Genomic DNA, 57671 nt, shown 5'->3' with positions numbered 1-57671 from the left:
TGCTCCTGCACAAAGTGCATGAGGTTACCCTTCATGCCCAGAACGTGCGGAACCTCGCGGGTGGCCATGGCAACGATCTTCTCGATCACGCCGTTGTAGGTCAGCGAGTCCTCGGACTCATCCGCTTCCTCGTCGTCCTCATCCGTATCGGACTCGGCCTCGACGAGAGCCTCATCCTCGAGCGTCACATCCTCAGCTTCGGCGACGACCGCCTCGTTCTCCTCGAGCTCGGTATCGGCTACATCGACCTTCGTATTAAAAGCCATGGTTCCTCCTTATGCCTGCCGCGGATGCGACAGTCGAATACATATTAGCGGCCGCTAAACAGACGGCCGAAGAAGTTGACGATCCCGTTCTCGCCGTCGCGAATTTGGCCGATCACAGCGCCGATCAGCACGAAGAATGCAATGACGAGCGTGTCCCACAGGCCCAACGTGAGCACCAACACGGCGAGGATAAAGCCGGCGACGGCGCCGAGCGTGGTGTTGGGATGACGCACAGCATAGCTCCAGACGGCAGCGCCCGTACCCTTGATGAGACCCATAGCCTCGTCAAAATCCGCGGCTGCCGCGTCTTGTAACTCGGTTGCCTCTGCTTTGGAATCAACAGGTTCGCTCGCCGACGTGGCGCTCTGGTCAATCGTCAGGCGCGGCGTACGAGCGGTCTTATCTTGATTGGTATCACTCACCGGAAACCTCCACGGTCTGGACGGTAGTCTTGGACGGCAAAAAACGGACGCGCGCGGTCGTACCCGGCGCGCCGAGCATGGTATCGCAGGCTTCTTCGATGCGCTTCTGCATCGCGGTAGCCAGAGATGCCACGTCCTTATCGTCAAGCGCGATAGCCTCGACCTTAAAACGGACGTGCGAATCGTCGGGGCCTTGGACGCGAGCCTCGACATGCTCGACCATCACGCGGTCGTCGCGCCCGGCAGCAACCCTGGCGCACGAAGAAAGCGCCGCAAGGGTAACCTCGATATTGCGCTCCCCCGCCGGATGCACGCAGGACGGCTCGCGACGGGCGAACATCAGGCGGAAAAAGCTCAGCAGTACGCCGATCGCCACGACGCCGGCGCACGCCGTCACGACGATGCGCGGCATGGGGTCGCGCATCAGCAGCATAAAGCGATACGTATACGGCCCCCAAAACTGGCAGACAAGCGTACCCAGCGCCACGATGGTGGCGGCAAGATACACGATCGCTAGGGCTCGTTTGAGTACGCGCACGCGGCGCTCCCTTCAAATCTCGGCTCTCGAAATGCAAAACGGTTCGCATCATTATAAAAGAGCTGGGTCCGGTGCTCTACGCACGCGGATCCGGCTCATCTATTCCACGAGTCTTGCATGCTCGCTTCATTATGCCCAGATATGCACGGCTCAATCCGTGCTGGCGCTACTCCTCCTCGAGGGCAGCGATGACCTCGTCGGTCATGTCCATGGTGCTGTAGACGTCCTGGACGTCGTCGAGCTCCTCAAGACGGTCGATGAGGCGCTGGACCTTCTTGGCGTCGGCGCCGGAAACCTCGGTCGGGGTGGTCGGGACCATGGTGGTCTCGGAGCCCTTGACCTGGACACCCTGCTCCTCGAGCGCCTTGGAGACAGCCATGACCTCGTTGGCAGCAGTCCAGACGATCCACTCCTCGCCGGCATCCTCGTAGTCCTCGCCACCGGCCTCGGCGATAGCCATCATGAACTCATCCTCGTCACCGGCAGCACCGTTGGCGATCATGGTCTCCTTCTTGGCGTTCTCATCCAGGATCTCCTTGGCGACGACGATCTGGCCCTTGCGCTCAAACTGAAAGGCGACGGAGCCGGAGGTGCCCAGGTTGCCACCAGCGTGGGAGAAGGCGGAACGGACATCAGCGGCGGTACGGTTGCGGTTGTCGGTCAGGCAGTCGACGTAGACGGCGACACCGGCGGGACCGTAGCCCTCGTACACGATGTTCTCGTAGACGGCGGCGTCAGCACCCGAACCAAAAGCCTTGTCGATAGCGGACTTGATCTTGTCCTTAGGCATGGACTGAGCCTTGGCCTTGGCAACGGCAGCGGCGAGGCTGGCGTTGTTCTCGGGCAGCGGGTCACCGCCGAGACGGGCAGCAACAGTGATGTTGCGGCTGAGCTTGGAGAAGAGGGCGGAACGCTTGGCGTCCTGCGCGCCCTTACGATGCTTGGTTGTGGCCCACTTAGAGTGTCCGGACATACGTGTCTCCTATCGGTTTCGACCTAAAGCCCAGCGCAGATGCTCGGGCAATATAAACAAACGCTATAAATGATATACCTACTGGCCTGTGAGATAAACAAAAAAATGAAGGCGTCGTGATGATGCCACCCTTTGGTGCAAAGTAACCTGACCCCAATGCACCAAGTTAGGACCAGAGGAAGTCGCTGCGGGTAACGGTGGCGCCGATGGCGAAGGGCATGCAGGCAATGACCGGGTACAGGTAGCGCATGTAGGTCGATCCGTTGCACGGGCCAATCAGGCACACAGCGAGCACGCCCAACAGCGGCACCCAGATTGTCAGCGCACGCCATGAATGACGACGCAGCAGGTAGACCACCACGGCGATCATGATCCACACATAGGTGGCCGAGCTCATGGTGAGCGAGATAAACGGGATGCGTTGTACTGCCACGCGATACAGGTTGATCAGGTGGTCGCACCAGCGCACAACCTTGCTATCGACCGGATGGAAGTCGAAGTACTTGAGATTATCGGGGCGCGCCATAATCTCGGCACTGCGCGCCGTGCTGTAGACCCAGGCATCGCGCGCGCTCGGATAAAAATAACCATAGTAGTTATTGATAAGCGCCGAAATATAGCACTCGGGATCCTTCTTAAACATCTGAGCCCATACCTCAAAATAGGCATCGATGTCCTCCTGCGAGGCGTATTCGTTAAAGCAATTTTTGACGGCATCCGACTTGTCGGGGTTGTAGCGGCGGCCCAGATTCTCGTACTTGAGCACACGGTCGATCACGGCACGCTCTTCGTCGGTCACCAAGCCGTCGCAAGGAGCCTCCACGATGGTGCCGTCCTCCTTAACCGTGGGGTTGACGCCCGAGTTGAGGCCGTCGTGCTTTTGGACGAAACGAGCGGTCTGCTGAAACGGAATCGAGAGGATTTCGCGCTTGGAGCCGGGCGTAATGTCGTGCGCCGGCATAAACACCTTGGTGAAGTACATATTAGAGGCAAGACAGAGTGCAAGCACCGCAAGAACTCCCACCCAGCGGAAACGCGAGATGGCGCCCGAAGGCGCAGCGCCAGCCTGCTTGGCTGCACGACGAGCCACATGCACGTCCCATACGCAAAACGCCGCCGCGATTACGCATGCCGCCAGGGGAAACACCAGGCCGCCGTTGCGCAGGAACGTGGAACCCATGGCGCCCAGAGCGAGCAGCAGCCAGTCGTGGCGCGCAAAGAGCACGGGGGCTTTCTCGCCCGCTCGCTCGACATTGGCATCACGACGGGGCAAGCCACATGCCACGAGCTTGACGGTCTGTACCAGCAGCACCAAGAACGCGTCGGCAAAGAGCACGTCTTTGGTGAGCAGGGCCGCGTAGTTGGAGAACATGGGCATAAACGCAAAGAACAGCAAGATCGCACCGCGGACCGGCAGGCTCACGCCCAGTTTGCGCAGCGACGAAATGGAATAGGCCATGCAGGCAGCCGTGATGACAAATTGAGCGCAGGTATAGATGATGAGGCCCGCGTTAGCGCTGTTGAACAGCGAAAGCCCCAGCTGAACGCACGAGCCGATAATGGCCGTGTGCACCACGGGGTGATGTCCGTTGAGCAGCACGTTGGGGTTGAGTAGGCGCAGGTAATCGCTCGTGCCGTTGGGATAGTTGAACCACTGGCGAATCTGCGCGCCGGTGTCCCCCATAAAAAGGCCGGGCAGCGAAGCGATGAGCGTGGGCGCCCAGGCGACCATAAGCACCAGGAAGGGCCCGGCAAAGGGATGGACCGAGAGCACGGCGTGAGCCACACGCCATACGCGGCCAAAGTGCGCCTCCGAAAACGGAATGCGCCGAGAGCTCAGCCAATCTAGACACTCAAAGGCAAGGTAGAAGGCAACGATCGCCAGGAGCATCCAGCCCGCGCCGCCAATCCAGGCGCAGATGATGCGAGCTTTGTCGCCAAGGACAATCTCGGCCGAGTCGGTGAGATCGTAGCTGCGACCGAACACCATGCAGATGGCGAAGAACAGCGACGGCAGAATGATCGATGGACGCCAGGTGTCGCCACGGCCAAAGAACACGTAGCGAAACGGCAAGGTGAGCAGGCAGGCAAGCGCAAGCAGCATGACCGCGTCGGTATGGCCGGCAAACGAGAGGAGTACCTCGTAGCACACGTACAGCATGCCCGAGGCTTTGGGGTCAATCGCCAAGACTGCGCTGCTCGACACCGGGGCGGGATCGATGGAAAACGCCGTGGTCGCCAACAGCGCGAGCAAAAATGCGATGAGCGTCTGCTTGGCGGGGTAGCGCTTAAACCAGACGATGCGGGCGGCGTCGCGCGCAGCCGTTGTGGAGAGGTCGGAATCCTTCACAGTCCAAAAAGCCTTTCTAGAAACCTGCCAAAAAGGGACAGGTTTATTTTGGCAGGTTTTATCTGGGGAAACGTTACGGTTCTGTCATCGTTGCCCAGCGAACCACCACAAAGGTGCCTGTCCCCTTTGTGGTGGTTAGGCGTCCAGGTAGACGCGCTGGGGCTGGTTGCGGCGACGAGCAAAGATGATGAGCGCCAGGCCCGCGATTACGAGCGGCAGGCTCAGCAGCTGACCCATGGTGATGACGCCACCAAGCAGATAACCCAGCTGGGCATCGGGCACGCGCACGAACTCGACGAGGAAGCGGACGATGCCGTAACCCATCACAAACACGCCCATAAACGTGCCCTGGGGCAGCAGCGGCTTTTTGCGGCTGAGCACCTGCAGGATGCAGAAGAGCACAATGCCCTCAAGAAATGCCTCGTAGAGTTGGGAGGGGTGACGCGGCATATCGCCCGCAGTCCCGCCAAAGACCACACCCCAGGGCAGATCGGTCGGCTTGCCCCACAGCTCACCGTTGACAAAGTTGGCACAACGGCCCAGACACAAGGCCAGCGGCGCGCCGATCACGGCAAGGTCGGCGATGGTCCAGGCGTCAAGCTTATACATGCGGCACACGATGATACCGCCCAAGATGCCGCCCACCAGGCCGCCGTGGAAGCTCATGCCGCCCTCGTTGGTGGCAAAGATCTCGAGCGGGTGGGTCCAATAGTAGCCATCGCCGTAAAAGACGACGTAAAACAGGCGCGCGCCGATGATGAGGCCAAAGACCGCGCCGACCACGACGCTCGTCAGGTCATCGATCGTAATGCTAAAGCCCCAACGACGCTGCGTGCGGTACATAACGACCGCCGTGAGCAGGGCGCCGACCACGTAGGCCAGGCCGTACCAGTAGATAGTGATGGGGCCCGCCGAGATCGCGACGGGATCAAGCATATGGTAGAGGTCGTTGAGCATATCGATCCCCTGCTCCCTACATACAAATGCGGCCGCGGGCCTTACGCTCGCAGCCGCACATTTGGACGTAACGTCTATGCGGAGCGTACCGTCCGCAGCTTTCGCGTCTTAGAACGGCGCGTACTCGTCGTACAGGTCCTCGGCCTCGCCGGAAGCATTGACCTGCTCAACGCGGGTAACGCCGGGCACATGCTCCTTCAGGATGCGCTCGATACCCATGGAAAGGGTTAGCGAGCTCATGGGGCAGCCGGCGCAGGCGCCCTGCAGCTCCAGCTTGACAACACCCTCGTCGTCGACGCCCACATACTCCATATCGCCGCCATCGGCCTGCAGGTTGGGGCGAATCTCTTCAAGAACCTTCTTAAGCAGCTCTTCGTTAACAGCCACAGGGGCTCCTTTCTCACAATAACGCGGGCACGCCCGCGGACAGGGGCTATGTTACTACAGCCATGTACCCGCTTAGGCGCCAGCCATGCGTGCGGACACGACTTTCACGAGCAGTCAATTTGGGACGGGGCTCTTTTGGCTGTTTTGCCGCCAGCTGGCGTTGGCACGCGCTACTGCCGAGCCTGTCCCCCGGTACCAATCTGGACATCGACGATGACCTGGCGGTAGCTGATGCCGCAGGAGTCGAGAATGCGGCGGCTGATACGGCCGTCATCGGTGTCGGCATACTTATTGTCCAGGTAGACGACCTCGCCCACGCCCACCTGCGCCAGGATCTTGGCGCAGTCATGGCACGGGAACAGCGTGACGTAAACCGTGGAACCCTCGAGGTCCTTGAGCGAGCCACGGTAGTTGAGCACGGCGTTGGCCTCGGCATGGACCACGTAGTTGTGCTTGTCCTGCAGCGGGTCATCGCTCGTACCCCACGGGAAAAAGTCGTCGTTGAGCGCCGAGGGCGTGCCGTTGTAACCCACCGAAAGGATGCGGTGGTTGGTGCTGGCGATGCACGCTCCCACCTGCGTGTTGGGGTCCTTGCTGCGGCGCTGCGCGGCGATGGCCACGCTCATAAAGAACTCGTCCCAGCTAATAACGTCGCGGCGCTTGCCCGACGCGGTTTGATGAAGATCGTCCGACATGGCAGACACCTCCGCAATCGCAATAGTTTGGCCCATTGTAGCAGGTGAAAGGTAGGGGCGCTTATCCCACCAGCCCCTCGCCCTACGCGCGGCGGGGCTTTTGGTTGATGCGGTAGAGCTCGGCGAGACCCCGCAACGTCAGCGCGTCGTCTACCGTCAGGCTATGGCCGACCAGCGCCGCAAGTGCCTCGGCATCGTCGCCGGTAATGACGATGGGCACATCGCCCTCCCCCGCGGCCTTGGTCGCGCGCATCTCGGCAAGCACCATGTCGAGCATTCCGTCGATGCGGGCTACCTCGCCCAAAACCACACCCGAGCGCATGGCCTCACGCGTGTTGCGTCCGATGACGTGCGTTGGCGCCGAGGGCTCAACCTGGGGTAGGCGCGCTGCTGCCGCCGAAAGCGAACGGGCGCCGAGGGCCAGGCCTGGCGCGATAACGCCGCCCACAAAGGTACCGTGCACGTCGATGACCTCGATATTGGTCGTCGTGCCCAGGTCAATCACGATGCACGGCGAGCCGTAGACGGCGCGGGCCGCCACGGCATCGGCGATGCGGTCGGGGCCGATCTCGGCCGGATCGTCGTAGTGCACGGGTATGCCGGTCTTAAGTCCCGGCCCCACGGTGAGCACGCGCCCCGTGCAGGTGCGGGAAAGTGCCGCCTTCCACGGGCGCTCGAGCGCCGGGACTACACAGCTCAGCACGGCCGCGGCGGGTGCAAGCACCCCGGGCACACCTGCATCGGCGGCGAGCGCGCCCATGACCTGCACAAGTCGCATGCGCGCTTCGTCGGCCGTAATGCTCGACGGCGTCGTGATCTCGCATGTCGCAAGCGGACATTCCTGCGCCGCGGCCGAATCCTCTGCAAACAGGCCAAAGCGAATGAACGTGTTGCCCACGTCGACCGTCAATATATATGCGCACCCATTAAGCATCGTCGGCGCTCCTTTCGTCTGCCCAGCAGTATATCCCGATGATTATTCTGGGACGGGGATTTAAAAATCATTGCGTACCTGATGATTTTTAAATCCCCGTCCCAGAATAATCATCCTTCGGCTTCGCTTGGGATAGCTAAAAAAGCCCAGTCCCAAATTAGCTGCCGTGCCGCTATACTGGTGCGCGGTCGTTTGCGAGCTCACGCGGCGGCCCTTGGTAACCCGACTTCCCGCGCCGTATCCGTAACGGCGCTCCCGGGGGAAGCGGATATACGCAAAGGAGTTTTATATGAGCAATCCCTCGAACCGCGCTTCGATGCGCGGGCAACTCACGCTGCGCGGCGTCGTCATCGGCGTCCTTGGCTGCGTGATCATCACGGCAAGCTCGGCCTACACGGCCCTCAAGATGGGTGCACTCCCCTGGCCGATTATTTTCGCTGCCGTCATCTCGCTGTTCTTCCTGAAGCTCATGGGCAACGCCAGCCTCAACGAGGCCAACGTCACCCACACCATCATGTCCGCGGGCGCCATGGTCGCCGGCGGCCTGGCGTTTACCATCCCGGGCGCCTGGATGCTGGGCTATGCCGACCAGATCAGCTGGCTCGACATGTTTATCGTGGCACTCGCCGGCACCATCTTGGGCCTGCTGGCAACGGCGCTCATCCACCGCCACTTCATCGTGGACGCCGCGCTGGAGTTTCCCACCGGCAATGCCGCAGCTCAGACACTGCGCGCCACCGAGGCCGGCGGCAAGACCGGCAAGCAGCTCTTTGGCTCCATGGCCATCGCAGGCATCTACAGCGTGCTTCGCGACGCTCTGGGCGTGGTGCCCAGCATGCTGTGCACGCTCAATATCCCCGGCGTGACCTTTGCCATCTATAACTCGCCCATGCTGCTCTCCATCGGCTTTTTGGTTGGCTTCGCCCCGGTTGCCTTCTGGTTTGCCGGCGCGCTGCTAGGTAACTTTGGCATCATCGTGGGCGGCACCGCTGCGGGTCTATTCGACGTTGTGACTGCGCAGGGCATCGTCAAATCGCTCGGCATGGGCCTCATGATGGGCTTTGGCGTCGCCGTCGTCCTCAAGGACATCCTGCCGCAGGTCGCCGGCATCGCCCGCGGCCTCGCCGCCGACAGCTCCAGCGACACCGACGAGCAGTCGCTCATCTCGGGCTCGCTTAAGCTCGACGCCGGCATCATCGGCCTGGGTACTGCCGCCATAGCCGTGATCGTCGCCATCGCGCTCGACCTTGGCCCCGTCCCGGCCGTCATCGTCACGCTGTTCACCTTTGTCACCACTATCATGAGCGCGCAGAGCTGCGGCCAGACGGGCATCGACCCCATGGAGATCTTCGGCCTCATCGTCATGCTCATCGTGGCTGCCTTCGCACAGATCGCCCAGGTCAAGCTGTTCTTTATCGCCGGCATCGTGGCCGTGGCATGCGGCCTTGCGGGCGACGTCATGAACGACTTTAAGGCCGGCGCCGTGCTGGGCACCGACCCGCGTGCGCAGTGGATCGGCCAGGCCATCGGCGGCATCGTGGGCGCCCTGGTCGCCGCTGCCGTCATGGTCGCGCTCGTCACCGCCTATGGTCCGGATGCTTTCGGCCCCGACAAGAGCTTTGTGGCCGCGCAGGCAAGTGTGGTCGCCACCATGGTCTCGGGCATCCCGAGCGTGCCGTGGTTCGCAGGCGGCTTTATCGCCGGCATCGTCATGTACTGGCTCGGCATTCCGGCCATGATGATCGGCCTGGGCGTGTACCTACCGTTCTATATGTCGCTCACGGCTTTCTTGGGCTCCTGCGTCAAGCTCGCCTACGACAAGTGGGCCGCACGCCGCGACGCCGCTGCCGGTCTTTCGGACGAGGAGAAGGCCTCCAAGGATGCCGCCTTCCAGGAGCAGGGCCTGGTCGTCGCCAGCGGCCTGCTCGGCGGCGAGTCCATCGTCGGCGTTATCCTGGCGTTTGTCTCTGTTGGTCTGAGCCTGCTGGGGTAGGCCGAACAACAACGCACCAGCGCAGAGCGCGGGGTCGGAATCAAACCGGCCCCGCGCTTTTTTGTCTATTTGACTCTTATGATCCTCACGGCGTTTTAGCCATGTCGATTGTCCTGACTTCCAGGTCAACAAACCTTGTCTGACACCTCGCCTAACGCGGTGTAGAGTAAAGACGACAGACGCAAGAAGCGGCTCAGAAGCTAAACGAGGTAAGCATGGAACTCGACAAACAACAGATCAAGCGGCTGCGCGAGCGTCATCATCGTCGTCACGGTATACGCCCTGCACACAGCGAGGCCATGGAGAATGCCACCCGTTTCCTTAAGCAGGCGTTCAACATACGCGAGGGACGCGCGCCCTATCACGTGATTCGCAAGCGCTTTGTAAACGGGGCGCGCCTGACTGGCTCGCACTTATGCATCCTGATCATTGCCATGTTGATCGCGAGCATCGGCCTCGATATCGACTCGGACATTGCCATCGTGGGCGCCATGCTCATCTGTCCGCTCATGGGCTCGGTCCTTGCCATGGCATACGGCATCGCCACGCTCGACCGCGAGATTGCCGTCGAGGCAATTGCCGGCCTCGCGCTGCAGATGGTCTTTTGTCTAATCACGTCCACGCTGTACTTTAAGCTCTCGCCCCTTGGCACCACCACGGCCGCCATCATCGACAACTCGACACCGACTGTGTGGGACCTTGCCGTCGCGCTCGCGGGCGGCTTTGCGGGCGGACTGGGCAACTCGCGCGACCAGGAACCCGCCACGCTCATCGCCGGCGTGGCCGTGGCGACCGCGCTCATGCCGCCCCTGTGCGCGGCGGGCTATGGCATCGCCATCGCAAGCGGGTCGCTGTTTCTCTCGGCCCTCTACGAGTTTGGCATCAACGTGGTCTTTATCGCACTGGCTGCCGAAGCCGTGCTGCTTCTTTTGCGCGTGCCGCTCAAGCGCGACCTCAACGGCGACGGCATTGTGACCGCCGAGGAAAATGCCGAGGTCGATGAGCTGTCACACAAGGTGCGCCGCCGCATCATCGTGGGCACGGTGATCTTTGCCATCCCCTGCATCGTTATGACCGCGGGATCCATTGGCTCGGCGCAGGCCGGCGTGCAGGACGGCTATGGCGTCACCGAAACCACGCGCGAGCTTGCCGCGGTGCTGCCGGGCTTTAAGGATTACACCGTTGCCGTCGAGACCTCGGCCACCGAAGGCGAGGAGGAGGGTATCGTCGAGCGCGAGGTTGTCGCCCATGTGACGACAAGCGAGGCGCTTGGGGCACACGACCGCCGTGTAGCCCGCAAGCTCATCGACCTCAATGTGCCCGAGCTCGATCGCGTGGAGTTTGATGTGCAGTAATACGCGACGTGGGATGGATGCGCGCAGCCGCGAGTCACGACATGGCGCAGACGTGACGCGGGCCACGAGCAAATAGCGGGACGCGGTCCATGGCCGCGCTCCGCTCGCTGATTTATTGCCGTGAATCAGCTGTCCGCATCGACATCGCCAGACTCCACTGTAAACGCCGGACCGGTACTCACCAGATAAAAACGGGTCACCCTGGTATCTCTAAATAGGTAGAGCAAGCCCTGATCGCGTCGGCGCGAAATATACGCCACGTGGACCGTACCGAATTCTTCGCCGTTTTCATTCTTTAACACCAGAATGTTGGGGTCGTCCATACGCTCGAACTGTCCATCAACGCAGTTGCCGCCCTTGCCGACCAGTTGCCACCGATGGTTATCCTCCTCAAGAAAGGCCAGAGTTTCCAGACTTGTTTTGTCATCCCGATAGTAACCATCAATGGCAAAGCCTTCGGAAACGCATTCCTGCATATAGGATGTTTCTCGATTTATAGCAAACTGCCCTGCAACGCCCAGGAGCACAGCCAGGCAAACCACCGCAAGGGTTATCGAGACAAAACGGCGGCTCATGTTAGCCAGCCCGGTACTTGTTTAGCGGAGCACGAAACATACTTGGAACCTCCGATATCAGCGCAAACGCCACCTACGGCCTGCCGGCAATCATATGTTTCCAACATCAAACCATATGGCAACCACTCGCGAGAGGCGTATCGGCGAACGGTGCGTTTTTGCGCTCCATTGGCCAAACGTCAACGCGCACTACAGCTCTTGCTCGACCTATTCAGATCTTGTCGCATACTACCGTAGATCCCCAACGCTTCCACCCCCAAGAGATCATTTTTAGTACGTAAAGAAGCCCTCGCCCGAGCTTTCGCCCAGCTTACCTTCGTCGAGCATTTTCTTGAGGACGGAGGCCATGGCCTTAAAGTTGTAGGGCATCATCATCTTTTTGAGCAGCGGGCTCACCAAGCCCGGGACCTTTTGGTACTGCATGACGATGTTGTACGCCGTCTGGATGCCCACGGTGTCGAACACGCGGAACGGCCCCTTGGGAGCGCCGGTGCCGCGCGTCCACGCGAGGTCGACGCTCTTGGGGTCACTCACACCCGAGACATACAGGTCAAGGCCCGAAAGCAGCCACGGCACCAACATGGAATTGAGCAGGTAGCCGTTCTTTTCCTTGTTGACGGGCAGGGCAAGCATGCGGATGTCGTTGGCAAAGTCGACGAGCTCGTCGAAGTAGCGCTTGTCGGTTTGGTCCTGTGCCATGACCTCGGTCATGTTGTTCTTCCAGATAGAGTTGGCAAAGTGCAGCGACAGGTACTTCTCGGGACGGCCGGTGTACTTGGCAAAGGTGCTCGGCAGCAGCGTGGATGAGTTGGTCACGATGACGGTCTTTTGCGGCAGAACCGGGGCGAGCTTCTTGTAGAAGTCGATCTTTGCCTGGGTGTCCTCGGCCATAGACTCGATGACCAGGTCGGCGTCGGCCACGGCCTTGGCAAGATCGAGCTCCAGCTTGAGTGTGGAGTAGGCACGCTCGACGGCGGCGAGCGCCGCTTCCTTGTCGAAGGGCTGGGTGCCATCGGCGATACCGGCGCACCACTCGCCCGTACCGTCCTCCATGCCCTCGATTGCCGCGATGTACTCCTTGCGCACGTGATCGATCTTGGGCTGGGTGCGGCCGATGCTGCCCTCGTTGCGCAGCCAAATCGTTACATCAAAGCCGCAGTAGGCAGCCTGAAAGGCAATCTGGCTTCCCAACACGCCGCCGCCGGCAACACAAACGGTCTTGTAGCTCATGGGACGGTCCTCTCTTACGTAATTCCATTGATGTGTATTTATTCAACCGTAAGGATGACGCGCGTTGGGGGTGGGTTCTATAAACGGGCGGTATTTCGCGGCAAACGGCTACATATGTTCATTATCTCAGGGTTCCGAGGGCAGTTTTTGGTGCCACCGAGACGTCGTTTTCGGAAGTATGCGGCAAATTCCGAAACTCTTGAGCACGTCCTGATTTTCGCCAATAAAACCGCAGGTACACAGCTTTGACATATCCGGTGTGCTCGGCCTATTCAGATTTTGCCGCATACTTCCGAAATCTAAGTTCGCAAAGGGTGATAGTTGGGGCGTTTACGCAACATATGTCCAGCAAAAACGGGTGGTAGCCGGCACGGCTGCCACCCGTTTGTCTCATATCTAGCCCATAGCGGGCAAGCTACTTCTTAATGCCGCGTCCCAGACGCTTGGCGACCGATGTGACGGCCTCCTCGCTGGCCGGCCCGCAGCTCACGCAGCCGTCATGGGCACGCATCTGACCGGTGACCTCGTCCATCGCGAGCGGCGCCACCTTCTCGAGCTTAAAGCCCTTGCCGGCGCGCATGTTTTCCTTGGCCACGCTGATCATGAGCTTAATGCGGTTGAGCTGGTTGACCTCGGACGCACCGGGGTCGTAGTCCACCGCGACAATGTTGCTCTCAGGATGCTGGCGGCGCAGCTCCTTGATCACGGCCTTGCCCACCACGTGGTTGGGCAGGCACGCAAAGGGCTGCGTGCAGATGATGTTGGGCGCACCATGGTCGATCAGGTCGAGCATCTCGGCCGTGAGCAGCCAGCCCTCGCCCATGTTGTTGCACACCGAAAGTACCGTACGGGCCTTGTCGGCCATGGTGCCGATGCGCTCGGGCGCCTCGAAGCGGCGGGACTTCTCGAGCATCTCCTCCACCGGCGTGCGCATCCAGTCCACAAGCTTGATGAGCGCTTGCATGCCCGCGCGTGTAGTAGCAGAGCTTCCCAGCTCGTCTTTCTGCAGCTCGGCGTTGCTCATGGAGTAGAGGAAGAAGTCGAGCAGGCCCGGCACCACGGCCTCGCAGCCCTCGCGCTCAATGACATCGACCACGTGGTTGTTAGCCGTGGGATGGAACTTGACCAAGATCTCACCGACCACGCCCACGCGCGGCTTGGTGCCCTCGCCCACGAGCGGCATGGTGTCGAACGCGCGGATGGCCTCGCGGCACAGCTTGGTGTAGTTGTGGCGGTTAAACTTGGGCGCCAGCTTGCGGGCACGCGCCATGTACTCCTCGTAGAGCGCGTTGGCGGCACCGGGCGTGGCCTCGTACGGGCGGCAGCGGTAGAGCATCTGCATCATCACGTCACCAAAGAGCACCGCGTAGACTGCCTGCTTAAGCAGCGCCGGCGTCAGCTTAAAGCCGGGGTTGTCCTCGCCCAGCGCCACGGCCGAAAGCGAGATCACGGGGATCTCGGGGTGGCCGCTCTCGCGCAGGGCCTTGCGGATGAGCGCGATGTAGTTGGTGGCACGGCAGCCGCCGCCGGTCTGGCTGATGACCACGGCGGTCTTGGACAGGTCGTACCGACCGCTCTCGATGGCCTCCATAATCTGGCCCGTCACCAGAATCGACGGGTAGCAAATGTCATTGTTCACATAGCGCAGGCCAGCCTCGACGGCATCGTGGTCGGTCGAGGGCAGCAGCTCCAAGTTGTAGCCGGCACCGCGGAACACCTCTTTGACCAGGTCAAAGTGGATCGGCGCCATCTGCGGGCACAGGATGGTATAGCCCTCGTCGCGCATCTGCTCGGTAAAGGGCACCTTGGGCCATGCGGTCGAGGCGCTCTCACGCTGTGCCTCGAACGCGTACTTGCGGCTCGCGAACGCGGGGGCATCCGTGGAGGGCGCCACCGGCGCAGCGTCGCCCTGCTCAAAGACCTCGCCCGCAGCCGTGGCCTCGGCCAAGCGCTCGGCCTCCTGGTCCTTGAGTGCCGCCATGAGCGAGCGGATGCGAATGCGCGCGGCGCCCAGGTTGGACACCTCGTCGATCTTAAGCACGGTATAGATCTTGCCGCTGGCCTCCAGGATTTCCTGTACCTGATCGGTGGTCAGGGCATCGAGGCCGCAGCCGAAGGAATTGAGCTGGATCAGGTCCAGGTCGTTGCGCATCGTCACAAAACGGGCCACGGCGTACAGGCGACTGTGGTACATCCACTGGTCGACGACGCGAATCGGACGCTCGGGCTTTACCAGATGCGCGAGCGAATCCTCGGTAAAGACCGCAAAGCCAAAGCTCGAGATAAGCTCGGGCAGGGCGTGGTTGATCTCGGGGTCGTTATGGTAGGGACGACCGGCGAGCACGATGCCGTGACCGCCGTGGTCCTCGACCCACTTAAGAGCCTCCTCGCCCATGGTCTGGATGTCCTCGTGGAAACGCGCATCGGCCTCAAAGGCAGCGTTGACAGCGGCATCGACCTCGGAGCGCGTGATCTTGGGCCCACGCACGCGACCGCGACCGGCTTGCGCATCGGCCACACGGTCGACGGCGAGCACCTGGTACAGACGGCGCTTGAGCTCGGTCTTGTCATGATAGGGCACAAACGGGTACAGGAACTCGATGTTCTGCTCGCGGATCTCGTCGATGTTGAGTGCCAACGCCGTGGGATAGCTCATGACGATGGGGCAGTTGTAGCAGTTACCGGCCGTCGGGTCCTCTTTACGCTCCCAGCGCACGCACGGCATCCAGATAAAGTCGACGTCACGGTCGATAAGGTTCATCACGTGGCCGTGGCTCATCTTGGCCGGATAGCACACGCTCTCGGACGGCATGGACTCGATGCCCGCCTGATAGGTCTTTTTGCTCGACTGGTCGGACAGCTGCACGCTAAAGCCCAGACGAGTAAAGAACGCGTGCCAGAAGGGGTAGTTCTCATACATGTTGAGGGCGCGGGGAATGCCGACGGTGCCGCGCGGGGCCTCGTCGGGGCTCAGCACCTCGCGGTTAAACAGCAGCTCGTTTTTCTTTTTGAAGAGGTTGGGGGCCTCGGTCTTTTGCTTTTTGTGGCCGGCACCCTTCTCGCAGCGATTGCCGGTGATAAAGCGCCTGCCGCCGCCAAAATCGTTGACGGTAAGCTGGCAGTTGTTGGAGCAACGGCCGCAGCGGACGTGCTTTTGCGTCACGGTGAGGTGCGCGATGTCCTCGGCCGAAAGGATGGTCGAGATGCCGTCGGCGCCGGCGCGATCGCGGGCGAGCAGGGCCGCACCGTAGGCGCCCATACAGCCGGCGATGTCGGGGCGCACGGCGTGAACACCGGTGAGCTGCTCAAACGCACGCAGCGTGGCGTCGGACATAAAGGTGCCGCCTTGGACGATCACCTGACTGCCGATCTCCTTGGGGTCGCGCAGCTTAATGACCTTGAACAGGGCATTCTTGATGACGGAATAAGACAGGCCGGCCGCGATGTCGCCCACCGTGGCGCCTTCCTTTTGCGCCTGCTTGACGCGCGAGTTCATAAAGACCGTGCAGCGGCTGCCCAGGTCGACGGGGGCCTTGGCATGAATGGCGGCATCGGCAAACGCGCGCACGTCCATGTTCATAGACACGGCGAAACTCTCGATAAAGCTGCCGCAGCCCGACGAGCAGGCCTCGTTGAGCATGATGTGCTCGATGACGCCGTCCTTGACGCGCAGACACTTCATGTCCTGGCCGCCGATGTCCAGGATGAACTCGACGCCGGGCAGGAAAGCCTTGGCGCCGCGCAGGTGCGCGACGGTCTCGATCTCGCCGGAATCGGCCTTGAGGGCCTCGATGAGCAGCGCCTCGCCGTAGCCCGTGGTGGTCACGTGGCCGATGGTGCAGCCCGCAGGGATGTGGTTGTAGAAATCGGCCATGATGACCTTGGCCGTGCCCAGGATGTCGCCGTTGTTGTTGCCGTACCAGGTGTGCAGCAGCTGGCCGTCCTCGCCCACGAGCGCGGCCTTCATGGTGGTGGAACCGGCGTCGATGCCGATGAACACACGGCCGGTGTAGCCGTCGAGCTTGCCCTTGGGGACGACCTCGGTGTCGTGGCGGGTCTTGAACTCGGCAAAGTCCTCGTCGGTGGCAAAGAGCGGGTCCAGGCGCTCGACCTCGGCACCCTGTGTGTCACCCAGGGCATCGATGGCCTCAATGAGCTGCGGGAACGTGCTGAGCTTGTTGGACTCGTGCGCCATGGCGGCGCCGCTTGCCACAAACAGGTGGGCGTTTTGGGGCACAATGCGGTGCTCCTCGTCCAGGTTGAGCGTGAGGTAGAAGCGGTGGCGCAGCTCGGAGAGGTACTGCAGCGGGCCGCCAAGGAAGGCGACGTTGCCGCGGATGGGGCGACCGCACGCCAGACCCGAGATGGTCTGGGTCACGACGGCCTGGAAGATGGAGGCGGCCACATCCTCGGGACGGGCACCCTCGTTGAGCAGCGGTTGCACGTCGGTCTTGGCAAATACGCCGCAGCGACTGGCGATGGGATAGATGGTGGTCGCGTTGGCCGCGAGCTCGTTGAGGCCGCTCGCGTCGGTGTGCAGCAGGGTTGCCATCTGGTCGATGAACGCGCCCGTACCGCCGGCGCAGGTGCCGTTCATGCGCTGCTCAATGCCGTTGTCGAAGTAGATGATCTTGGCGTCCTCGCCGCCCAGCTCGATGGCGACATCGGTGGCCGGGATGAGGGTCTCGACGGCACGCTTGCTGGCGATGACCTCCTGGACAAACTCCAGGTCGAGCCACTGGGACAGCAGCAGGCCGCCCGAGCCGGTAATGGCGCAGGTCATCTGGGCCGTCGGCAGCACGGTCGCAGCGCCCTCGAACAGGTCGCGGGCGCAGGCACGGACGTCGGTGTGGTGACGCTGGTACTTGGCGTAGACGATCTGGTTGTCGTCGTTGAGCACGGCGAGCTTAACGGTGGTGGAGCCTACGTCGATGCCCAGGTGCAGGTTGCCGCGGGCGGCCTCGGGGTTGAAGATCGCGCCTTCGGGGGCGTGGGCGGCGGCTACGGGCTCAGCGGCGGTGGCGGGCTCGCTAGCGATGGACGTCTCCCCTGCCGCGTTCTTGGCATCGGCAACAGCCTCGACAACTTTCTCGGCTGCCGCGGTCGCGGCCTTCTGCGCGGCGTTCACCACGGCGGGCGCGGCCTCGCGTGCGGCAGCAACCATACGATCCTTGATGCCCTCGACGAGTTTGCTCATCTGTCTCTCCTCTTAGTTGTTGGACTCGACGGTTGCGGCGGTGTCGGCCGCGTCCTCGAGCTGCAAGTTCAATAGCTTCATGCCGTATTCCGGCACGTTGATATCAATGGGTTGGCCATACAGGTCGCCGGGACGCACAAAAGCGAGCACCGTCATAATGCGCGCCATGGCCTCGGGCGATTCGGTGAGCCCACGCTCAAACCAGCGCTGAATCATGCCGACCTCGGCACTCACGACGTAGGTGACGTAGTAGTCAAAGAACGTACCCAGCGCCAGGCCCAAAATACCCGTCTGCGCACGCGGCACCACAGCCTCACGCGCGGTGTCGATAATCCTTTTAATGAAGGCCTGGTCGCCGCCCGGACCCAGCAGCGCACCGATTAAGTCGCGGTTGGCCGCAAGATAACGCAGCAGCTCAACCGAACCGGGCGCCGGCTCGAGCTCATCGATGTTGTGATAGAGATCAGGCAGCTGAGCTGCGGTGATGAGCTCAATGCGCTCACGGATCTCGGCCAGCAAGCCATCCTCGATTTGATTGATAAAGTCGGGAATATCGCGGTAGTGCGAATAGAACGTGCGACGCGTAAGGCCAGCGCGCTCGGTGAGCGACGCGACATTAATGCGCGAAAGGTCGCCGCTTTCGGCAAGCTCGCTAGCAAGTGCCTGGCGAAGGGCACGCTGCGAGCGAAGGGACCGGCGATCACATTTCTCGAGCTGGGACAAGCGTCCTCCTTGTTACTCAGCCTGTGCGCTATTGCACAGTGCGAGTATTATTGCACACCGTGTGCATCAACACGTAAAGGCAATATTTTGGATGTGACGAGGGGGCAGTCCCTTTGTCACATTATTCGATGACGGTGCGGGAGTTTTGCTTGCGCATGGTGGCGAGCATGTGTTTGGGGACGGCATGGACCATGCAGCTGCCGATGGTCACGCTCGCGGCGGCCTTAGCTGCATCGCTAGCGTTTTTGGTCGCGTAGCTGTGGCGGAAGCGTTTGAGCATGGCGATATCGTTGCCGCCGTCGCCGTAGACCGCGACCTCGTCCTCGGCAATACCGTAGTAGCCCGCCAGCCAGGCCACGCTCTCGCCCTTGTTGCATGCCGCGTCCGTGATCTCGAACATCACCGGATCGAACGGCGCGTTGACCACGCGGTCCGAGCGCTCGGCCAGATACGCCTTAAGGTCGCGCTCCAGCTCGGGCGAGGTCACGCGACAGTTGATCTTGCACACATCGTGGCGCAGGATGTCACCGATCGACTGGTCGAAGTACTGTTCCTCGTGGTACCCGCCACGCGCACGCATGCCGCGCATCACGATGCGCTTGATAGGGCTGTCCTTTTTAAAGCCCGCCTGATGCATCTCGAACGATCCGCTCGAGAACATGCCATCGGGCGTGGAACAATCAAAGCAAATGTCCGGGAACGCCTTGAGCAGTTCCTCAGTGACCTGCGGATCGATGGTCCAAGTCTTGAGCACCTCGCCGTGGCTGTCGCGCACGATGGACCCGTTGGAGCAGCAGGCGTCAAGCGCCAGGCCCGTAAAGCCATGCTCGCCGATTGGCAACGTCGAGCGCCCGGTCGCGGGAACCACATGCAGGCCAGCCTCGGTCAGCTCGCGAATGGCACGGCGGATGGTCCCATCCGCCTCATGCAGGGCGTTCAGCAGCGTTCCGTCTAAGTCACTCGCGAACATCTTGATCATGGACATGCCTCTCCTTCGTCTGCCCGATATTGTAGACGAAGGAGAGGCATGTCCAAACAATGCCGTCCCGGCGCGGCGTACCACCGCCTTCACAAATTCACGGTGCCCCAGCGCGTTAAGACAATCGCCGCAATCGATTTTTCAGCCGATAAAACAGAGCCGTCGTCAACGTCAGCACCGCCAACATGGCTGCGAATACAATCGCCGGTGTCCATCGATCATATGCAACCCCGTACGTCAATTGGCCGATAGGTATTGCGCAGGAAAGGACCATGTAAACGACCGAAAGCACTTTTCCGCAGAGCTCAGTCGGCGCTGCCCGCTGAACAAACGCGATAATTTCAACCGACGCAATGCTCGCCCACACCATGACCCATGCCGAACCAACCACAAACACGGTGAGCATGCATGCATCTGCGCCGAACAGTAGCGTGACAATGATCGGTGCGACTCCAAAACAGATCATCGCAACATATCGACATATGCCATTGAAAGAAAAACGATGCGGCCAAATGCCGACCAAGCCACTGCCGGCAAGACCACCCAAGCCCATAGCCACCTCAACTATCCCAACGCAGGACGATTGCATGCCGAGATGCTTTGTAACAATAATGGGAGCGCCAATCATTAGCCCAACCAACGCAAGGTTCAAAACTGCCGCAAGCAAAATCACAGCGACCAATAATGCATTTTGCAACAGATACCGAATCGACTCCCGAAAATCGTTTCGGCATGTCGTACGAGTCGCGCCGTCTCCCATCGTTTCAAATGAGGCATTTTGCTTGAGCGCGCCCCCAAACAAGAGAGCTGAAATCGCAAACGCCACCGACGCGGTTGTGCAAAGAGCATCGATGCCAAAGTACCCATAGACTGCCGTCCCGACCACAGGGCCCAAGATATTGCTCACCATGGTCATCTGCGAAACCAATGCAGTGGCCCGCTCAACCTTCTCTTCACCCGCCATGCGCACCGTCTCAATTTGGAGCATTGGCTTCAGCAGCGATTGAGAACCATATTGAACACAAAGTATCGCTACTACGACGACCGCAAGAGGCAATGAGTGCTTCATGGGGATAGACAGCAGTGATGCAGTCATCAGAGCAATGCCGAGGGACACGAGGACCTCGCGATGTCTTCCCCTATCCGCCAAGATTCCGCCAACCGGAGTTGCAAGTACGCCGGGTATGAACGCTATCGCCGCGACGACGCCATATAACGTTGACGATCCACTGCGATCGAACAAGTAAAGTGGATACGCAAAGCACAGCGCCGACAGCATCGAATACGTGCACAGCTGCGCAACCAGAAGTTCCGCGAGCCTGATTGACCGCACTGTTTTTGATTTCAACGAGACACCGACGTCTCTCAGCCCAGCCATAAGCCCACCCCCTATACATACCACTAGTATGTATTTAATGACTTGAAAAGGGCAGCCGTGGCTACCCTCACAAATCAATTACATACCGTTGGTATCTATATTACCACCCGGCGCGGTCCCATACGCCCCAAATCTGCGCCGTTGTCTGAAGCACTTCATTACCCAAATCGAGCCCCACCGCGGCAGCCATCTGCGCCAAACATTGTGCGCGAGCGAGCATTCGCTCCTTGGGCTCGAGCGGACGGAACAATGGCAGCAGCCAAAGATTCGCCAACAACGATACGGCCTCCGCCGCTTCGCGCGGGCATTCGCACGCAATGGAGCCGTCGGCGATGCCCTCCTCGATCACTGGCAAGAGACAGCCATCGGCCGACTCGTCAAATGAGCCCTGGTACTGCATCGCCAGTAGGCGCGAGCTTTTTACCGGATCTGCTGCAGGACGCATACGTGCCCATAGCTCAATTTGTGGAATAACGGACTCGGGAGCGTACAGTCGCTTGAGCTTTTGGGCTCCGGTCATATTACCGACGCCAAGCATCGAGCGGCGGTGCTCAACAATCGGAGTCATCGCCCGATCAAACGCGGCGTTGAAAATCTCTTCTTTGCTCTTGAAGTGATGATAGACAGCGCCCTTGGTCATGCCGTCGAGACGGTCAACGATATCTTGAATACTCGTCCCCTCATAACCCTGTGCGCAGAATAGCTCCAGTGCCGCGTCGAGAATCTTCGCGACCGTCTCCTCGGGATATTTATTGCGACCCATAATCCGCCCATCCGCAACGCAAGCCTTGTGCCTCATTGCAGCATTTTAACGTTGCGGATGGCAGACGGTCGATTCTACACCGCGGCGGGGCCATGTTCGCCGGTGCGAATGCGGATGACTTCCTCGACCGGCTCGACCCAGATCTTGCCGTCGCCGACGGCGCCGGTGCGGGCGGCATTGCAGATGATGTCGACAATTCCGTCGACATGTTCATCGGCGCAGATGAGGGTGAACTGCACCTTAGGGATCGTGTTGACAAGCAACTCGTTGCCGCGCACGTATTCCTTCCAGCCATGCTGCGCGCCGCAGCCCTGCACCTGGTTGATGGTCATGCCGCGAACATCGGCAGCAAACAGCGCGTCTTTGAGAACCTCAAGTTTTTCCTGACGGACGATCGCCGTGATCTTCTTCATAGTGAATTCCTCTCTTTAGTAAAGAAATGAATTGCCATTCAATAACGCGGGTTTTCCAAGTGCCCGAGATTGCCCCGAAAGAGGAGCGCCGCGTACTTCGGTACGCAAGCGACGGTTTGAGGGGCAAGGTCGGGTGCTTGGGAAAGCCGCGCTGCTAATCGAGTCCGGAGAACGAGGGGTACGCGCTCTCGCCGTGCTGACTCGCATCCAGGCCCAGTGCCTCGTCGGCCTCGTCCACGCGCAGGCTACCGTGGAACAGCGCCTTGACCACCGCGGCGATCACCAAGTCGAGCATCAGCACAATAACGACCGTCACCACAATGCCCAGAACCTGCGAGACAAGCAGCGACACGTCGCCCGTGTAGAACAGGCCGCCCTTACCGGTCCACGAGAGCTCCGGCACGCAGAACAGGCCCGTGAGCACACCGCCCAAGATGCCGCCGATACCGTGGCAACCGAACGCGTCGAGCGCATCGTCGTAGCCGAACTTGGTCTTAAGATGGCTGATGGCCAGATAGCAGACGGGCGATACGATCAGGCCCATGACCAGCGCCGCCCACGGCTCGACAAAGCCCGCACCCGGCGTAACCACCACAAGGCCCGCAACCAAACCGGTGCTAGCACCCACCAGCGTGGGACGACCGGTGTGCACGCGCTCGACGACAAGCCACGAGACCATGCCCGCCGCGCTGGCCGTCACGGTGTTGAGGATGGCGAGTGCCGCCACGGCGTCGGCCTTAAACTCGCTGCCGCCGTTAAAGCCAAACCAACCAAACCAAAGTAGACCGGCGCCCAGCGCCACAAACGGCACGTTATGCGGACGGTAGCTCACCATGCCAAAGCCGCGACGACGGCCGAGCATTAAGCAGAGAATCAGGCCCGTGAGACCGGACGAAATGTGTACCACGTCGCCGCCGGCAAAGTCGAGCGCGCCGATGATGTCGCCGATAAAGGAACCATCGCCGCCCCAAACCATGTGGGCGAGCGGCGCATAGACCACGAGCAGCCAAATGCCCAGGAAGGCCGTCATGGCACCAAACTTAACGCGGCCTGCCAGACTGCCCGTAACGATAGCGGCGGTGATCATGGCAAACGCCATCTGGAAGGCGATGTTGATGATCTGAGGGTAGACGGCACCATCCGCAGCATTGCCCTCGGCCGCCTGCAGCACCTGGTTGAGCACCGGCAGGCACAGCAACTGGTCAAAGCCGCCAATAAACGGGCTAGAACCGTCGCCACCGTAGGCCAGCGACCAGCCGGCAACAATCCACAGCACACCAACCAGGCCAATGGCGCCAAAGCACATAAGCATGGTGTTGATGACATTTTTGCGCCTGGACAGGCCGCCATAGAAAAACGCCAGACCCGGTGTCATTAAAAACACGAGCATGGTGCAGATGAGCATAAACGTTGTCGATCCCGTATCGTACATTCGCTCCCCCTTGGTCGCATGAACGTTGTCGGCGCTCATGATGCGGCCGAGGGGCAACTGGTGTAGACCAGATACGGCGTTGTTAAACGCTGCGTTGTCGAATGGAAACGGCACCGCAATCTTGGAAACGGCGCGGCAACGGACGCGAAACGAACGGGAAACGTGCGAACGAGAAGGGCGCGCTTGGCTCCGCTCTGGCTAGCGCCGGAACAGCTCGCGGGCTCGGTCGCGGAGGTCGGTAGCTCGAATGACACCCTCGTAACGATTGATGCGCAGACGCGGGAAGGCGTTAAAGAAGCGTAGGTCGCGGCGGCTGAGTGACACGCTCGGTACCGGGCGGCTCATGCGCTTGCCGGCAAGGCGACGACCGAGCGACGGACGCGGCATACTCGGCGCGGCATCGGCCACGCGGCGGGCAGCGAGCGCCAGGCCGCGAGCACCATCCGAGATAAACGTCGGCATCGAAGTCTTCTCGCGCAGGGCATCGAGCGCCGCGTCGCCCAGCTCGGCCAGCCAAGCGTTAACGGCGCGACCGCGGATATGCGTCTGCGCCACCGAGTCAATCGCCGAATCGGGAATACGTTCGAGCATAGAGTCGGAGGCGTCGGCAAGCGACTCATTGATGCGGTCGGCAAGGTCGGCACGCACACGCTCAAGCTGATCGGACAGACGCCGCCAGCTCGCCAACGAGCACACCGCATCGACCATCATCGCGACCGCGACGATAAAGGCGGCCAAGCGCACGATTAGCACCGGCAGATGGCCAAGCAGCCCCAGCAATGCCGGCTCCACTAAACGGCAAATACACAACGCACCCAAGCCAAACGCGCAGGCCCAGTACAGGCAGATGCGTCCGTGCAGGTTAAACGGCAGATGCGAGTAATCCCAAAACCGGGCACCCGTCGTTTTTTCCAACAGCACGCCCACGCTATATTCGATCACGCTGCATACGAGCGCGGCAGCGACAAACTGGCTCGAGGCGTCTGGGATTCCACGCAGCAGCAACCAGCACGCAATGCCGCCCGCACCGTAGATGGGACAACACGGCCCTAGCAAAAAGCCGCTGTTGGCAAAGCGTCCGTGGTTGAGCATGGCGCAGACTGTCGACTCCCATACCCAGCCGCAAAAACCGTAGAAGGCAAACGAGAGTACCAGCGCCGAGAGCGGACAGGCGGCAAGCGTCGCGCCGTCAAATGCCATGTCGATCGCGGTTCCCACCGTCTACCCACTCCTCTTTTCGTTCGATTCTTTGCTCGAGCCGTCACTCGGGCCCTCGTTCAAATCGTTCGCGCCGCCTTTGCGCGGCAGACGGCCGGCAATCGTCTCGCGCAGTGCGCACCATTTATCCGCCAGGCACACAATCCATGCCTCACGACACGTCGGCGGCACCGGTACCAGCGGAAACATATGCCGTACGATAATATTCCGCTCGCGCGGCGTCAGCTCAAAATCTTCCTCCGCACGCGCCAAGGCAAAAAACGGGTGACGAAAGCCATGCAGTCGATGGCTTGGGTCGGGATCGTGCCAGTCATAGAGAAAGTAATCGTGCAGCAGGGCCCCGCGCAGCAGCGATAAGCGGTCGACGGAGATACCGACGCGGCCCAGGCGCTCGGCAAAGGACAGACTTGCCCGCGCTACCGAGGTCACATGCGTATAGACCGTCACATCGCCATGTTGGATAAACTCATGCATCAGGTCCAAGCGGCCCGCCTGGGCAAGCTGACGGGCGGCATCGTCGACCTCGCGCACGATTTTCTCGGCACGAACGGTATCGGACATGCGGCCTCCTTCCGGCGGCGCTCGGCGGCAAGCCGCGGCCTGCGCGCAATGAATAAAATCATCATCGAATTTACCAGTATGGCATCGGACAAAACGTTTTGCCCCACCAGTTGGCGAATTACCGCGCCGCCGTCACATATCAAACGCCAAAATGTGCGAGACTGTCTTGTGCAATTGTGCCGGCCGAGGGAGTGCCGGCGCACGATTCGCATGGAGTAACCCACAACGATGCTGCTTACGCAAACGACAACGCCCGAGGACGTCAAGGCTCTCGATCGCGCCGAGCTTCCGCTGCTCTGCGGCGAGATCCGCCACGCCATCCTCGAAAGCTCCGCCGCCGTCGGCGGGCACGTTGCCCCCAACCTGGGCGTCGTTGAGCTTACGGTTGCGCTCCATCGCGTGTTTAACTCCCCCATCGACAAGATTGTCTTTGATGTTTCGCACCAGACCTACGCCCACAAGGCGCTGACTGGGCGCGCGTACACTTATATCGACCCGGCACGCTACGGCGAGGCCTCTGGTTTTGCCAATCCTGACGAGTCCGAGCACGACCTGTTCGCCATGGGCCACACCTCCACGTCGGTGAGCCTGGGCTGCGGCTTGGCGCACGCTCGTGACCTGGCGGGCGATGCGTACAACGTCATCACCATCATTGGCGACGGTTCGCTTTCGGGCGGTCTGGCGTTTGAGGGCTTTAACAATGCCGCCGAGCTCGACAGCAACCTGATCATCATCGTCAACGATAACGACCAGTCCATCGCCGAAAACCACGGTGGCCTGTATCGCAATCTGGCCGAGCTACGCGCCAGCAACGGCACCTGTGAGCGCAACGTTTTCCGCGCGATGGGGCTCGACTACTGCTATCTGGACACCGGCAACGATGTGTTGGCCCTGGTCGACACGCTGCAGGAGCTGCGCGATATCGATCATCCCATCGTGCTGCACGTCTCCACCGCAAAGGGCAAGGGCTTTGAGCCAGCCCAGAGCGACCCCGAGCGCTGGCATCATGTGGGTCCGTTTGACATGGCGACTGGGCGCAAGCTCTGCCCGGGCCATCCGAGCGAGCCTGCGCCGCGCACCTATGCCGACATTACGGGCGAGGCGCTCAGCGCCGCCATCGAGCACGATCCGCAGGTCGTGGGCATCACGGCCGCCACGCCCTACATCATGGGCTTTACACCCGAGCTTCGCGCCGCCGCCGGCAAACAGTTCGTCGATGTGGGCATTGCCGAGGAGCACGCCGTGACCTTTGCCACCGCGCTTGCGCGCTCGGGTGCCAAGCCAGTCTTTGGTGTGTACGGCACGTTTTTGCAGCGCGCCTACGACGAGCTGTGGCACGACCTGTGCCTCAACGATGTCCCCGCAACCATCCTGGTGTTTGGCGCATCGATCTTTGGCACCACATCCGAGACGCATCTTTCGTTCTTTGATATTTCTATGCTGGGCGCTCTCCCCAATATGCGTTACCTGGCGCCTTCCTGCATGGAGGAATACCTATCCATGCTGAGCTGGTCGCTCGACCACCGCGAGCATCCCGTGGCGATTCGCGTGCCGGGCATTGGCTTGGTAAGCCGCCCCGATCTTGCGCCTGCCGAGGACGCCGATTACGGCGCCGTTCGTTACAACGTGGTGTGCCAGGGTCGCGACGTGGCCGTGCTCGCGCTTGGCGATTTCTTTGAGCTGGGCGAGCGCGTGGCAAACCGTCTGACTGCCGAGTACGGCATCGAGGCCACGCTCGTCAACCCGCGCTATGCAACCGAGCTCGACCGCGAGTTCCTCGACAGCCTTGCCGCCAAGCATCGCGTTGTCGTCACCCTCGAAGACGGCATCTTGGACGGCGGCTGGGGCGAGCGCGTCGCGTGCTACTTGGCCTGCACGCCCGTGCGCACGCGCACCTTTGGCATCGCCAAGGGCTTCCCCGACCGCTACGACCCCAACGAGTTGCTCGCTCAGAACGGCATGACGGCCGAGAACATGGCCGCCGAAGCCGTTAGGCTACTTAACGAGTAAAAAACCTCCGCAAGGGAAGCACCCCTGCGGAGGTTTTTATTTTCGCGGCGCGATTATCTCAATCTGTAACATCTAGGGCCCGAATTCCCGTCTAACTGTTACAGATCTAGACAAACCATCTTTGCCCCTGACCTTTGTCTCGATCTGTAACAGAAAGGGAGCTTTTGTCCGTCTAACTGTTACAGATCGAGACATTCGAATTCCCCTGAAGAGAAAATCTCAATCTGTAACAGTTACTCGGCAAAAATGGCTGCAGATGTTACAGATTGAGACAAAGCAGCGAGACAGGCCACCACATCTGCAAGAACCACCACAAAGGTGCCTGTCCCTTTTTGGTAGGAAGAATTACCCATAAGGTAAGTATGTTTCTGAGTTATTTCGTGTTGACCCATTTGAGCGCGATAGGGTATAACTCTACTCAACCGCTAGGGATTTTATTGAGAAAGGTGTTCTACCATGAGCAAGAACCTCTCCCAGCAGGTCGTTCTCGACCGCCGCGGCTTCGTTGCCGCCACCTTCGCAACCGTCGCCGGCCTTGGTCTTGCCGGCTGCTCCGACACCAGTGCCGAGGCCGACAAGGGTTCCGCCGGTTCCTCCAAGAGCTCCGAGGATACCGAGGTTTCCGCCACGCTCGACGCCAAGGCATTCGACAAGCTCGTCAACGACGGCCCCAAGGCCGATGATGACGCCATCGCCGCCAGCACCTGGGCTACGGCCGTCAAGGCTGCCGGCGTCTTTACGATCGGTGGCGTCCAGACCTCCACGCTCTTCTCCCTCCTCAACGAGAAGGACGGTCAGACCCGCGGCTTCGACGCCGGTATCGCACAGCTCCTGTCCAACTACATTCTGGGCGAGAACAAGGTCGAGATCACCCAGGTGACCTCGGACACGCGCGAGTCCGTCCTGCAGAACGGCCAGGTCGACGCTGTCTTTGCCACCTACACCATCACTGACGAGCGCAAGAAGCTCGTCTCCTTCGCCGGTCCCTACTACTACACCCAGCAGGCCATCCTGGTGCTCGCCGACAACGACGACATCAAGAGCGTCGACGACCTGGCCGACAAGAACGTCGCCGTCCAGTCCGGCTCCAACGGCCCCGCCATCCTGGAGGAGTTCGCCCCCAAGGCCAGCCAACAGGAGTTCAAGACCGACGAGGAGGCCCGCCAGGCACTTCAGCAGGGCCGCGTTGACGCCTACGTCATCGACAACAACATGCAGCAGAGCGCCCTGGTCCGCGAGCCCGGTAAGTACAAGATTGCCGGCAAGCCCTTCGGCAGCAAGGAGCCCTATGGCATTGGCCTGCCACTCGATTCCGACGGTGTCGCCTTTGTCAACGACTTCCTTAAGAAGATCGAGGATGACGGCACCTGGACCGAGCTGTGGCAGATCTGCATTGGCGACCGTACGGGCGACACCAATGTTCCCGAGCTGCCCGAGATCGGCGCCTAGGCAGCGAGCCTAGTAACGGCCGCTACGAAACCATACGGAAACGCACGATGCGCTTTATTGCGCTAAACTGTTTCCTCACTGAGTTGTCGGGGCTTCCGTACACACGGGAGCCCCTTTCCTTACCGGCGGGAGGTCCGCATGAGTCTCTCCGAGCTCTGGTCGCTCTATGGCCAGAACTATATCGACGCGCTGCTAGCAACCTGGGGCATGACGCTTGAGTCGTTTGCCATCGCCATGGTGCTGGCCGTCGCCGTCACCGTGATGCGCGTGTCGCCGCTCAAGCCGCTGCGCGTCTTTGGCGACCTGTATGTCCAGGTCTTCCGTAACATCCCCGGCATCGCGCTGCTCATTATCGTCGTCTATGCGCTGCCCCCGCTCAAGGTCGTCCTGCCCTACCGCACCTGCGTCATCGTCGCCACGGTGTTGCTGGGCTCGGCCTTTGGCTCCGAGAACTTTATGAGCGGCATCAACACCGTCGGCGTCGGTCAGGTAGAAGCCGCCCGTTCGCTCGGCATGAGCTTCAACCGTATCCTCGCCAAGATCGTGATTCCGCAGGCGCTGCGCTCGAGCGTGCTGCCCATGACCAACCTCTTTATCGCCGTCATGCTCACCACCGCGCTCGGCAGTCAGGTACCGCTTAAACCGCAGGAGCTCACCGGCGTGGTGAGCTACATCAACACGCGCTCGCTCGGCGGCGTCGCCGCGTTCTTTATCTCGGCGCTTGGCTACCTGGGCACGGCCTTTGTGGTGAGCCACATTGGCAACTACATCGATAAGAAGGTGAGGATCCTCCGATGAGTAAACATTCCTCCCCTGCACTTACCATGCGCGATGCGCTCTACGAGGCTCCCGGCCCCAAGATGCGCGCCAAGATTCGCGTCGGCACCGCCATCTCACTTGTTGCCGTGGCCGCGCTCATCGCTCTGGTACTGCAGCGCTTTTACGTGACCGGCCAGCTTTCGGTCCATTACTGGTACTTCTTTACGCACCTCACCACCTGGAAGTTCCTGCTTGCCGGTTTTGAGGGCACCGTTAAAGTCGCACTCACCGCCGGCGTCATTGCGCTGGTACTGGGCTTAGCCCTTATGCTCGGCCGCACCAGCGACATTAAGCCGCTGCAGCTGGTCTGCCGCGTGCTCACCGATTTCTTCCGTGGCGTGCCGAGCCTTCTGTTCATCTACTTCTTCTTTTTGGTGCTGCCCCAGTACAAGATCGCACTGCCGTCGTTTTGGATGCTCACGCTTCCCGTCGCGCTCGCTGCGGCCGGCGTACTGGCCGAGATCTTCCGTGCCGGCGTCAATGCCGTGCCGCGCGGCCAGGTCGAGGCCGCCCAGGCGCTCGGTCTCTCCAAGGCTAAAATCACCTTTAAAATCGTGCTGCCGCAGGCCATTCGGTTTATCATTCCGTCGTTGATTTCGCAGCTTGTGGTCGTCGTCAAAGACACCACCGTCGCCTACGTGGTGAGCTACCCCGACCTTATGCAAAACGCCCGCGTGCTCATTACCAACTACGACGCCCTCGTGTCGGTCTACCTAGTGATCGCGGTCATCTATATCCTCATCAACGTCGCAATCAACAAGGCCGCTGTCTACGTTTCGCGCAAGACCGGCGCGACCATCATTCGCTAACGATTTACCATTTCGAGTCATAAGGAGCCGAGCACCATGGCACAGAGCACTTCTTCTACCGGTAATCAGCCGCTGATCGAGCTCAAGCACGTCGATAAGCACTATGGCGATCTGCACGTCCTCAACGACATCAATCTCTCGGTCGACCGCGGCGAAGTCGTCGTCGTGATCGGCCCCTCGGGCTCGGGCAAGTCGACCATGTGCCGAACCATCAACCGCCTGGAAACCATCGACTCGGGCGAGATCCTCATCGAGGGCGAGCCTCTGCCGCAGGAAGGCAAGGATCTTGCCCGCATGCGCGCCGAGCTGGGCATGGTGTTTCAGCAGTTCAACCTGTTCGCGCATATGACGGTGCTGCAGAACGTCATGCTGGGGCCGGTCGACGTGCTGGGCGTGTCCAAGGAGGAAGCTCGTGAGCGCGCCATGGACCTGCTGAGCCGCGTGGGCGTTGCCGAACAGGCCGACAAGGTGCCCGCTCAGCTCTCGGGCGGCCAGCAGCAGCGCGTGGCCATTGCCCGCTCGCTCGCCATGCAGCCCAAGGCCATGCTCTTCGACGAGCCCACGAGTGCCCTTGACCCCGAGATGATCAACGAGGTGCTCGAGGTCATGGTCCGCCTGGCCCAGCAGGGCATGACGATGATCGTCATTACGCACGAGATGAACTTCGCCCGCCGCGTTGCCGACCGCGTCGTGTTTATGGCCGACGGCCAGATCGTGGAAACCGGCACGCCCGACGAGTTCTTCGACCATCCCCAGACCAAGCGCGCCCAAGACTTCCTCAACTCCATCAAGGGCCACTAGCCCAATTGCCATATCCGCTCGCCATGACCATCCAAACTCGAAAGCAACACCTATGATCGGAACTCGCACTTCATCGTCATACACCCCGCACGTCAACGTCGACCCCGCCGACCGTCCGCTCATCCTGGTGGCGCCGCGCTGGGAAGAGGCGAAGCCGTTTTTAAGCGAAACGCTCTCCCCCAACGAGGAAATCGCAAGTGTCTTTGTCGATGCCATCCTTGCCGCCGGCGGCCTGCCGCTGCAGATGTCCATCACCGAGGACATTGAGGTCATCCGTCATTACGTCGATATCGCCGACGGCATCGCCATTCCCGGCGGCCCCGATGTCAACCCCAAACGTTGGGGCGATGATCGACCCTACGACCCCACCCTCTGCTGCGAGATCCGCGATAGCTTTGAGTTTAAGCTGGTCGGCGAGGTACTCCGCGCCAAAAAGCCGCTCTTTACCACCTGCCGCGGCACGCAGTTGCTCAATGTCGCCACTGGCGGCACCCTGTGCATGGACGTGCCGAGCCTGGGCGCTCGCGAGGGCCGCACGCAGTGGCGCCATACCCACGTGCTCAACGACCCCGTGCATCCCGTCGAGGTCGTGCCGGGCTCGCTGTTGGAGCGCGCGCTTGGCGGGCACAGGCTGATCCAGACCAACTCGGCACATCACTGCTGCGTCGACCGTCTGGGTAAGAGCACGCGCTTGGTCGCCAAGGCAACCGACGGCGTTCCCGAGTGCATCGAAGTCGAAGGCCAGCCTTTCTGCCTGGGCGTGCAATGGCATCCCGAGTACACCTGGAAGACGCTCGAAACCGACTTTAACCTGTGGAAGTCGTTTGTCGAGGCGGCGGCCAAGGTAAAGCAGGCCCGCTAGCTCGCGAACCGCACAACAGATAAGGGCGCCCCGCCGGCCACATGGTCCGGCGGGGCGCCCTTTTGCCTATACGCGGCTGGCACGCAGCCCAAGGCTCGCAAGCTCTTATTCGGCCGCCTCGCGCAGGGCCGACATCGTTGCCGCATATTGCTGCTGCAGCGCATGCATTCCCTCGCGAGCGCCGTCAACGGCATCGGCGCCGCGCAGCGCCTCGGTCACCACGACCGCCGGCTCGTACAGATTATCGAATCCCAGATTCTGGCTCACGCCTTTGAGCGTATGCGCTGCCATAAACGCACTCTCGGCGTCTCCTGCCGCCATGGCAGCCTCCAGCTTGTCCATGCTCTCGTCATCCAAAAACTTGAGGGCAAAGCGGGCAAGCATTTCCTCGCCCATCAGCCGAGCGCACGCGTCGTCATAATTAGCGCCGATCTTCTCATACGCCTCACGCATGGAAATCATGGATTAAAACTCCTTTGGTCAAACTAAATCGTGGGAAACGCGACGACATCGGCGGGGCGTGCCAATGTCTCAGCAATACGATCTTGCACCTCGAGCAGGCAGTCGAGCAACAGCGGGTTAAAGGTGCCGCACTCACCGTCCAGAATCATCTGGATCGCCTCCTTGTGCGGGATAGCGTCCTTGTACACGCGCACGCTCGTCAGCGCATCATACACATCGGCCACCGAGACCACCTGCGCGGCGATGGGGATATCGTCGCCCTTAAGGCCATCGGGATAACCCCTGCCGTCCCAGCGCTCGTGATGCCAACGCGCAATCTGGTACGCATATTCCATAAGCGCATTGCCAACGTGATGGCGGCCCAACTCAAGCAACATGTCGGCGCCGATCGTGGTATGCGTCTTCATAATCTCGAACTCCTCGGGCGTAAGACGCCCGGGTTTGTTGAGAATCGCATCGTCAATCGACATCTTGCCGATATCGTGCAGCGCCGAAGCCAAGGCAATCGTGGAGCGTTCCTCATTGTCGAGGGAGATGGTGCCGCTACGCTGGACCAGACAGTCAAGCAGCAGCTCGGTCAGCTTTTCGATATTCGTAACGTGCCTGCCGCTCTCGCCATTGCGAAGCTCCATGACGCCAGCCATGATGTCGATGAGCATACGACTGTTCTTGACGCGCTCGTTGTACTGCTGGGACAGCAGGCTCGTCAGTCGGCGCTGTTTGGCGTATAGGCGGATGGTGTTGCTTACACGGCGGCGCACGACACGGGAGTCAAACGGGCGGCTGATATAGTCCGAGGCGCCCAGCTCGTACGCGCGCAGAACCACATCGTCGGAATCTTCGCTCGAGATCATGATGACAGGCAGATTGTTGATACCCGATCGGCGCGACAGATCGGCCAGCACCCCAAAGCCGCTTATGCCCGACATCACAATGTCCAGCAGCACAAGCGACAACTCATCGCCATGGCGGTCGACCATGTCGAGCGCCGTACGACCGTTATCGGCCTCGAGGATGCAATACTCGTCCTTGAGCATCTCGTTGAGAATGGCTCGGTTCATCTCGGAGTCATCAACAATAAGCACCAAAGGCTTTTCGCTTTGGAAGGCCTCGATGGAATCGGCATCGGTCACGACCGTACCGGCTTTTGCCTTAGCACGGCTCAGTAACTGGACAGCGCGGCCAACGCCCTCATCGACCGTCTCGCCATGAATGCGAACGCCACCAACACATGCCGTCAAACTCACGTACTCATGGCCCGGAATAATCGTGGAACGAACGGCATCGGATACCTGATGCAGACGACGGGTAAAGTCATCGGAGGGAATATTGGGCATGACGACCACAAACTTGTCGCAGCCATAGCGCACAAGCTCGTCAGTCGAACGAATTCCACTGCGTATGGCTGTCGCCACAGCACCGAGCGCAAGGTCGCCGGCATGACGGCCACACGTATCGTTGAAGACCCTAAAATCATCAAGGTCGATCACCGCAACGCCGGCCTTCATGCGCGCGCTACGGAGCTTTACCTCGTAATATCGACGATTGTGCACGCTCGTCAGCACGTCGGTGTAGACAAGGTCCTCTTCTGCAGCCTCTTGCTCATCAATCGGACGCACCATCAGCAGGACGTGAGGCTCGCCCTCGACCTTTAGAGGGCGCAAACGGGCGCGGTACTCAATACCATCATTGAGCAGCTGCTCCGACACCTCACCCGAATCTGCCAAGGCCTCAAGACTCGACTGACGCAGACAAGGGCAGCGATCGCCGGCGAGCAAGCAGTTAGGCTCGCTCTTAATCTGATCGGCCGACAGCAAACGCACCACGGGGTAGGTCTTCGCGACGCGGGCGACCTCGGCGGCAGCCTCCTCGTCGGTTAGAGTGACCTCGTGATTATTGAGCATATGGGGCCCTTTCGATAGTTTCGCATGGTAGCGGTGGGTTCCAAATGCTACAAGGGTAACACCTTGCCGATGCAGGTAAGCACGTGAATACTGTTACATTTTTATGAGTTGGCAGACGGCGCGATTGAAGCCGCAAACGTGAGGTTTTGAGCACATTTGTTAACACGGCCGAGACGTTTGCGGAAGAAGCCTGCTTTGGCTATTGCGGGTGCTAGAACCCCAGAATGCCACGAACAGCCCGGGCAGCCGCTGCCGGGCGATCGCGCAGGCCGTTGTGCGCCCCGGGAACCGTCACGAGCGGACAGTCCAAAAGCTCAGCCGCCATCCTCGTGCCCGCCTCGCGGGGCGTACCAATCGAGAGCTCGCCCAGGAGCACAGCGGCCACCGTTTTCGACGCACGAGCGCTATCCCAATCGGGAACGCAGGTCATAGTAATCCCGTATTCGTTTGCCATGAAACTGCGGCCGTTGCGCAGGGCATGCTTGGCTTCCGCCTCGGTTATCTTGGGGGCCTCGGGGTCCGAATCGCCGATGGCGCCCAGGAAGGCCCGTAATGCCCTGGAGACCTTTCCCGCAGCAATCATCTCGAGCAAAACCGGAGCCGCGCCCAGGCCGGCACCCTCGTTTGTCACGGCGGGTTCATGCAGAATCGCACGCGAAATTATGACGGGGTTTGCACGGAGAAGCTCCAGGGTCACCAACGTACCGGCACTGTGCGCGAGCACGTTTGCCGGAGCGCCAATATGCTCGATAACGGCCTGCAGGTCGGCGACCTGAGCGGCGAGGTCGTAGCGTCCGTCCGCAGCGTCGCCGCTCTCGCCGCAACCGCGGCGGTCGTAGGCAATGACGCGATAGTCGTAGGCGAGCTCGCGGGCGATGCCGTCAAAAAAGACACCGTCGACGCACGCACCGTGCACACACACCAAGGCGGGTGTATCGGACGATACATCCGGGCCGGCATACTCGCGGCAGGCGATCGTAGTGCCCGCATTCTCGACCGTAAAATCCATACTGTGGTCCCATCGTCAACGCCACCAGGCCGTGCCGGGGTGTAGCTTGGCCAGATAGCGTCATTTTGTGCGTACATGAATGCGCTTACTGTACCCGACTCTCACCCTTTCATGACAGGGTTTCGAAAACTCACCCGACTGCACGGTTTCTGCCTAAACAACAGCACCCAAACCCGCGACCCACATGAAGGCCGATGCTATGCTTAAGCTCAACTGTCCCAAGGAGCATATGCCTATGTCTACGTTTTTAAATGCCAGCCCCATCTTTGGGCCCGTCCGCAGCCGTCGCCTGGGCCTTTCGCTCGGTGTCAACATGATGCCGGCGAGCGGCAAGATCTGCACGTTCGACTGCATCTATTGCGAGAACGGCCTCAACGCCGAGCGCCCCTGCCACAAGCCGTATAACACAGCTGCCGTGGTACTCGACGCACTCGAGACCAAATTGTGCGAGATGGCAGTCGAGGGTGAGCTGCCCGATGTGATCACGTTTGCCGGCAACGGCGAGCCCACCGCCGCACCGGAGTTTCCGCAGGCCATCGCCGGCGCTGTCGCGCTTCGCGACCAGCTGGCACCAAACACCAAGATTGCCGTGCTTTCCAACGGCACGCGCGCCGACCGCCCCGAGGTGCACGATGCGCTCATGATGGTCGACGACAACATCCTCAAGCTCGATACGGTCGACCCGGCATTTATCCAGCTGCTCGACCAGCCCGTTGGCCCCTACGATGTAGAGCACCAGATCGAAACGTTTGCGAGCTTTAGCGGTCACGTCATTATCCAGACGATGTTTTTGAGCGGTGAGTACCGGGGCAGGTCTCTCGATAACACCGGCGAGGAGTACGTTGGCCCTTGGCTCGCGGCGCTCGAACGCATTCGTCCGCAGGAGGCGACCATCTACACGGTGGCGCGCGAGACACCGATCGCTGGCCTTGCCAAGGCAGCACCCGACGTCCTCGATGCCATTGCCGCGCGCGTCCAAGCCCTCGGCATCCCCTGCCAGGTGAGCTACTAGCAAAACCACGCAGCAGCTAGTGCCCGCCATCCCGCTCCATCAGTTGCGGTGATATAGTTCCTATTTGTGCTGTTAAACCGCTTAAATCGGAACTATATCACCGCAACTTTTATGGACGCGTGGGTGGGCTATACTAGCTGCGAATGAAAGGAAGTTAGCCATGTTTGACAACGGACCCGTGCCTGGCCGCAACGACGCTTGCTGGTGCGGCAGCGGCAAGAAATACAAGAAATGCCATAGCGCCTTTGATGAGCGCCTCGAGCGCTTGTGGGAAGAGGGCTGGGAGGTTCTGCCCCGCACGCTCTACAAGACGCCCGCCGACATCGAGGGCATCAAGCGCTCCGCCGCCATCAACGTGGGCGTGCTCGACTACGTAGGCGAACACATCGCCGCGGGCATGACCACCAACCAGATCGACCAGATGATCTACGACTATACCGTCGAGCACGGTGGCACGCCGGCCGACCTCAACTACGAGGGCTACCCCAAGAGCGTATGCACCTCGATCAACGACGTGGTCTGCCACGGCATCCCCTGCGATGCGGACGTGCTGCACGAGGGCGACATCATCAACGTCGACTGCTCCACGATCTTGGACGGCTACTTTAGCGACTCGAGCCGCATGTTCTGCATCGGCGAGGTCTCTGCCGAGCGCCAGCGCCTGGTCGACGTCACCCGCGCCAGCGTGGAGGCGGGTCTGGCTGCCGTCAAGCCGTGGCTGCCGCTCTCCGTTATGGCCGAGGCCGTGCAAAAGACGGTCGAGGACGCCGGTTTTAGCGTGGTGCGCGAGTACGGCGGACACGGCATTGGCAAGGAGTTCCACGAGGACCCGTTTGTAGGCTTTACCACCGAGGCGCCCGATGTGGACACCATCATGGCCCCGGGTATGGTCTTTACCATCGAGCCCATGGTCAACGCCGGAGCGCCCGACATCAAGATTAGCGAGGGCGACGGCTGGTGCGTGCGCACCAAGGACGGCAGCGATTCGGCTCAGTGCGAGGTACAGCTCGTGGTGACCGAGGACGGTTACGAGCTGCTGAGCTGGTAGCCGTGCGGACGCCGGGCTTCGCGATGGATATGTTAACCATCGCGAAGCCCGGCTTTTTTATAGCGTTTTGCCAGATAAAACCTGCCCAAATAAACCTGTCCCTTTTTGGCAGGTTGAGCGGAGAGGACTGCTTGTGAACATCCTGGTTTTGTTGCCCGTCAACGATCGTCACCGCGCGATCCTCGAGTCGAGCGCTCCGGGCGAGGACTTTACCTACACGAGCGCCGACGCCGCCACACGTGAGCAGGTCGCCGATGCCGACGTGATCCTGGGCAACATTGACCCTGACATGCTCACGGCATGCGAGCATCTCCAGCTGTTGCAATTGCAGACCGCAGGCTATGACGACTACCTTGCCGCCGGCACCGTGCCGGCTGAAGCCAAGCTGTCTTGTTCAATCGGCGCCTACGGTCAGGCCGTGAGCGAGCACATGTTTGCCATGGTGCTGTCTTTGATGAAGCGCCTGCCCGGCTATCACGACTTGCAGCGCAAGCATCGCTGGGAGGATTTGGGGCCGGTCACCTCGCTCAAAAACGCCAACGTGCTGGTGCTGGGCGCGGGCGATATCGGCGGCCACTTTGCCACGCTCTGCCGCAGCATGGGTGCACACGTCCGCGGCATCAAGCGCCATCCGCTCGTCTACCCCATTGTGTTTGAGGACATGGACGGCATGGATGCCCTGTCTGAGCGCCTGGCCGAGGCAGACGTCGTCGCATCCTTTATGCCCAGCACGCCCGAGACCCGCGGTCTGGCGAACGCCGAGTTCTTCGCCGCGATGAAGCCGGGCGCCTTCTTTGCCAACGGCGGCCGCGGCGATCTTGTGGTTGCCGACGACTTGGTTGCCGCCCTGGAGTCGGGACATCTCGCCGGTGCCGCGGTCGACGTCACCGACCCCGAGCCGCTGCCTGCGACAAGCCCCCTGTGGGATGCGCCCAACATGCTCATCACGCCGCACATCTCCGGCTGGTTCCACCTAGCCGCCACGCTCAATAACGTGGTCGACATCGCCGCGGAGAACCTGCGTCACCTGCAAGCCGGCGAGACCCTGCGCTGCTGGATCGAACACTGATTGTTCCGGCGTTTTGCCAAACGCCGGAACCCCTCGACGCTGCGCCCTTAGGTTCCGCCGTTCTACCGAACGGCGGACCGGTCGACGCTGCGAGCCCGCCGTTTGGCCAATCTGCCGTTCAATTTCAAAGGCGCGACCAGAAGGTCAGCGCCTTTTCATTTCACGGCACCTTGGCTCAAACGGCGGGCTCTCGCTGACTTTTGTTCTACCTGCGGGGTCTGACTGGTGCGTAATCTACCTGCCGGGTCTGGCTGACTCTTGTTCGACTGGTGAGGTCTAGCGCTATTTAAGCGTTGTTAGATAGTTTCTTGCGTTGTCGACGCTCATTGCTGCGACGGGTGCGTGTGAACAGAGTTTGGCATCGTTGGTGACCAGGAGATCTGCCTTTGCGCGCATCGCTGCCGCGATGATTAAATCGTCTTCGTAATCGCTATGGAGCTTACGCTGCTTACTCGCCATCCATATGTCGCTCAGGTCGCAGGACACGGGCGTAGCAAGTTGCGACAACACATCAAGACAATCCCATGCAAGTGATGTCGCCGCCGAAGCGGCATCTTGAGACAGCAAACCGTGCTCTCGCCGATACCACGCCTTATGTTCGCTCGAAATCAAATAGAACAGGTCTTTGGACGATGTCGCCGCATATATCAGCTCAGCCTGAGCCGTACACGCATCACGCAAAAACTCAATCGTGGCCGAACGACCACGTCGTAAGGGGATGAAATAATCAAGCCACACGTTGGTGTCAACCAAGATGCGCTTTGGATTCTCACTCATAGAGCCAGCTCATCTCCTCGCCATAGCGATCCGCATAAGCGTTCCGTTTGAGCTCTTCATTACCCGAGGGCTGCACTTTAGCCAAGTCAATTCCCGACTCGCGGCAAACAGCAGCGAACAGTTGCGAACCCTGGTCGATGAGTTCGAGCTTGTGCTTGGCGGCTTTCTCTCGCTCGCGCTGTACCGCCCGGGCACGACCGGGCGAAAGAATGTCCTGGAGCGCGCCGGGCCGATCAGCCAGAGATGCCGCAAGTTGCCAGAGCGCTCGCACCGCTTGGCTCGGCGTCATACCGGCCCTGGAGAGAGCGGCGTCCCCACTCCTTTTAAGATCGGCATCGAGACGCACGTTGATCTGAGCGGCTGTTGTGGTCATGACCCCTCCTTAATACTTCAAAACTATCATAAAACTCTATGGTAGATACGTAAAGCATGTATAGCATTTATAAGCATTAGCCGTGCTCTGTACACAAAAAGCCGCCGAGGCACACTGCACCTCGGCGGCCACGTATCACAGATCTAGTTCGGTTTCACCCTTTGCATTCGCCCAGATAAAACCTGCCAAAATAAACCTGTCCCTTTTTGGCAGGTATTAGAGCTCCACGCTTTCGGCGCCGTTGATGGTTAGGTTGCGCTCGTAGAAGGCCGTGAGGGCGCGGATGGCGTACATCACGTCGCGCACGCCGCCGGTCTCGTAGCTCGAGTGCATGGCCAGCTGCGGCAGGCCCACGTCCACGGCATGCATGCTCGCCTGCATATTGGACAGATTGCCGAGCGTGGAGCCGCCGGCCATGTCGCTCTTGTTGGCGAAGGCCTGCGTGGGCACGTCAGCGTCATCGCAGATGGCCTGGAACACCGCGCGGCTAAAGGCATCGGTGCAGTAGTGCTGGTTGGCGGCTTCCTTGATGACGATGCCGCCGTTGAGCACAACCTGATTGCGAGCGTCGCACTTCTCGGCGTGGTTGGGGTGCACAGCATGTGCATTGTCGCAGCTCACGAGCATCGAGGCGGCAAGTGCGCGATGGTACGACTCGTCGTCAAAGCCCAGCGAGCCGTTAATGCGACGCAATGCATCGGCCAAGAACGTCGACATGGCGCCCTGCTTGGTCTCGGAGCCAACCTCCTCGTTATCGAAGCAGCAGAAGACCGAGACATCGTGCGCGTTCTCGGCACCCAAAAATGCCTGCAGCGAGGTGTAGGCGCAGGCCAGGTCGTCGAGCTTGGGCGTCGAGATAAACTCGTCAGCCCAGCCCCAAATGCGCGCATCCTGACGATTGACCAGGAACAGATCGCGGCCCAGAATCTGCTCGGGCTCAACGTCCAGCTCGTCGGCGATCAGAGCATCAAAGTCGCCCTGCTTAAGATCACCGGCGCTGATAAGCGGGCAAAGGTCGACGGCTCGGTTGGGAGCAAAGGCTTCGTTAACGCCGCGGTTCATGTGGATGGCAAGGCTCGGGATGATGGCGACTTCGCGCTCGGTAGCGAGCAAACGGCTCTCAATGCGGTCGCCCTCGCGCACCAGCACGCGGCCCGCGAGTGCCAGCGGACGGTCGAACCAGGTGTAGTCGATCATGCCGCCGTAGGCCTCGGTGTTCAGGCGCAGCGTCTCGCCCGCGCCGTCGAGCTCGGGCACGGCCTTGACCTTAAACGTCGGAGAATCGCTGTGCGACGCTGTGAGCTGAAAATGGTAGTCGCCGGCAACGCCGTCCTCGCCCCACGTCGCGGCCAGGTCCTCGCCCACTTTAAAGGCAACAACGCTCGAGGTATTGCGCTGCGTGTAATAACGCCCGCCCGGCTCGATGTCCCACGCCGCGTTCTCGGGCAGGTAGGTAAAGCCCGCCTCGTCGAGTTCGGCCATAATGGTCGCCGCCGTATGGAACATGCTGGGGCATGCCTCGATAAAGTCGATAAGGTCGTTGGCAGCCTCGATATCGTCGGCCGTCACATGCGCACGCTCGGGCGTTTCCTGATCCGTCATGCTCTCCCCTTTCGCTGGGTTGATGGTCCCCTCCAGCATACCCCGCCACGCCAGCGCCGCACTCTTCATTCCGTGCTTAATTCCGCGCCGCTCACCAAGTTGAGTCATCATGCCCGCACTCCTTTTGCGACAATTGCGCTAACAGGACGAGAGGAGTCGTCATGAAGCCACGTAACATTGCCATCGCCTGCGGTGCCGCGGGAGTCGCCGTCGGCCTTGCCGCTGCCACCGGTATCGTTTATCACAAGCAAATCAAGTCCGCCGCGTCGCTCAAACGCTTGACCGGCTACGAGGATGGCTATGACCTGTACGCAATCGACATCGCCTACGACTACGATCTTGATCGCATCATCGCCGCTGGCGTGCGCGACGACCAGGCCTACATCGATGCCGTGGTGGCGCAGGTGCTGCCCGGTGTGCCGGTACATGTCCAGGCGCCCCAGTTTGCCTGCAGCGCTTTTGTCGCCGTAGATGCCGAAGGCCGCGTGCGCACCGGTCGCAATTACGACTTTAAGGACGACACCTCGGCGCTGCTGGTGCGCAATCACCCACGCGGCGGTTATGCCTCCATCGGGTTTGCCGCCCTTAACAACCTGGGCGATAACACTCCGCTCGACTCCGTCGCTGGACGCGCCGCCGCACTCATGGGCCCGTTTGCCCAGCTCGACGGTGTTAACGAGTGCGGCGTGTCCATTGCCGTACTCACCCTGGATTCCAAGCCCTGTGACCAGGACACGCAACGCCCCGTCATCAACACTTCGCTCGCCATCCGCCTGGTGCTCGACCGCGCGGCTACCACGCAGGAGGCCGTCGACCTGCTTTCCGCCTACGACATGCACGCCATGGCCGGACGCGACTACCACTTCTTTATCAACGACGCCGCCGGTGACGCGCGCGTAGTAGAGTGGGATCCGCGCGATCCGGACCGCGCTTTCAAGGCGACGCCCGTGCGCCAGGTTACGAACTTCTACGCCTGCTATGGCGACGAAGTGCTGCCCAACCAAAAGAATGGCGAGCTAGGCCATGGCAAGGAGCGCGCCGTCGCAATCGCCGCTGTCCTCGACGCCCGTGCCGGCGCACAAGACGAGGCAGTCGCTTGGAAGGCCCTACGCGCTGCGGCGCAAGAGCCCAATCCGGAAGACATCACCAGCAACACGCAGTGGTCGGTCGTCTTTGACAACACCGAGCCCGCTGCCGCCATCACGCTGCGCCGCCATTGGGGCGACGTCGACGCCTTCGCGCTGTAAGGAGCCAGGCCCGTCGACCTTACACTCGCCTGACGTTGCTTACATTTCTATACGCTTGAGCTAACACGTTTTACCTCCGCATCAACAGTGTGCGGGGGTAAACTTATGCGCATGTTATAACTTGCCCGGAAGGATTCATCATGCTCAGGATCGGTCTTCTTACTAGTGGCGGCGACTGCCAGGCGCTCAACGCCACCATGCGCGGCATTGTCAAAACGCTCATGACCAATAGCGAAGAGCCTATCGAGATCTACGGTTTTGAGGACGGCTACCAGGGCCTTATCTACAGCAGGTTCCGCGTCATGACGCCCGCCGATTTTAGCGGCATCCTCACCCGCGGCGGCACCATCCTGGGCACGAGCCGTACGCCGTTCAAGCGCCTGGATACTCCCGAGGCCGACGGCGTCGAGAAGGTGCCCGCGATGGTCCACACTTATCACAAGTTGCAGCTCGACTGCCTGTTTATGCTGGGCGGCAACGGCTCCACCAAGACCGCCAACCGCCTGCGCGAAGAGGGCCTCAACGTTATCGCCCTGCCCAAGACCATCGATAACGACACCTGGGGCACCGAGTTGACGTTTGGCTTTACGAGCGCCATCGACGTCGCCACCAAGTGCATCGACGACATTCACACCACCGCTTCGAGCCACGGCCGCGTGTTCGTCATCGAGATCATGGGCCACAAGGTTGGCTGGATCCCGCTGTACGCCGGCGTCGCGGGCGGCGCGGATGTCATCCTGATTCCCGAGATTCCCTACGACATGGATAACGTCATCAAGACCATTGAACATCGCATGGAAACCGGCAGCCGCTTTACCATCGTGGCCGTCGCCGAGGGCGCTATCTCCAAGGAGGACGCGGCGCTGTCCAAGAAGGAGTACAAGAAGAAGCTCGCCGAGCGCACGAGCCCGTCGATCGTCTACGACATCGCCAAGGAGATTGAGGCCAAGACCGGTCGCGAGACCCGCGTCGCCATCCCCGGCCACACGCAGCGCGGCGGCCAGCCCGATGCCCAGGATCGCATCTTTGCGACCCAGTGCGGCGTCGAGGCGGCACTGGGGTGCCTACGCGGCGAGTTTGGCTACATGATTGCCCTGCGTGACGGCAAGATGTGCCACATGCCGCTCGAGGAGGTCGCCGGCAAGCTCAAATATGTCGACCCCCAGAGCGACCTGGTGCGCGAGGCCAAGGCGTTGGGCATCAGCTTCGGCGACGAATAGCCTCGGCTGGAATCCACCCCATCGGGCCCTCCGACCCCGCCCGACGTATTTCGATTTGGCTCCTCCCTTGACTCCGTCAAAGGTCGCCAATCGAAATCGTCGGGCGGGGTCGGAGGGCCCTGCGTTTACATACTCGCCGGGGCTATTCGTCTTCTTGCTGCGGGTGCCTGGTCTGAAATTAAGTTGCGGTGAAATAGTTCCCGCTTAGCCCGCAAATGGCTGAATCTAGAAACTATTCCACCGTAACTTACTGAGTGGGGACTCTTGGCTGCTACTTGCACTGGCATTTGTCCTAAAATGGCTGGTCGTTAGGGGTTGCTACCGGTAGTTGCGGTAGGGTCGGAGCAGATTCTAACTAGAAATGGTGGTCGCTACCGGTTGTTCTCGGCATACTCGGCTCATTCGATTACGGTCACTACATGAAAGGAACTGCTATGGATCTTGCAATGGCACAGCGGCTCGTTGACCGCCGCAAGGCTGCCGGGCTTTCTCAGGAGGCGCTTGCTGCCCAGCTGGGCGTAAGCCGCCAGGCTGTTAGTAAATGGGAGCGCAGCGAGTCCTCACCCGATACCGATAACCTCATTGCGCTCGCCGCGCTGTATGACGTGTCGTTGGACGAGCTGTTATATGGGGAGGCGGTGGCTAGCGCTGATGACTCACAGGCTGATGATGAGGCACAGAACAGCAACGCCGGCACCAAAGCTTCAGATAAGGCTGAAGAGGCTGAGGCTTCTACTGAGCACGCTGATTGCAGCGATAAGCCACTTGTCGATATTTCCCTCGCGCGCGGTATCCACGTCATTGATCCCAATAAAGGCGAGGAAGTCCATGTTGGTTGGAGCGGCATCCATGTGACCAACGAGCGCAAGGGCGAAGAGGTGCATGTGGGGCCGGACGGCGTGCATATCGATACGCTTGAGGACGATGGACATAGCGTACGCACCAATGACGACGGCACCGTCACCATCGACGGCGAGACGTTTTCCAGCTGGAAGGAAGCACACGACAAGCTCGACCATCATGGCAAGCATTTCCACACCAAGGTCGGACGTGCATGGAACAAATTCCCCTTCCCCGCACTTGTCACTCTCGCCTATCTGGTGCTCGGCATTGTCTACGGCACATGGGCTACGGGACTCTTCCTCGTCTTTCTGATTCCCGTCTATTACGCGCTTGGCGACTTTATCGACCAACGCCACTTATCTAAGCTGATCGAGGTCATCTACCCGGCAGCCGCCATCGCTTGGTTCCTCTACATGTGGCTCTGTTTGGGACAGCCCCATCCTGCATGGATCATCCTCATCACGATTCCCGTCATCAAAGCGCTCATGCGCTGGTGCCGCAAACAATGGAAGCACCGCCAACAGGCCTAACACGCTCCGACCCACCAGCACCCAACCACCCCCGCCCTTCTCCTAAGTTGCGGTGAGATAGGGACTGTTTTGAAGCTCCAAAGCGCCAAACAGTCCGTATATCACCGCAACCTACAAACAACTGGGTCAGTTCCGGCACGGAGATTAGCATTGAGCTGACCACGCGCCAAGAAAAGGGCCTATTTACTACGTTTAACTCGAGAGGGCCGACCATACCCGCCTTTTCCGAATATTTGCAAGCCCTCTACCTGCGGTTTTAATTTCATAATCTTTGTCATGGTCGAGGGTGTGGTAGCAAACGTAGTAGATAGGCCCGTTTTGCGGCATACGACCTATTCAAGCCCAATCTCGAAGGCTGGAGAAAGCCCTTCATCCACGCCTGTGAGCGAAAACCAAATAGAATGAAAGGCAAATGGAAAAGCCCGTTTAACGAGCGGAGGACATATGCGCGACGTAGCCGAAAGCGACTGGAAGCTGTTTAAGAAAATGCTTCCTCAATGGCAAGAACGTTATATGGAAAAGCTCATCGGCCAGTATGTTGAGATACTGAACGGCGACAGTGAAGCGTCCAGTAGATTTTGGGCACTAGAAGAGCGCCTCAATAGAGACAAGCTGTCCTCAGGCGTAATTGCAAACGACATTCGCCGCAGCACAATGCACCGCGAGATAGCCAATTTGCTTATCGACAGCGTGATCACCCTTGACGACCTTGACGGTTTTACCGAGGACATTAAGAGCTATGCGCAACACTGGATTGGCCAGTAAGAGCACTGAACGACAGACATCCCCAGCAAAACGGGGCAAACGCCGGGCCACCTAATGGTTGTCCGGCGTTTGCGCAGATAAAACCTGCCAAAATAAACCTGTCCCTTTTTGGCAGGTCACTCGGCGCTCTTGAGGGCGCCGACCATGTCGATCTTGTTGAGGGTACGATTGGTGGCTAGGTTGACGATAAACGTAAAGCCAAAGGAAAGCACCACGGCGAGCACGTAGCTTAGCGGCTCGACTTCGACGTCAAAGTACAGCGACGGCATCTGCAAAATGTACGTAAAACTCTCGGCCAGCAAGCCGCCCAGTGGCACGCCCAGCGCGGCGCCAATTGCCGTGAGGATCAACGTCTCCTTGTTGACGTAATGGTGCACCTCGCCACGGCGGAAGCCCAGCACCTTGATGGTCGCCAGCTCGCGTTCGCGCTCGGAGATATTCGTGTTGGACAGCGTAAACACCACCACAAACGACAGGCATGCCGCCATAAAAGTCACGAGCACCACGACCGAATTGATGATCGCAAAGTTCGCCTCGTAGTTCTGCCAATGTTCGGCCGTGCTCGAGATGGTGAGCCAACCGTCGCTCTTAAGCTTCTTGCTAAACGCAATCTGGTCGGCCGACGAGCCCTTAAGCAGCACAAAGACGCCGTTGAGGCGTGCGCTTCGACCGAACGCGCGCTCATAGGTGCCCTGCGTCATGTAAAGCGTGTTGCCAAGATAGTTAAGCGAAATGTCACTGACTTTGACCTTGGCAACATTGAGCGACGAATCCTGGACGTATGCCGTATCGCCCGGCTGAATCCCCAGCACCAGCTGTGAACTCTTACTCAGATACACGTCTCCGTCACGCAAAGACAGCGGCTCTTTGGACTCGTCCTCGAGGCGCACATAGTCGTCCAGGTCGTTCGTGCGGTCATCGGGCACCACGATCAGCTGCACGGTCTCGCTCTTGCCGCCAAACGTAAAGGTGACGTTGTCGGTCATAATCGGCAGCGTCGAAGTCACGGTCACGTTGGAATCATTGGCCGCGCTGCGCTCATCCAACGCCGCGCACGTCTGCGTAAAGTCATCGGGGTTGGCGACCGCCAGCAAGTCATAACGCGTGATATGCCCGTACTGTTTGGGCGAAAGCGCCACCGACGTATCGCGAATACCCATACCGCAGATCACAAGCGCGGTGCAACCCGCGATGCCAAAGATGGTCATAAAGGCACGCTTTTTGTAACGGAACAGGTTGCGCGCAGCCACCTTGTTCAAAAAGCCCATGCGGCGCCAGATGAAGCCGATGCGCTCAAGTAGGATGCGCGAGCCGGCGCGCGGGGCCTTGGGGCGCATGAGCGAGGCCGGGGTCTCGGCCATCTCGTGGCGGCAGGCGATAATTGTGGCGCCCACCACGCCCACGGCAAACAGCGCCACCGAGACGATCGAGGACACGATGTCGTACGAAAGCAGCATCTGGGGCAGCGAGTACATGTCGTCGAACACCGTAAACAGGAACAGCGGCAGGCCCACAAAGCCGATGATATTGCCGAGCACGCCGCCAATCAGGCACGCCCACAGCGCATAGTCCACGTATTTGGACAGGATGCGCTCGCGCGAGTAGCCGAGCGCCTTGTACAGGCCAATGAGCGTGCGCTCCTCCTCGACCATACGCGTGGCGGTGGTGAGGCTGATGAGCACGGCGACGATAAAGAAGATGAACGGGAACACCGTCGCAATAGCCTCAATTGACGAGCTATCGCTCTCCACGCTTGAGTAGCTTGCGATATTGTCGCGGTCCTGGATGTACCACGTGCATTCACCCAAATCGGAAAGCTCGGCGCGGGCATCGGCAAACTGCTGGTCGGCGGCGGCGCGGCGCTGATCCAGGTCGGCCTGAGCCTGGACGCGTTCCTCGCTGCCCTGGGCCATGCGATTGATGTTGTCCTGCTCAATCCCAAAGAGCATATTCGCCTGGCGCTCGGCCGCATCCAAGCTTGCCGGCGTGTCGACTGTCAGCTCCTGAGCGCGCGCCTTCTCACGCTCCTCGCGGATCTTCTCGATATTGCCCTTGACCTCATTGATCTTTGCCGCGTAGGCATCCGAATAGGAGTTGAGGCTCTTAGCTCCCTGGACGATCACATGGACCGCGGAGTAGGACGACGACGTCGCGGCATCCTCGCTCACGTAGAACTTGTAGTCCGCAGTCGAAGCAGCACGAAAGGCGTTGACGGTCGAGTCGGAGCTCACGTCGGTAGGATCGAGAACCTCGGCCGTGATGGTGTAGTCCCCATCGGCAAATTGATCCTTGGCACTTTGGTTGGACGAGCTCGCGTCATTGGCGGCAAAACTCACGGTATCGCCGAGCTTTTTGCCCGAAGCCTTCAAAAAACGTGAGGTCACTGCCACTTCGCCCGAAGTCTCGGGCAGCTCGCCGCGTACTAGCACCGGTTGGTCAATATTCTCTTTGGAGAGGCTCTGTACGACGACACGCTCGCGCGTCGTACCCACGGCGGTATAGGCGGTCTCGGTATAGATGCCCTCGGCCGTCTCGACGCCATCGACCTCTTGGATCGCAGCAAGATCGTCATCGGTCAGACCATAGGTCGACTGCACGTTAATGTCATAGACATTCTGCTGGTCAAAGTAAGCGTCAACCGAATCACACAGGTCCTCGCAGCCCGCCTTAAGGCCGCACATCACGCTCACACCGAGCGCGGTGATGACCACGATGGACAAGAAGCGCTTAAGACTGCCTCGGATTGTACGGTAGATGCCACGGCGAAAAACCGTCGGCACCATATCGTTTGAGCTTTGGGCGGTGCGGTAGGTCGTAAAATCCTGCTCGCGCTCCGTGTTCTGCGCGTCGCGGCGCTGGCTGTTTTGGCGGTCCTGGTCCATGGGCGCTACCACTCGATCGTCTCGATCGGCACGGGATTTTGTTGGACCGTCTCGCTCTCCACGCGCCCGCTCTTAAAGCGAATCAGGCGATCTGCCATGGGCGCCAGCGCGGAGTTGTGGGTGATGATAATGACCGTAATGCCCTGCTTGCGACAGGTGTCCTGTAGCAGCTGCAAGATCTGCTTGCCGGTTTTGTAGTCGAGCGCGCCCGTGGGCTCGTCGCACAGAAGCAGCTTGGGATTCTTGGCCAGTGCGCGGGCGATGGACACGCGCTGCTGCTCGCCGCCCGAAAGCTGCGCCGGAAAGTTGGCGAGGCGCTCACCCAGGCCGACCTGGCGAAGCGTCTGTTCGGCATCGAGCGAATCGGGGCAGATTTGCGCCGCGAGCTCGACGTTTTCGAGCGCCGTCAAGTTGGGGACCAAATTGTAGAACTGGAAGACAAAGCCGACGTCGGCGCGGCGGTATTCCACGAGCTGCGCCTCGTTCGCGGAGCTCACGTCGCGCCCGTCCACCGTCACAGTGCCGGAGGTCGCCGTGTCCATGCCGCCCAGAATGTTGAGGGCCGTGGTCTTGCCGGCGCCCGAAGCACCCAGAATGATGGCGAGCTCGCCGCGCTCGACCGTAAAACTCGCGCCGTCGAGCGCGTGGATGCGGGCGTCGCCTTCGCCGTATGCTTTGATGACGTCTTTGAATTCGATATAGGCCATCGATTAATTCCCATCTGGTCGGATAACTCTTTAGTATTACCCATTTCCCACCTACCAAAAAGGGACAGGTTTATTTTGGCAGGTTTTATATGGGGGAAACGGCAGCTATAGATGAGGCGCCGGGGAGGCCGAGAAATCATCGACGGGGTCAGGCCGACCGCCAAGCACAACGCACGCATCTCAATCTGTCAGCCAAATAATTCGAGCAGCTGTTCGTTTCTATGATATGATTCAACTATCTAAGCAGGCCAATACGCAGAAAGGCGGCCAACATGGCGTTCGACTTTAAGAAGGAATGCAAGGAGCTCTACAAACCTGCAAGCAAGCCGAGCATCGTAACTGTCCCGCCTATGAACTACGTTGCCGTTCGCGGAAAGGGCGACCCAAATACCGAAGGTGGCGAGTATCAAAACGCCCTGCCGCTACTTTACGGCATCGCCTATACCGTCAAGATGTCGAAGAAAGGCCCAAGGAGCATCGAGGGCTATTTCGACTTTGTGGTACCGCCGCTCGAGGGTTTCTGGTGGCAAGACTCCCCGAGCGGCGACATCGATTATGTACGCAAGGACGATTTCAACTTTATCTCGTGCATCCGCCTGCCCGATTTCGTCAGCCGAGATGATTTTGACTGGGCAGTCGCTGAAGCCACGGCCAAAAAGAAACTAGACTTTACCGCTGTTGAGCTGCTTAAAGTTGATGAGGGTCTCTGCGTTCAGTGCATGCATACCGGACCCTATGACAGCGAGCCGACAACCGTAGACGCCATGCATGAATACGCGACCGAACAGGGCTATGCCCCCGACTTCTCAGACACCCGTTTACATCACGAAATCTATCTCTCCGATCCACGCAAATGTGCACCGGAGAAACTTAAGACTGTGGTTCGTCATCCTATCAAGCGCGCTGAATAGCGTGGGGCGTCATTTCACGCGCTAGGTTTTAAGCCAGCCAACCAGCCGCCTCCTAGGCCGTCCGGTAATTATCTTGACGCGGCCCGTCGCATCTTATAAGTTTGTTTTGCTAAAGCTGGAAAGCCTCTCAACGATGCGCAACTCCAGCTCTTTTTCTATCAAGAGGCTTAATGAAATACCAGAAGTCGCGGATATCCATCAACGAACAAATAGCACTATTGACAGAAAACAAGGGTCTTAAGTGCTCTGATCAAAGCGAACTCGAGCGAGCTTTGGTCGAAGCCAACCACTACAGACTGTCGGCCTACTGGTTTCCCTACAAAACCAAATGCAAGTCCGGGATTACCATCTTTCGCGAAGGCACAACATTCGAAACCATCATCTACACGTATGAATTTGACCGAGCCCTCCGGCAGTTAATGTTTGATGCGGTCGGCAGTGCGGTCGGCAGAATTGAGATCTACCTCAGAAGCAGAATTGCCTATCTTGCCTCTGAGGAACGCGGGCCTTTCTGTTACCCAGATGTCGCCATAACGAGGCTCAACTCGGCATGCCCGTCGAGCTCTGCGCCGCACTGGGCTACGCAGCCGTCTTTGGCAGCGCCACCAATACGCTGCTCGCACCCATCCTTATTGGCTGCGAAGTCTTCGGCTTTGGTAACTTGCCGATGTTCATTATTGTCTGCGTTGTGGCTTACCTGTTCAACATGGATAAGTCCATCTACGCCCTGCAGGAGCGGGCGTAGATCGATGTCCAGGCAGGTGGTCTCAACCGGAAACGGCGTCCCACTCTGAGGCTGTATTCCGGGGCACGGTTTCCGCTCGGGACGCCATTCGGAAAGCGCATCCCGCTTTAAAACAGAATTCCGGGACGTGGTTTCCGTCTGAGCCTCCATTCGGAAAGCGTGTCCCGTTCTTTCACGGCATCTTGGCTATGCAAAGTGCTCGAGCGTTACTCCTCGTACGCGCCCTCAAGCCGCAGCAGCCATTCTTTGCGATCCAGTCCACCGGCGTATCCGTTGAGCGATCCGTCGGCTGCCACCACGCGATGACACGGCACGATGATCGAAATAGGGTTGCGAGCGACCGCAGCCCCCACCGCGCGAGGAGATACAACGGGCGCTTCATTTCCCGGCACACGATGTCGAGCCGCAACACGCTGGGCGATCTCGCCATACGTAGCGACCTCGCCACGCGGAATTGAAAGCAGCTCAAACCAAACCTCGCGCTGAAACGCCGTACCAATCATATGCAACGGCGGCGTAAACCGAGGCTCCTGCCCCGCAAAATAGGCATTCAGCCAAGCCCAAGAACGCTCAAGCACCGAAGAAGCCGCACCATTTGCCGGACTCACCGAAGACATCCCACCGGTACCAGAAACCGCATCGGCACCTTCAACGTGCTCCGCATCTTCTTTGAGCAGTGTAGAGCCAAAGTGCTCCTGCCTCTCAAACCAAAGCCCCGTCAGACCGCGGCCATCAGCGGCAAGCAGGATTTCGCCCAAAGGCGAAGCAAACGTCGTCGTGACCACCAACGGCTCCTTTCAAAACTCCGCACCATAATACCGCGAATTGTGCAGACAACCCCAATCGACCCCAAAGTCATCCAAGGCGGCAGGCGCGAAGCGCCAAGGCCGCCGCCCGGACCAGGGCCCGCAACAACCACGTGCCCCCACATCAGCCCAGCGGCCCCAACCAACAACGGCCCCATCGCGGAACACGCGCAGCAGCGTCACCGCAGGCGGGGGCCGGGCTTGGTTTTCAGAACACTCCGCAGACCAGTGCGGCGCCTTGTCCGCGGCTCCGAAGGAGCAGGACAAGGCGCCACACATGGTCGAGGACGTTCTGAAAACCAAGCCCGGCCCCCGCCGGACAGGTCACACTACTCGCAGAGCAGCTTAGCGATCTGGACGGCGTTGGTTGCCGCGCCCTTACGGATTTGGTCGCCGCAGCACCAGAAGGTGATGCCGCGCGCAGCCTCGGGGTTCGAGATGTCGCGGCGCACGCGACCGACCCAGATCAGGTCCTGGTCGGAGGTGTCCATCGGCATGGGGAAGCGGTCGTGCGCATCCTCGGCACTCATGTCGTCGACCAGCTTCACGCCCGGGGCAGAAGCCAGCGCAGCACGGACCTCCTCGACCGTAATATCGCGCTCAAACTCGAGCGTAATGCTCTCGGAGTGCGAACGCAGCACGGGCACGCGCACGCAGGTGCAGTTCACGCGCAGATCGGGCAGGTGCATGATCTTGCGGCCCTCGTTTTGCAACTTCATCTCCTCGGAGGTAAAGCCCTCCTCCTTGACGCCGCCAATCTGCGGAATCAGGTTGCTCGCCAGCTGGGCGGCAAACGCGCGCGGCTCGGGAATCTCCTCGCCACGACCCAGGGCGGCCAGCTGAGCCTCGAGCTCGGCCATACCGGGAGCGCCGGCACCCGAAGCCGCCTGATACGTCGAGACGATCATGCGCTTCACGCCAGCGAGCTGATGCAGCGGCCACGTAGGAACCAAGCCGATGATGGTCGCGCAGTTGGGGTTGGCGATAAGGCCATGATGCCACTTGATGTCGTCGGCATTAATCTCGGGCACGACCAGCGGTACCTCGGGATCCATACGGAAGGCATGGCTGTTGTCGACCACGACGGCGCCGCGCTTGACGGCCTCGGGCAGTAGCTCCTTCGCGATGTCGTCGCCGGCGGCTCCAAGCACAATGTCACAGCCCTCAAAGGCCTCGGGGCAAGCCTCTTCGATCACAACCTGCTCACCGCGGAACTCAACGGTCTTGCCCGCGGAGCGTGCACTTGCCAGCAGCTTGAGCTTGCCGACCGGGAACTCCTGCTCGTTAAGGCACTCGAGCATCTGGGTACCCACGGCTCCCGTCGCGCCCAAAATAGCAACCGTGTACTGTTTCATGCTTCCCCCTTTAAAGGTTATGGCTTTTGCCTGCACGCCGAGCAGGCCGATTGTTGTTGCCAGTGTATACAAGAACGGGGCGGGCACGAAACCCGCCCCGCCGAAACGAAACCGAAACGAAACGCCCCGCCGTAGATTTTTGAGACACAACCCAAAAAATCTACCGAACAGTCGCTACTTTTTGAGCGCGGCCAGAGCGGGATCGACCGGCGCAGGAGCCTCCAGATCGGAGACCTTCACAATGCCGTTTTCGTCGGAGAAGGCACGGTAAATGGTCTGAATCGCCAGGTCGAAGTCCTTCTCCTCGACACCGATAATGATATTGATCTCGTCACAGCTCTGCGAAATCATGCGCACGCTCACGCCGGCCTGGCCGAGCATGCCAAACAGATGGCCCGAGATACCTGCACGACCGCGCAGGTTACGACCGACGGTAGCAATAAGTGCCAGACCCTCAACGACCTCGATCTCGAGCGGCTCGACTTCCTGTTGAATGTCGCCCACAAGCGAGTACAGCGAATCGTGCACATCCTGCTCCTGCACCACGGCGCCAAAGCGATCGACGCCGGTGGGCATGTGCTCAACGGAAACGTCATAGCGCTCGAACACCGAAAGCGCGCGGCGCATAAAGCCGACGCGGGGCTTGGTGCGGTCGCGGGCCACATTGATGGCGACAAAGCCGCGCTTGCCGGTCACGCCGGTAATGATGGGCTCTGCCTCGCCCTCGTCAGCCGTCTCGCTAATGATGGTGCCGGGGTCCTGCGGCGCATTGGTGTTCTTGATGACCAGCGGAATACCCGCCTCACGCACAGGAAACACGGCCTCCTCGTGCAGGACGCTTGCGCCCATGTACGAAAGCTCACGCAGCTCCTCGTAGGTAACGCGGGCGATGGGCTGCGCCTCGGGCACAATACGCGGATCGGCAGAATAGAAGCCCGAAACGTCGGTCCAGTTTTCGTACAGATCGGCGCCCAGGCACTTGGCCAGAATCGAGCCGGAAATATCGCCGCCGCCACGATCGAGCAGCTTGATCTGACCCTCACGCGTCGCGCCATAGAAACCGGGCATAACAAAGCCGCCCTGCTGACCGTACTCCTGCACCAGCTCGGAGGTGCGGTTCATGCTGAGCGTACCATCGTGATGGAATGCAACGACCGTCGCGGCGTCCAGGAACGGCAGGCCCAGGTACTCGGCCATCAGGCGAGCGGTGAAGTACTCGCCGCGGCTCACAAGCTCCTCAGTGGAGTAGCCACCGGAGCGAGCACGCTCGGCAAAGGCCGCAAACTCTTCGCGGATGGGATAGGTGAGCTCCAACTCGTCAGCGATATCAAAGTAGCGCTGGCCAATGTCCTCGAGCAGTTCCTCGCACGACACGTGGTACTTAACGTGCGCGTTAACCAGGTAAAGCAGGTCGGTCACCTTGGTGTCGCCCTTAAAACGGCGACCGCAGGCAGAAACCACCACAAAACGGCGGGCAGGGTCGGCATCGACGATGGCCTTGATCTTCTTAAAGTGTTCGGCGTCGGCGACCGACGAGCCGCCAAACTTGGCAATCTTAATCATGGGCTGGAGGTTACCTTTCTAAAAAGCCTCTGCGAACCTATTTTGCGCGCTCTGATACCATGGTTTCACCGATTGGGACCAAGGCATCCGAGGAGCAGTGTTATATGGGAACTTATCATAGTACACGAGGACGCACTTTATCGTGCTCAAGTAAGGTGGCAATCCGTACTGGCATCGCTCCCGACGGGGGTTTGTTTGTCTCGGACGAGCTCGGCACCCAGCAGGTCGATATCAGCTCGCTTGCAGATAAATCGTACTTTGAAATCGCTCAAGATGTGTTGGGAATGTTACTGAATGATTACACGGCCGAAGAAATTTCGGCGTGTGTCGACGAAGCATACCGCGGCACGTTCGCGAGCGAAGAGGTTACGCCGCTCGTCAAACTCGATGCCGCACCGGGCGCCGACGCCCCTCAGACCTATGTGATGGAGCTCTTTGGCGGCCCCACGAGCGCCTTTAAGGACGTCGCCCTGCAGATGCTCCCCCGCCTGATGGCCCGCACCTCCGCCAAAGAAGGCGGCGCCGAGCGCATCATGATCGTCACCGCCACGTCAGGCGACACGGGCAAGGCCGCACTCGCTGGTTTTGCCGATGCTCCGGGCACGGGCATTACCGTCTTTTATCCCGAGGGCAAGGTCAGCCGCGTCCAGAATCTGCAGATGTCCACACAGGAGGGCGACAACGTCGCCGTCTGCGGTATCCGCGGCAACTTTGACGACGCCCAGAGCGCCGTCAAACGCATCTTTGCCGATAAGGAGCTGGCCGAGCGCCTGGAGGCCGCCGGCACGGTGCTTTCGAGCGCCAACTCCATCAACGTCGGCCGCCTGGTGCCGCAGGTCGTCTACTACTTTGCCGCCTATGCGCAGCTGCTGCGCGCCGCCGCTATCGAGGCTGGCGACGCCGTAGAGTTCTGTGTGCCCACCGGCAACTTTGGCGATATCTTGGCCGGCTACTACGCCAAGCGCATGGGTCTGCCCGTCGCCAAGCTCGTCGTGGCGAGCGACAAGAACAACGTGCTGGCCGACTTCCTGACCACCGGCGTCTACGACCGCAACCGTCCGTTCTTCACGACCATCTCGCCGTCGATGGACATCCTTATCAGCTCCAACCTGGAGCGTATGCTCTACTTCCTGTCCGACGGCGACTGCGAGCTCGTTGCCGGCCTTATGGAGCAGCTTGCCCAGACCGGCCGCTACGAGGTGCCCGCCGAGCTGCTGGCCAAGATCCAAAGTGTGTTTGGCTGCGGTTGGGCCAGCGAGGACGAGGTCCGCACTGCCATCAAGAGCTGCTGGGACGCCAACGGCTACGTGATCGACCCGCACACCGCTTGCGGCTATCACGTCTTTGAGCAGGTCGCCCCCGCCGAGGGCGCCAAGGTCCGCGTGCTGCTTTCGACCGCCAGCCCCTACAAGTTCCCGCGCGCCTGCTGCGACGCCCTGGGCCTCGACGTTCCCGAGGACGACTTTGAGGCCATGCGTGTGCTCGAGCAGGCCACCAACACGGTCGCCCCGACCCAGCTCGCCGAACTCGAATCCAAACCCGTCCGCTTCGAAGACGTCTGTGACGTCGATGAGATGGCCAACTACGTAGAGTCTGCAGCAAAAAAGATGACTACCAACTAAAACCCCTTATAAGGCGCCGGCGAAAGCCGGCGCGCCTTCTTCCATCAGATAGCCCCCGGGATGATGACGAACGCGCACAGCGTGCCTGGTTGTTTAGTTCGTCGCGAGTTCCGCACGCAAAGGAAAGCACTTAATGTGCTTTCCGTCTTGCGCAGGACTGCCCGAGCAGCGAACTAAACAGCCAGGCACGCCAGGAGGACTCACATGATCAAAATCACCGTCCCAGCAACAAGCGCCAACCTAGGCATCGGCTACGACACCCTCGGCATGGCCGTCAGCCTCTACTCGCACTTCACCTTCGAGCGCGCCGACAAACTCACCATCACGGGCTGCCCCGAGGAGTTCCAAAACGAGAATAACCTGGTCTATGTGAGCTTTGTCGATGCTCTGGCCGCCTGGGGCGAGCCGGCATTCCCCGTCGCTATCGACATTCAGACCGACGTGCCCGTCGCCCGCGGCCTGGGTTCCAGCTCCACCTGCGTCGTCGCTGGCATCATGGCTGCCGCCGCGCTGACAGGCCACACCGTCGACCGCGCCGAGCTCGTCCGCATCGCCACCGAGGTCGAAGGCCATCCCGATAACGTCGCCCCCGCTATCCTGGGCGGCGCCGTCTGCTCCTTTACGCCAACCGATTCGCTTCCCCAGTGCCTGCGCTATGAGGTGAGCGATCGCTTGCGTTTTATTACCGTGATTCCGCCCTACGAGGTGCACACGAGCGAGGCGCGCAAAGTCGTGCCGCAGGAGATTCCGCTCTCCACCGCCGTGTGGCAAATGGGCCGCATCGCCGGCATGACGCGCGGCCTGGAGACCGGCGACCTGGACCTTATTGCCGCCGCCAATGACGACCGCATCCAGGAGCCCTATCGTCGCCGCTTGATCCCCGATTACAACGCCGTGCGCGACACCTGCCTGAACGGCGGTGCCAAGACCATCTGGATCAGCGGTTCGGGCTCAACCCTCATGGCCGTAACCGATGACACCATCGTAGCCAAGTTCCTGCAGGTCAAGCTGCGCGAGCAGTTCCCCAAGTGTGATACGCATATTCTGACGTGCGACACGGAAGGCGCCCAGATCGAATACCTGTAGTCGCCGTCCCGTATACTCGCCGGGGAGGCCAGGGGCTTTGCCCC

50 protein-coding genes and 1 pseudogene (1 of these 51 running past the window's edge) are annotated in these 57671 nt (G+C 60.3%); 20 read left to right on the top strand and 31 right to left on the bottom strand.

Annotation, left to right across the window (positions count from 1 at the left end; translation table 11 throughout):
* From DXC79_RS07440 to DXC79_RS07400, 9 genes are all read right to left on the bottom strand, one after another.
* A protein-coding gene (locus DXC79_RS07440; RefSeq protein ID WP_117635706.1) for an Asp23/Gls24 family envelope stress response protein crosses the window boundary here: on the bottom strand, positions 1-266 show its 5' portion. 247 nt of this gene lie to the left of the window's left edge; 266 of the gene's 513 nt are visible here — the first part of the coding sequence; the start codon lies at positions 264-266; its stop codon lies off the left edge, out of view.
* 44 nt (positions 267-310) lie between these two features.
* Complete coding sequence (locus tag DXC79_RS10210; RefSeq protein ID WP_233503061.1) at positions 311-688, bottom strand: DUF2273 domain-containing protein; 378 nt, start codon at positions 686-688, stop codon at positions 311-313.
* Positions 681-1226, bottom strand: coding sequence for a hypothetical protein (locus DXC79_RS07430; protein WP_147327486.1), 546 nt, complete (start codon positions 1224-1226; stop codon positions 681-683). The genes DXC79_RS10210 and DXC79_RS07430 overlap by 8 nt, the downstream gene beginning before the upstream one ends.
* Before the next feature lie 166 nt (positions 1227-1392).
* A complete protein-coding gene (locus tag DXC79_RS07425; protein WP_117584122.1) occupies positions 1393-2199 on the bottom strand; it encodes a YebC/PmpR family DNA-binding transcriptional regulator in 807 nt (268 codons plus the stop codon).
* A gap of 166 nt (positions 2200-2365) precedes the next feature.
* Positions 2366-4549, bottom strand: coding sequence for a DUF6020 family protein (locus tag DXC79_RS07420; RefSeq protein ID WP_233503059.1), 2184 nt, complete (start codon positions 4547-4549; stop codon positions 2366-2368).
* Positions 4550-4684: 135 nt separating this feature from the next.
* On the bottom strand, positions 4685-5506 hold the full coding sequence (gene lgt / locus DXC79_RS07415) for a prolipoprotein diacylglyceryl transferase (protein ID WP_117635704.1): 822 nt from the start codon (positions 5504-5506) through the stop codon (positions 4685-4687).
* Between the two features lie 108 nt (positions 5507-5614).
* Entirely contained in the window at positions 5615-5893 is a 279-nt protein-coding gene (locus tag DXC79_RS07410) for a NifU family protein (RefSeq protein WP_035137589.1), read from the bottom strand.
* Between the two features lie 170 nt (positions 5894-6063).
* Positions 6064-6588 (bottom strand): dCMP deaminase family protein, encoded by a 525-nt coding sequence (locus DXC79_RS07405; protein ID WP_117584124.1) that lies wholly within the window; start codon positions 6586-6588, stop codon positions 6064-6066.
* An 82-nt stretch (positions 6589-6670) separates the two neighbouring features.
* A complete protein-coding gene (locus tag DXC79_RS07400) occupies positions 6671-7522 on the bottom strand; it encodes a type III pantothenate kinase (protein ID WP_117635703.1) in 852 nt (283 codons plus the stop codon).
* Positions 7523-7811: 289 nt separating this feature from the next.
* Between DXC79_RS07400 and DXC79_RS07395 the strand changes: the two genes are divergently transcribed.
* The gene (locus tag DXC79_RS07395; RefSeq protein ID WP_117635702.1) at positions 7812-9515 is read left to right on the top strand and encodes an OPT/YSL family transporter; all 1704 of its coding nucleotides are present in this window, start codon (positions 7812-7814) and stop codon (positions 9513-9515) included.
* Between the two features lie 215 nt (positions 9516-9730).
* Positions 9731-10870: a DUF389 domain-containing protein gene (locus DXC79_RS07390; protein ID WP_117635701.1), complete on the top strand. Its 1140-nt coding sequence runs from the start codon at positions 9731-9733 to the stop codon at positions 10868-10870.
* Positions 10871-10995: 125 nt separating this feature from the next.
* On the opposite strand, the gene DXC79_RS07385 is transcribed toward DXC79_RS07390, so the two are convergent.
* The 11 genes from DXC79_RS07385 to DXC79_RS07335 all read right to left on the bottom strand — a co-directional run bounded on the left by DXC79_RS07385 (position 10996) and on the right by DXC79_RS07335 (position 25339).
* Entirely contained in the window at positions 10996-11445 is a 450-nt protein-coding gene (locus tag DXC79_RS07385) for a hypothetical protein (RefSeq protein WP_147326482.1), read from the bottom strand.
* Positions 11446-11715: 270 nt separating this feature from the next.
* Positions 11716-12675, bottom strand: coding sequence for a 3-hydroxyacyl-CoA dehydrogenase (locus tag DXC79_RS07380; RefSeq protein WP_117635699.1), 960 nt, complete (start codon positions 12673-12675; stop codon positions 11716-11718).
* A 415-nt stretch (positions 12676-13090) separates the two neighbouring features.
* Positions 13091-17872, bottom strand: coding sequence for a 2-hydroxyacyl-CoA dehydratase (locus DXC79_RS07375; RefSeq protein ID WP_233503058.1), 4782 nt, complete (start codon positions 17870-17872; stop codon positions 13091-13093).
* Between the two features lie 12 nt (positions 17873-17884).
* Positions 17885-18595: a TetR/AcrR family transcriptional regulator gene (locus DXC79_RS07370; protein ID WP_040358972.1), complete on the bottom strand. Its 711-nt coding sequence runs from the start codon at positions 18593-18595 to the stop codon at positions 17885-17887.
* 121 nt (positions 18596-18716) lie between these two features.
* A complete protein-coding gene (locus tag DXC79_RS07365) occupies positions 18717-19580 on the bottom strand; it encodes an HAD-IIB family hydrolase (protein ID WP_233503057.1) in 864 nt (287 codons plus the stop codon).
* Between the two features lie 109 nt (positions 19581-19689).
* Entirely contained in the window at positions 19690-20952 is a 1263-nt protein-coding gene (locus DXC79_RS07360; RefSeq protein ID WP_117629937.1) for an MFS transporter, read from the bottom strand.
* A gap of 100 nt (positions 20953-21052) precedes the next feature.
* Positions 21053-21715 carry a TetR/AcrR family transcriptional regulator gene (locus DXC79_RS07355; RefSeq protein ID WP_158550988.1) on the bottom strand — a complete coding sequence of 221 codons (663 nt, stop codon included), beginning with the start codon at positions 21713-21715 and terminating at the stop codon, positions 21053-21055.
* Between the two features lie 74 nt (positions 21716-21789).
* Positions 21790-22128 (bottom strand): P-II family nitrogen regulator, encoded by a 339-nt coding sequence (locus DXC79_RS07350; protein ID WP_099432138.1) that lies wholly within the window; start codon positions 22126-22128, stop codon positions 21790-21792.
* Between the two features lie 154 nt (positions 22129-22282).
* Complete coding sequence (locus DXC79_RS07345) at positions 22283-23560, bottom strand: ammonium transporter (protein ID WP_117584134.1); 1278 nt, start codon at positions 23558-23560, stop codon at positions 22283-22285.
* Positions 23561-23758: 198 nt separating this feature from the next.
* Complete coding sequence (locus DXC79_RS07340) at positions 23759-24778, bottom strand: putative ABC transporter permease (protein ID WP_233502699.1); 1020 nt, start codon at positions 24776-24778, stop codon at positions 23759-23761.
* A gap of 3 nt (positions 24779-24781) precedes the next feature.
* A complete protein-coding gene (locus DXC79_RS07335) occupies positions 24782-25339 on the bottom strand; it encodes an HD domain-containing protein (protein WP_117635697.1) in 558 nt (185 codons plus the stop codon).
* A 228-nt stretch (positions 25340-25567) separates the two neighbouring features.
* On the opposite strand from DXC79_RS07335, the gene DXC79_RS07330 reads away from it, so the two are divergent.
* The 6 genes from DXC79_RS07330 to DXC79_RS07305 all read left to right on the top strand — a co-directional run bounded on the left by DXC79_RS07330 (position 25568) and on the right by DXC79_RS07305 (position 32089).
* Positions 25568-27349: a 1-deoxy-D-xylulose-5-phosphate synthase gene (locus DXC79_RS07330; RefSeq protein WP_117584136.1), complete on the top strand. Its 1782-nt coding sequence runs from the start codon at positions 25568-25570 to the stop codon at positions 27347-27349.
* Positions 27350-27805: 456 nt separating this feature from the next.
* The gene (locus DXC79_RS07325) at positions 27806-28798 is read left to right on the top strand and encodes a glutamate ABC transporter substrate-binding protein (protein ID WP_117584137.1); all 993 of its coding nucleotides are present in this window, start codon (positions 27806-27808) and stop codon (positions 28796-28798) included.
* A gap of 138 nt (positions 28799-28936) precedes the next feature.
* The gene (locus tag DXC79_RS07320) at positions 28937-29596 is read left to right on the top strand and encodes an amino acid ABC transporter permease (RefSeq protein ID WP_006234894.1); all 660 of its coding nucleotides are present in this window, start codon (positions 28937-28939) and stop codon (positions 29594-29596) included.
* Positions 29593-30426 (top strand): amino acid ABC transporter permease, encoded by an 834-nt coding sequence (locus DXC79_RS07315; protein WP_117584138.1) that lies wholly within the window; start codon positions 29593-29595, stop codon positions 30424-30426. Before DXC79_RS07320 ends, DXC79_RS07315 begins: the two co-directional genes overlap by 4 nt.
* 36 nt (positions 30427-30462) lie before the next feature.
* Positions 30463-31227, top strand: coding sequence for an amino acid ABC transporter ATP-binding protein (locus tag DXC79_RS07310; RefSeq protein ID WP_089572310.1), 765 nt, complete (start codon positions 30463-30465; stop codon positions 31225-31227).
* Between the two features lie 52 nt (positions 31228-31279).
* On the top strand, positions 31280-32089 hold the full coding sequence (locus DXC79_RS07305) for a gamma-glutamyl-gamma-aminobutyrate hydrolase family protein (protein WP_089572312.1): 810 nt from the start codon (positions 31280-31282) through the stop codon (positions 32087-32089).
* Positions 32090-32194: 105 nt separating this feature from the next.
* On the opposite strand, the gene DXC79_RS07300 is transcribed toward DXC79_RS07305, so the two are convergent.
* The 3 genes from DXC79_RS07300 to DXC79_RS07290 form a co-directional block, all read right to left on the bottom strand.
* Positions 32195-32551 (bottom strand): Hpt domain-containing protein, encoded by a 357-nt coding sequence (locus DXC79_RS07300; RefSeq protein ID WP_199408668.1) that lies wholly within the window; start codon positions 32549-32551, stop codon positions 32195-32197.
* Between the two features lie 23 nt (positions 32552-32574).
* On the bottom strand, positions 32575-34455 hold the full coding sequence (locus tag DXC79_RS07295) for a diguanylate cyclase (RefSeq protein WP_117635696.1): 1881 nt from the start codon (positions 34453-34455) through the stop codon (positions 32575-32577).
* A 211-nt stretch (positions 34456-34666) separates the two neighbouring features.
* Positions 34667-35464, bottom strand: coding sequence for an alpha/beta fold hydrolase (locus DXC79_RS07290; protein ID WP_117635695.1), 798 nt, complete (start codon positions 35462-35464; stop codon positions 34667-34669).
* 235 nt (positions 35465-35699) lie between these two features.
* On the opposite strand from DXC79_RS07290, the gene DXC79_RS07285 reads away from it, so the two are divergent.
* The 3 genes from DXC79_RS07285 to DXC79_RS07275 all read left to right on the top strand — a co-directional run bounded on the left by DXC79_RS07285 (position 35700) and on the right by DXC79_RS07275 (position 38593).
* A complete protein-coding gene (locus DXC79_RS07285) occupies positions 35700-36476 on the top strand; it encodes a radical SAM protein (RefSeq protein ID WP_117635694.1) in 777 nt (258 codons plus the stop codon).
* A 160-nt stretch (positions 36477-36636) separates the two neighbouring features.
* Entirely contained in the window at positions 36637-37524 is an 888-nt protein-coding gene (map, locus tag DXC79_RS07280; RefSeq protein ID WP_117635693.1) for a type I methionyl aminopeptidase, read from the top strand.
* Between the two features lie 133 nt (positions 37525-37657).
* On the top strand, positions 37658-38593 hold the full coding sequence (locus tag DXC79_RS07275) for a D-2-hydroxyacid dehydrogenase (protein ID WP_117635692.1): 936 nt from the start codon (positions 37658-37660) through the stop codon (positions 38591-38593).
* A gap of 282 nt (positions 38594-38875) precedes the next feature.
* Here the strand turns inward: DXC79_RS07275 and DXC79_RS07270 are convergent, their stop codons facing one another.
* The 3 genes from DXC79_RS07270 to DXC79_RS07260 form a co-directional block, all read right to left on the bottom strand.
* Entirely contained in the window at positions 38876-39370 is a 495-nt protein-coding gene (locus DXC79_RS07270; RefSeq protein ID WP_117635691.1) for a PIN domain-containing protein, read from the bottom strand.
* Entirely contained in the window at positions 39363-39743 is a 381-nt protein-coding gene (locus tag DXC79_RS07265; RefSeq protein WP_117635690.1) for a hypothetical protein, read from the bottom strand. The genes DXC79_RS07270 and DXC79_RS07265 overlap by 8 nt, the downstream gene beginning before the upstream one ends.
* Positions 39744-39959: 216 nt before the next feature.
* Positions 39960-41345, bottom strand: coding sequence for a M18 family aminopeptidase (locus DXC79_RS07260; RefSeq protein ID WP_233503055.1), 1386 nt, complete (start codon positions 41343-41345; stop codon positions 39960-39962).
* 161 nt (positions 41346-41506) lie between these two features.
* Between DXC79_RS07260 and DXC79_RS07255 the strand changes: the two genes are divergently transcribed.
* From DXC79_RS07255 to DXC79_RS07240, 4 genes are all read left to right on the top strand, one after another.
* Positions 41507-42592 (top strand): carcinine hydrolase/isopenicillin-N N-acyltransferase family protein, encoded by a 1086-nt coding sequence (locus tag DXC79_RS07255; protein ID WP_117635689.1) that lies wholly within the window; start codon positions 41507-41509, stop codon positions 42590-42592.
* A 140-nt stretch (positions 42593-42732) separates the two neighbouring features.
* Positions 42733-43812, top strand: a complete 1080-nt coding sequence (locus DXC79_RS07250; RefSeq protein WP_089572334.1) for a 6-phosphofructokinase — start codon at positions 42733-42735, stop codon at positions 43810-43812.
* Positions 43813-44246: 434 nt separating this feature from the next.
* The gene (locus DXC79_RS07245) at positions 44247-45185 is read left to right on the top strand and encodes a helix-turn-helix domain-containing protein (protein ID WP_117635688.1); all 939 of its coding nucleotides are present in this window, start codon (positions 44247-44249) and stop codon (positions 45183-45185) included.
* A gap of 444 nt (positions 45186-45629) precedes the next feature.
* Positions 45630-45950 (top strand): multidrug transporter, encoded by a 321-nt coding sequence (locus DXC79_RS07240; RefSeq protein ID WP_117635687.1) that lies wholly within the window; start codon positions 45630-45632, stop codon positions 45948-45950.
* A 116-nt stretch (positions 45951-46066) separates the two neighbouring features.
* On the opposite strand, the gene DXC79_RS07235 is transcribed toward DXC79_RS07240, so the two are convergent.
* Together DXC79_RS07235 and DXC79_RS07230 are read right to left on the bottom strand one after the other, a co-directional pair.
* Positions 46067-48832 (bottom strand): FtsX-like permease family protein, encoded by a 2766-nt coding sequence (locus DXC79_RS07235; protein WP_233503053.1) that lies wholly within the window; start codon positions 48830-48832, stop codon positions 46067-46069.
* 5 nt (positions 48833-48837) lie between these two features.
* Positions 48838-49539 carry an ABC transporter ATP-binding protein gene (locus DXC79_RS07230; RefSeq protein ID WP_117635686.1) on the bottom strand — a complete coding sequence of 234 codons (702 nt, stop codon included), beginning with the start codon at positions 49537-49539 and terminating at the stop codon, positions 48838-48840.
* Positions 49540-49811: 272 nt separating this feature from the next.
* Here DXC79_RS07230 and DXC79_RS07225 point away from each other — a divergent pair, with 272 nt between their 5' ends.
* From DXC79_RS07225 to DXC79_RS07215, 3 genes and pseudogenes are all read left to right on the top strand, one after another.
* The gene (locus tag DXC79_RS07225) at positions 49812-50450 is read left to right on the top strand and encodes a GyrI-like domain-containing protein (protein WP_117635685.1); all 639 of its coding nucleotides are present in this window, start codon (positions 49812-49814) and stop codon (positions 50448-50450) included.
* 170 nt (positions 50451-50620) lie between these two features.
* Positions 50621-50968, top strand: a pseudogene (locus tag DXC79_RS10320) (Abi family protein); the annotation flags it as partial.
* A 32-nt stretch (positions 50969-51000) separates the two neighbouring features.
* On the top strand, positions 51001-51195 hold the full coding sequence (locus DXC79_RS07215) for a chloride channel protein (protein ID WP_117635684.1): 195 nt from the start codon (positions 51001-51003) through the stop codon (positions 51193-51195).
* A gap of 206 nt (positions 51196-51401) precedes the next feature.
* Here the strand turns inward: DXC79_RS07215 and DXC79_RS07210 are convergent, their stop codons facing one another.
* The 3 genes from DXC79_RS07210 to DXC79_RS07200 form a co-directional block, all read right to left on the bottom strand.
* The gene (locus DXC79_RS07210) at positions 51402-51980 is read right to left on the bottom strand and encodes a methylated-DNA--[protein]-cysteine S-methyltransferase (RefSeq protein WP_233503052.1); all 579 of its coding nucleotides are present in this window, start codon (positions 51978-51980) and stop codon (positions 51402-51404) included.
* 350 nt (positions 51981-52330) lie between these two features.
* Complete coding sequence (locus DXC79_RS07205) at positions 52331-53356, bottom strand: aspartate-semialdehyde dehydrogenase (RefSeq protein ID WP_117635682.1); 1026 nt, start codon at positions 53354-53356, stop codon at positions 52331-52333.
* Between the two features lie 174 nt (positions 53357-53530).
* On the bottom strand, positions 53531-54919 hold the full coding sequence (locus tag DXC79_RS07200) for an aspartate kinase (protein ID WP_055252594.1): 1389 nt from the start codon (positions 54917-54919) through the stop codon (positions 53531-53533).
* A gap of 104 nt (positions 54920-55023) precedes the next feature.
* Between DXC79_RS07200 and thrC the strand changes: the two genes are divergently transcribed.
* A complete protein-coding gene (gene thrC, locus DXC79_RS07195; RefSeq protein ID WP_117635681.1) occupies positions 55024-56541 on the top strand; it encodes a threonine synthase in 1518 nt (505 codons plus the stop codon).
* 204 nt (positions 56542-56745) lie between these two features.
* Positions 56746-57627 (top strand): homoserine kinase, encoded by an 882-nt coding sequence (thrB, locus tag DXC79_RS07190; protein ID WP_006234874.1) that lies wholly within the window; start codon positions 56746-56748, stop codon positions 57625-57627.
* Positions 57628-57671 lie beyond the last annotated feature (44 nt).

This window comes from Collinsella sp. TF08-11AT, assembly GCF_003437035.1.
In the GTDB taxonomy this organism is placed as follows: domain Bacteria; phylum Actinomycetota; class Coriobacteriia; order Coriobacteriales; family Coriobacteriaceae; genus Collinsella.
This window is presented reverse-complemented; position numbering and strand designations above follow the sequence as displayed.

Bases quoted from the DNA above. Each gene is read 5' to 3' on its own strand.
- DXC79_RS07295 (WP_117635696.1), bottom strand. From the start codon at position 34,455: ATGCTCAATAATCACGAGGTCACTCTAACCGACGAGGAGGCTGCCGCC.
- DXC79_RS07345 (WP_117584134.1), bottom strand. From the start codon at position 23,560: ATGTACGATACGGGATCGACAACGTTTATGCTCATCTGCACCATGCTC.
- DXC79_RS07225 (WP_117635685.1), top strand. From the start codon at position 49,812: ATGGCGTTCGACTTTAAGAAGGAATGCAAGGAGCTCTACAAACCTGCA.
- thrC (WP_117635681.1), top strand. From the start codon at position 55,024: ATGGGAACTTATCATAGTACACGAGGACGCACTTTATCGTGCTCAAGT.
- DXC79_RS07360 (WP_117629937.1), bottom strand. From the start codon at position 20,952: ATGGCTGGGCTGAGAGACGTCGGTGTCTCGTTGAAATCAAAAACAGTG.
- map (WP_117635693.1), top strand. From the start codon at position 36,637: ATGTTTGACAACGGACCCGTGCCTGGCCGCAACGACGCTTGCTGGTGC.
- DXC79_RS07390 (WP_117635701.1), top strand. From the start codon at position 9,731: ATGGAACTCGACAAACAACAGATCAAGCGGCTGCGCGAGCGTCATCAT.
- DXC79_RS07260 (WP_233503055.1), bottom strand. From the start codon at position 41,345: ATGACGGATCAGGAAACGCCCGAGCGTGCGCATGTGACGGCCGACGAT.
- DXC79_RS07235 (WP_233503053.1), bottom strand. From the start codon at position 48,832: ATGGACCAGGACCGCCAAAACAGCCAGCGCCGCGACGCGCAGAACACG.
- DXC79_RS07425 (WP_117584122.1), bottom strand. From the start codon at position 2,199: ATGTCCGGACACTCTAAGTGGGCCACAACCAAGCATCGTAAGGGCGCG.
- DXC79_RS07310 (WP_089572310.1), top strand. From the start codon at position 30,463: ATGGCACAGAGCACTTCTTCTACCGGTAATCAGCCGCTGATCGAGCTC.
- DXC79_RS07200 (WP_055252594.1), bottom strand. From the start codon at position 54,919: ATGATTAAGATTGCCAAGTTTGGCGGCTCGTCGGTCGCCGACGCCGAA.
- DXC79_RS07290 (WP_117635695.1), bottom strand. From the start codon at position 35,464: ATGGATTTTACGGTCGAGAATGCGGGCACTACGATCGCCTGCCGCGAG.
- DXC79_RS07380 (WP_117635699.1), bottom strand. From the start codon at position 12,675: ATGAGCTACAAGACCGTTTGTGTTGCCGGCGGCGGCGTGTTGGGAAGC.
- DXC79_RS07405 (WP_117584124.1), bottom strand. From the start codon at position 6,588: ATGTCGGACGATCTTCATCAAACCGCGTCGGGCAAGCGCCGCGACGTT.
- DXC79_RS07265 (WP_117635690.1), bottom strand. From the start codon at position 39,743: ATGACCACAACAGCCGCTCAGATCAACGTGCGTCTCGATGCCGATCTT.
- DXC79_RS07365 (WP_233503057.1), bottom strand. From the start codon at position 19,580: ATGTCCATGATCAAGATGTTCGCGAGTGACTTAGACGGAACGCTGCTG.
- DXC79_RS07320 (WP_006234894.1), top strand. From the start codon at position 28,937: ATGAGTCTCTCCGAGCTCTGGTCGCTCTATGGCCAGAACTATATCGAC.
- DXC79_RS07215 (WP_117635684.1), top strand. From the start codon at position 51,001: ATGCCCGTCGAGCTCTGCGCCGCACTGGGCTACGCAGCCGTCTTTGGC.
- DXC79_RS07285 (WP_117635694.1), top strand. From the start codon at position 35,700: ATGTCTACGTTTTTAAATGCCAGCCCCATCTTTGGGCCCGTCCGCAGC.
- DXC79_RS07400 (WP_117635703.1), bottom strand. From the start codon at position 7,522: ATGCTTAATGGGTGCGCATATATATTGACGGTCGACGTGGGCAACACG.
- DXC79_RS07355 (WP_158550988.1), bottom strand. From the start codon at position 21,715: ATGGGTCGCAATAAATATCCCGAGGAGACGGTCGCGAAGATTCTCGAC.
- DXC79_RS07395 (WP_117635702.1), top strand. From the start codon at position 7,812: ATGAGCAATCCCTCGAACCGCGCTTCGATGCGCGGGCAACTCACGCTG.
- DXC79_RS07315 (WP_117584138.1), top strand. From the start codon at position 29,593: ATGAGTAAACATTCCTCCCCTGCACTTACCATGCGCGATGCGCTCTAC.
- DXC79_RS07255 (WP_117635689.1), top strand. From the start codon at position 41,507: ATGAAGCCACGTAACATTGCCATCGCCTGCGGTGCCGCGGGAGTCGCC.
- DXC79_RS07300 (WP_199408668.1), bottom strand. From the start codon at position 32,551: ATGATTTCCATGCGTGAGGCGTATGAGAAGATCGGCGCTAATTATGAC.
- lgt (WP_117635704.1), bottom strand. From the start codon at position 5,506: ATGCTCAACGACCTCTACCATATGCTTGATCCCGTCGCGATCTCGGCG.
- DXC79_RS07385 (WP_147326482.1), bottom strand. From the start codon at position 11,445: ATGAGCCGCCGTTTTGTCTCGATAACCCTTGCGGTGGTTTGCCTGGCT.
- DXC79_RS07335 (WP_117635697.1), bottom strand. From the start codon at position 25,339: ATGTCCGATACCGTTCGTGCCGAGAAAATCGTGCGCGAGGTCGACGAT.
- thrB (WP_006234874.1), top strand. From the start codon at position 56,746: ATGATCAAAATCACCGTCCCAGCAACAAGCGCCAACCTAGGCATCGGC.
- DXC79_RS07230 (WP_117635686.1), bottom strand. From the start codon at position 49,539: ATGGCCTATATCGAATTCAAAGACGTCATCAAAGCATACGGCGAAGGC.
- DXC79_RS07270 (WP_117635691.1), bottom strand. From the start codon at position 39,370: ATGAGTGAGAATCCAAAGCGCATCTTGGTTGACACCAACGTGTGGCTT.
- DXC79_RS07205 (WP_117635682.1), bottom strand. From the start codon at position 53,356: ATGAAACAGTACACGGTTGCTATTTTGGGCGCGACGGGAGCCGTGGGT.
- DXC79_RS07375 (WP_233503058.1), bottom strand. From the start codon at position 17,872: ATGAGCAAACTCGTCGAGGGCATCAAGGATCGTATGGTTGCTGCCGCA.
- DXC79_RS07240 (WP_117635687.1), top strand. From the start codon at position 45,630: ATGCGCGACGTAGCCGAAAGCGACTGGAAGCTGTTTAAGAAAATGCTT.
- DXC79_RS07245 (WP_117635688.1), top strand. From the start codon at position 44,247: ATGGATCTTGCAATGGCACAGCGGCTCGTTGACCGCCGCAAGGCTGCC.
- DXC79_RS07330 (WP_117584136.1), top strand. From the start codon at position 25,568: ATGCTGCTTACGCAAACGACAACGCCCGAGGACGTCAAGGCTCTCGAT.
- DXC79_RS07325 (WP_117584137.1), top strand. From the start codon at position 27,806: ATGAGCAAGAACCTCTCCCAGCAGGTCGTTCTCGACCGCCGCGGCTTC.
- DXC79_RS07305 (WP_089572312.1), top strand. From the start codon at position 31,280: ATGATCGGAACTCGCACTTCATCGTCATACACCCCGCACGTCAACGTC.
- DXC79_RS07250 (WP_089572334.1), top strand. From the start codon at position 42,733: ATGCTCAGGATCGGTCTTCTTACTAGTGGCGGCGACTGCCAGGCGCTC.
- DXC79_RS07350 (WP_099432138.1), bottom strand. From the start codon at position 22,128: ATGAAGAAGATCACGGCGATCGTCCGTCAGGAAAAACTTGAGGTTCTC.